Here is a 50,975-nt window from a genome sequence, read left to right as displayed (position 1 = left end):
CTCGTTCGCGGGGGCGGGTTGCGGTGCCGGTGGAGGGAAATGGAGGGGTTCGTGGAGCGGTGGGGAGGAAGCCCGCGAAACGGGTAAGAGAAAGGAGCGAACCGATCGCGGATTCGCGGCGTCGTACGGCGCACTCGGTGTTTCCCTGCGCCCGTACGCTGGGAAGGCGCCGAAACGCCAGGTAACGAAACCTCGGCTGCTCTAGGTCCGACCCTCACTCCGGGTGAGAATGTGTCGGCCGTCAACGAATTTGGGGAGGACCCAGGGTGAGCACCACCGCGACCAGCCCGCTGGCAGCAGGCGGGGACTTCGACGAACTGTCCGAAGTCGCCGGACGAGTCCGCCGCGCGATCGAGCAGGTGATCGAAGGCAAGCCCGACGTGGTCGAGGTCGCCATCACGGTCCTGCTGGCCGAAGGCCACCTGCTGATCGAGGACGTACCGGGTGTCGGCAAGACGATGCTGGCCAAGGCGCTGGCCAAGTCGATCGACTGCAGCGTGCGCCGGATCCAGTTCACGCCGGACCTGCTGCCGTCCGACATCACCGGCGTCTCGGTCTTCAACCAGGAGATCCGCGACTTCGAGTTCAAGCCCGGCGCGGTGTTCGCCAACATCGTCGTCGGTGACGAGATCAACCGCGCCTCGCCGAAGACCCAGGCCGCGCTGCTGGAGTCGATGGAAGAGCGCCAGGTCACCGTCGACACCACGACGTACCTGCTCGAGGCGCCGTTCATGGTCGTCGCGACCCAGAACCCGATCGAGATGGAGGGCACCTACCCGCTGCCCGAGGCCCAGCGCGACCGGTTCATGGCCCGGGTCTCGATGGGGTACCCCGAGCCGGCGGCGGAGCTGCGGATGCTCGACGGTCACGCGGCCGACAACCCGCTGGCCAACCTGCAGGCCGTCACCGACGGCCAGCAGATCCTCCGGCTGGTGAAGACCGTGCAGTCCGTGCACGTCTCGGAGTCCGTCAAGGAGTACGCCATCGCCCTCGTCGGGGCGACCCGTCGTTCGCAGGAGCTGCGCCTCGGGGCGTCCCCGCGGGCAACGCTGCACCTCGTTCGGGCAGCCCGGGCCGCAGCAGCGCTGGACGCTCGTGAGTTCGTCCTGCCGGACGACATCCAGGAACTGGCAGTGCCGGTGCTCTCGCACCGTGTCCTTCCCGCGGCTGAAGCGCATCTCGGTGGGCGCGGATCAGCCGACATCATCGCTGGGCTGGTCTCCTCGGTGCCGCTGCCTCGCACCCGTCGGGACTGAGCCATGCGGCAGGCACTGCGCGGGCTGACCACCCGAGGGCGAGCGTTCATGGCGGCCGGGATCACCGCGTCGCTGTGTGCGCTCCTGCTCGGGCAGAAGGACCTGTTGCGCGTCGGCATCCTGCTCGTCGCGCTGCCGGTCGTCGCTGCCCTGGTCGTCGGCCGCACCCGGCTGCGGTTGCAGGTGCGCCGCAGCCTCACCCCGAACCAGATCCCGGTCGGGACCCAGGCCACCGTCGAGCTCACACTGACCAACGAGGGCCGGATGCCGGCCGGGTTGCTCCTGCTCGAGGACCGCATTCCTTATGTCTTGGGACACCGGCCCCGGTTCGTCGTCGACCGCGTCAGCCCGAACTGGCGCCGTACGGTCACGTATCCGGTCAAGTCCGACGTACGGGGTCTGTTCCAGGTCGGGCCGTTGATGCTGACCGTGGCCGACCCGTTCGGCCTCGTCGAGACGAGCCGGACGTTCACCCGCAGCCAGCATCTGCTGGTCACGCCGCGGGTCTACAAGCTGCCCGAGATCCGGCTGGGTGCAGACCGGGCCGGCTCCGGTGAGAACCGGCCGCGGGCGATCGCGGCGGCCGGCGAGGAGGACGCGACCGTCCGCGAGTACCGCGACGGCGACGACCTGCGCCGGGTGCACTGGCGCTCGACCGCACGCCGCGGCGAGCTGATGGTGCGCCGTGAAGAGCAGCCCTGGCAGAGCCGGTGCTCGCTGTTCATCGACGCCCGGACGATCTCGCACCACGGGCACGGACCGTCGTCCAGCCTGGAGTGGGCGGTCAGCGCGGCCGCGTCGGTCGGCGCCGACCGGATCCGCCGGGGGTATGCGACCACCATGCTCGGTGGCCCGACCACCCTCTCGGCCATCAATCACCGCTCATCGATGGCCGTTCACCAACCTTTGTCTTCGCAGCAGCTGCTGACCGAGTGCGCGACCGTCGAAGAACACCGGTACGCCGAGATCGGCGCGCTGCTCACCGTCGATCGGCACGCCCAGGAACCGAGTCTCGTGATCGCGATCCTCGGCGCCTGCACCGGCGACGACATCACCGCACTCAATCGCTGGCGAACCAGCCAGGCCACCGGCGTCGCGCTCCTGCTCGACGCGGCCAGCTGGGCCGTCGGCGCCGAGGCGACCGAGAAGGCAGCCCGGTTGCGGGCCGCCACGGACGCCACCGAGAACGAGCTGCGCCGCAACGGCTGGCGGGTTGCCCGCGTCCAACGCGGTGACCAGTTACCCACCGTCTGGTCCGGCCTAGGACTGAGGACCGGGAGAATCGCATGACAATTCTGATGCCACGCCTCCGGCGCGGCGGGTCATGGGGCTTTAACTCCAGTTCTTCCCTCGTCACTCCAGTCGCTTCGCTCCCTCCATTCCTCAGTCCAGACCTGGAGGCCCCATGACCGGACACGCCAGAATATCCATCGCCGCGTGGGGCGCCACGGTGCTCGGATCGCTGGTACTGACCCCGGTCTTCTCGGGGCCGTTCCTCTTCATCAGTGCGTTCCTGTGCGCGATCATCACCGGCGTCGGAGTGCTGCTGCAGAACCTGCGCGCGCCACGCATCGTCGTACCGCTGGTGCAGTTGGTTGTGCTCGTCGAACTGCTCTCGTTGTTCTTCCTCAAGGAGACGATGAAGTTCGGCCTGCTGCCGACCGGCCGCACCGCGATCGAGTTCAACTCGGAGATGGTCAGCGCGCTGAACTCCATCAACCAGTACGCCGCTCCCCTGCCGCCAGACTCGAATCTGCTGCTGTTCGCCACCGCGGTGATCTCCGCGACCGGTCTGCTGATCCATGTGATCGCCGTCCAGCTGCGCCAGGCGGCGTGGGCCGGGCTGCTCTTGCTGATCATGTACACCGTGCCGGCCGCGACCGTGCACGGCGGGCTGCCCGCATTGCTGTTCATCCCGCCGGCTATCGGCTACATCGTTCTCCTGTCCGCCGAGGGCCGCACCCGGCTCAGCCGGTGGGGCCGACGGATCTCCGGCGTCTCCCACCTGGATGCGGCCGAGCCGGTCGAAGCCTCTGCCCTCGGGCAGGCCGGCCGTCGCATCGGGCTGAGCGTGGTGGCGCTGGCGGCGCTGATTCCCGCCCTGATTCCGGCCCTGCCGGAGGGCGTCATCGGCAACGGTCTGGCGGGTGGCGGCGTCGGTGGTACCGGCGTTGGTGCATCGATCTCGACGACCACCCCGATGCTCGACATGGGCAAGAACCTCGATCGCGGCGTGAACGACGTCGCCCTGACCTACAAGGGCAGCCCGTCCGGCGGGGTCTACCTGAAGCTGACCGCGCTCGACCAGTTCGACGGCAACACCTGGACCATCTCCCAGCGGGGCCCCGGCCAGAAGATCGGGAACGAACCGCTCTCGCCGCCCGGTCTCAACCGCGACGCGTCGCAGGTGCCGAAGATCAAGCTGGAGGTCGACGTCAGCCGGGTCTTCCGGTCCGCCTTCGCGCCCGTGCCGTACCCGACCCAGACCATCTCGCTCCGCCGGGACTGGGTGTACGACAAGGCATCCTCGGACGTGTACTCGACCGGCGGCCAGGTGGTCGGCGGCAAGAAGTACACCGTGACGTCGTACGACGTGCAGCCGACCGAGGAGCAGCTGAGCAACGCGATCACCCGCGGTGCTCCCGACCAGTTCACCAGCCAGGTCCCGCGCAAGGTCCCGCAGGAGATCAAGGACCTCACCGCGCAAGTCACCGGAAACAACACCAACAAGTACGCCATGGCAGTCGCGCTGCAGCAGTGGTTCCGCAGCACCGGCAAGTACACCTACGACCTCGAGAGCAAGCGCGGCAGCGGGATGAACGCCCTGCGTGACTTCCTGATCGACAACAAGTCCGGGTACTGCGAGCAGTTCGCGACCGGGATGGCGCTGATGGCGCGGATCGCCGGGATCCCGTCCCGGGTCGCGATCGGCTTCCTCCCCGGCCAAGCCGGTAAGGACGGTCAGTACACGGTCCGCATGCACGACATGCACGCATGGCCCGAGCTGTACTTCGAGGACACCGGCTGGGTGCGGTTCGAGCCGACGCCGGCTGCTCGGGTTGCCAGCGCGCCGGGCTGGACGACCCCGTCGACCACTCCGACCAACCCGACGACGGCGCCGACCACCGCGCCGACCACACCGGGTGAGAGCGAAGACCCGGGCATCCAGAAGCCGAACAACGGCCGCGACCTGGCCGACGACGGCGGCCTGGCCCTCGACAGCGGCAACTGGTTCACCAACGGTGGCGCTCGGACGATCGGGATCATCGCCCTCGTCGTACTGGTGCTGCTGATCCCCTGGATCCTGCGCAGCCTGAACCGCCGCCGGCGCTTCAGCCGGCCACCGAGCCGCCTCGGCGCCGAGGGTCTCTGGTCGGAGATCCGCGACACGTCCCGCGACCTGGGCCTGGACTGGAGCGACGTCTCGACACCTCGCCAGTCCGGCGAATGGCTGATCACCAAGCTGCCCGAAGAAGCACACCCGTCGGCCCTCCGCCTTGCCCGCACGATCGAAGCAATGCGGTACGCCGGTGCTGCCGACGTGGCCACCGACCTGCGCCCGGACGTCACCGTCATCAGCAAGGCACTGTGGAAGCAGGCCACCGCCCGGCGTCGCTGGCGTGCCCGGCTGCTGCCGCCGTCGTGGCGCTGGTACCTGAGCCGTGGAACCACCGAGGCGTCGGACCTGCTCGACGAGTTCGACCTACTGCTGGCCCGGCTGCGGAACACGGTCCTCCGCCGCCGGCACGCCGGCTGAGGAGGATCAGCACAGACCAAAACCCCGAGTCCACCAGGGACTCGGGGTTTTGATCTTGGTGCCTGAAGTCTTAGAGGTCCTCGTCGCGGCGGCGGCGCCAGCGGTCTTCCATCCGCTCCATGAAACTGCCGGACGAGTCGTGTTTGGTCCGGTGCCGCTTGGACGACGGTGGCGGGGGCGGCAGGTCGTCGCCGTCACCCGCGTTGCTGATCCGCTTCATGCTCAGCGCAGCGATATACAGACAGGCGACCATCATCACGAAGCCGATGACTCCGATAATGGTGTTGGGAACAATTGCACCAGTCATCAGCACTACTATGCCGAGCACGAATCCAGCGCCGGCGAGCACTGCCCGGCGCTTGTAATAAGCGCGCACATTCGTCCCTCGCATAGCGGAGACAAACTTCGGGTCTTCCGCTGCCAGGGCGCGTTCGAGCTGCTCGAACTGGCGCTGCTCTTCTTCCGAGAGGGGCACCGTCGATCCCTCCATGGTGAGCGCGATCTCGATAGGCCACCTTCAGTCTAGGCCGCGGTAGCGCCACACGAAACCCTGACCGCCTGTCCCGCGCGTCACGGTCCCGCAACTCCCCCTGATCACGCTGCCTTCAAACGCACGACTGAACGGCGTGTCGGCAGCCGCGCGCCGCCTGTTTCTGTTCCGGAACCGCTCCCGGAACAGATCCGGCGTGGTCAACCACACTCCGCAACAATTTCGCCCTCGGCGGAGCGGTTGCGGTGTCAGCGAGTGGCGAGAATATGCAGCTGCGTGGCGAGCGCCCGGAAAGCTGGGTGCTGGCTGGCAGTTCGCTCCAATTCGGCCAGCGACTCGGCCGCACCCGGCTCGGAATCGACAAAAGCCGATGGCACCAGATCGGCAAAGGTCCGCACGCCATGAACGGTGTGGACCATGAAGCCGGCATCCGCCAACTGCGCATTGATCCCCGCCTCGTCGAACCGGCGCGGCATCGGGTCGTTCGCACCCCACCGCCCATCCGCATCCTGCAGCGCAACCCGCGCCTCGGCGAGATGACCGGCCAGCGCCCGAGCGAGCACCACGGCATTGCGCTGAGCAACCAGCAAACTCAGTACGCCGCCCTCCCGCAGTACCGATGCCATTGCCTGCAGCGCCTGCACGGGATCGTCGACGTACTCGAGCACGCCGTGACACAGCACAGCATCCGCACTCGACTCCCCCGCCAACCCAGGAAGCTCCGCGGCATCGCCCTGCACACCACGCACCAACTCGCTCACACCTTCATCGCGAGCCCGCCGCTCCAGCGACGCCAACGCGTCCGCGCTCGGATCGACCACCGTCACCCGGTGTCCCTCGACCGCCAGCGGCACCGCAAAACCACCCGTGCCACCACCCAGGTCCACGATGTCCAGCCCAGCCCCCGGATCGACCCGGCTCCGCCCCGCCAACGCAACCCGCAGAGCCTCGCCCACCAGCGCCGTCCGCACGGCCCGCCGCCGCCGATCCACCATCACGCAAACCCTTCCACGACACCAACCCCCGACGCGCCACACCCTACTTCGCGCAGCGCAACAACCAGCAAACCCCGCCGCCGAACACCGACCTCCTGGTCTCGCCAACGCCACCCGCAGCCACAGCAAAGCTCCTCGAACTCCTCGAAGCCCTCGCCGAGCGCGCCGATCTCGAAGCCCACCAAGCCACCGCCACCCCGTTCCCCCACCTTGCGCACGACAGAGCCAACCGGAGTGCGCGCCAGCCGGGGTTCGGACAGACACCCCTGGAGTTAACGGCGCCTCCCGGTCGCCGCGCCAGCTTTGGTCGATCCCGGTTTGCGTCGTGGATTGGGTATCCGTTGCTGGAGTTTGGGGAGTGCTACCTGCCGATTCAGGTGGGTAGCACTCCCCAGTCCCCCCGATGTTCATCACCGGCGGGTGCGCAGGTCCAGCCAGCCGATCCCGCGCGAACCTGACGCGCGCCTTGAGCACGGTTCAGTCACTGATCGGGCCGGAAAACGACTGGTGGGTGCTCAAAGCTGGCTGGGTGCGCGGCCTTGAGCACGGTTCAGGCGTTTTGAGGGGGTGTTTGGTGACTGAGGGGCGCTCAAAGGGGTGGCTAGCGTCTCGGTGAGTTCGGTGCGGGGCCAGGTGATCGGCTGGCGGCTGGAGCGGGGTCGACGTTGATCGGGCTGGGGTGGACCGCCGGCACTGACCAACCTGGCCGACACCTGTCAGGCACGCTCACGCCGAGAGTGGAAACGCCGGGCGCAGGCACTTGGTCAGTGGGAGCGGTCCGGTTCCACAACCGACTCGTCTCAACCAGGCACGGCACCGCTCCGATTCGAGCGGCACCGATCCTCCGCGAGGCAAGTTCGCCCTGCCACCACCTGCTGAGTCCACCCCAAGTCCAGTGAGTTAAGCGACCGGGGTCGGCGCCAATCAGCGGGTCACTTCCGCGACCTCACCACCGACCGAACCGCCGATACCAACCACCACCCACCTGACCCAGAACTGTCACTCATGTCCTGAGACATCAACTGTTACCGATGTCCTGAGACATCACCTGAGGGCAGGGTCTCCGGTCTTTCGGACGTTGTGAGTTTCGTTCGCGCGGAACGGGGATGGTGCTGCGGGCGGCCGGTTAGGGGAGCGCAATGCACCGGAACTGGCCGGTTCCGCTCCCCAAAGCGGTTTAGGGAGTAGCCGTGCTGACCCGACCCTCTTCCCTCAACCGGTTCGGGGAGTCCCCGGAATCGGTCGGCTTTGCTCCCGAAACCCCGCCGTCTCGGAGACCACGAAACGCCTCGTCTGTCCCATGTCCGGTCAGAATCGGAGTCCACGCCCTCCGATCGTTCGGACGTCAGCGCGGACCAGCGTGACTTCATTCGCTGAGTGGAACTTCGACGTCGCCAGAAGCGAATTAGTTACCACCGAAGGGGGTTCCGCCGAGCATCGGAGGATTGCGGCACGCGGGTGCGCGGCGCGGAAAGCAGGTGCACGAGGCGTAAGTCAGCCCACCGACCCCGCGCCTGTGGGGTGGTGGGCTGACTGGATGGGGCGGTTAGCTGGCTTGCATCCAGGGTTGGGCCAGGACTGAGGCGGGGTCGGTGGTGGCGGTGAGCGCCTGGGCGGAGAGGCGGAGGCTAGCTTCGACCTGGGCGTAGAAGGTGTCGACGGCGCGGATGAGGTCGTCGGCTTCGCGGGTGGTGACGGAGCGCTCGAGGCCGGCTTCGGCGGCGGCGCGCTGGGCGGCGCCGGCGGCGAAGAAGGTGGCCCACTCGGCGAACTCGGGGGCCACTTCGGCGAGGAGGACCCAGGCGTTGCGCTGGCGCTTGCGGGCGCCGGCGCGGACCGGGCGAGCGCGAACGGCGAGGACTGCGGCCGCGACTCGGAGGGCGGCGATGTGCGCGCTCGAGTAGCGGATCAGGTGGTCATTGGTTTCGATCGCCTCGGCCAGGGCGGCGCGGGCGCGGGACAGCTCGCGGCCGGCTGCACCGGCTGCTATCGGAGACACCGGAGAAACGGTCATCGGTCGGTCACCCTTTCCAGTTGCCAGCGGCCGGAGTCCGGGTCGTGCGCCAGGTCGAACAGCTCCCGCCGTCCGTGCCGGCCGCAGCCCGCCTCCACTCGGTACACCGCGCGCCGCGGACCCCAGTCCGCGTCAAGAACACCAACGGCTGCGGGGCTGGTCGCCATTCCCGAACCATTCCGGCCCCGGTCGAACAACCCTGCGGCTGCCATCACTGCACCCACGGTCGCCATTCCGGACTCCTGCGGGGTCCCGGCGGGGGCGTAGGTGGCGGCGCCCCCGCCGGGAGCATGCGCGGCGAGGCGCTCGGCGCGGGAACGGGGATGCACCGGCGTCGCCGCGCCGTTCGGAACCGGCTGCGCCCAAGGGTCGCGACGGTCGTCGTAGGAAGCCGTGCCGATCACACCGCGCTCCCACCAGGCGGCGGTCTCGGTCCAGTGCGCCTGCACGGAGCAGACTCGCCACAACCGGCCACGCCAGAGGAACTGCTCAGGAGACTCGACGTCGTCCACGACACTCGAACGCACCTCGACGGCCTCGTCGAACTCCCACATGCTCCATCGCCTCCCGTATGCGAACTGTTCCTGACCGACGGCGGGGTCGGAGTCCCGATGGGCGGGGCCGTGATGGGGGTCGAGGTCCACCACGGCGCCCGGCCCATCGGGAGCACCGGATCCCGATGCGGCCGCAACTCCGCACCGGGGCCGTCCAGCTGTCCGGGTCACCTCCGGCCGGCCTCCCGACGAGTCCGGGCCCGAGGTAATCGAACATCTGTTCGAACACTGGAAGAGTAGCGCCGGGCGGTGGCAATCGTCAACGGGCCGTAAGCCCGGCGCGTCGTCCTGCGACCGATCCGCCCCGCAGACTGGGAACACCTGATCGAGAGGACGGACGATGCCCAAGCAGCTAGGGAAGCGGACAGCACTGGTCGCCACGGCAGTCGCCGTGGTCGTGGCGGCAGCGATCGCGCTGCCGCTGTTCCAGCCCTGGCGGCTGCTCACCGACAAGGTCGTCGACGAAGCACTGCCAGGAGTTGTTCCAAGTGCCGTTCCGAGCTCCATACAGCCATCGTCGACCAAGCCACCGACAGTTTCGGTGGCTCCGTCAGCAGCCCCAGAAACCAAGGTGCTGGCCAGAGGCAATCTGATCTCGCACGAACACAGCACGTCGGGCAAGGTCGCCGTACTGCGGCTCCCCGACGGCTCCCGGGTACTCCGGCTGCAGGACCTCGACACCTCGGACGGCCCTGACCTCAGAGTCTGGCTCAGCGACGCGGCGGTGCTGCCTGGCCGCGCGGGCTGGCACGTGTTCGACGACGGCCGCTATCACGCGCTCGGTCGACTGAAAGGCAACCAGGGCAATCAGAACTACCCCATCCCCGCTGACGTCGACCTGGCCGACTTCCGCAGCGTGACGATCTGGTGCGATCGTTTTAACGTGTCGTTCGGGGCAGCAGCGCTCGCCTAGGCTGCAGAGGGTGAGTACTCATCCCAACGTGCAACGCGTCGCCGACGCACTCCAGGCAGCCGGAGCGACCGGTGAGATCAAGATCCTGGACGACGCAGTTCCTACAGCTGCCGCAGCAGCGGCCGAGTTGGGCTGTGCGGTCGGTGCGATCGCGAACAGCCTCATCTTCGACGGCGACGGCGCACCGGTCTTGATCCTGACCTCAGGCGCGCACCGCGTCGACACCGCCAAGGTGGCTGCCGAGCTGGGAATCACCAAGCTGCGCCGGGCGTCTCCCGAGTTCGTCAGGGAGCACACGGGACAGCCGATCGGCGGCGTGGCTCCGGTGGGCCACCCCGCCCCGGTGCCGACCTACGTCGACACCGCACTGCAGCAGTACGACGTGATCTGGGCGGCCGCAGGCATTCCGCACTCGGTGTTCCCAACGACGTACACCGAACTGCTCGGCCTGACCGGAGCCACCCAGATCACCGTCAACTAGCTCAGAACGCCGGCTTGATGTCCACGTCGGCGGCCCGGACGTAGAACATCCGGTGCCCGAACCAGATCTGGTAGTACTTGTCCTTCCCGAGCACCTGGACGTGGTCGCCCGGAGTGGTCGCATCGAAGGTCACTGCGCGGTAGTAGTCCGTCTCGATGGACGCATCGCTCAATGGGTAGGCTTGGCCCGCACCGATCGAGTACTGCAGCGGCGTGACGGTCTGGTACGGAATACCCGCCGGGTACGCCGACTCCTCTGGGTAGGCCCGTCCGTACACCGGCACGGACGTCTTGCCCGCCTTCGGCTTCACGACGAGTCCCGGCTTGGCAAAGGCGTCCGGTGCCGACTTCGGACTCTTGAACCAACCGATGGCGCCCAGGTACCAGACACCGACCCAGTCACCCTCGCGCTGCGCTACGACGTACTGCGAGCCTGCCGCAACCCGTGCGCCGTTATCAGAGACCTGCGTGGTGCTGTTGGAGCCATCTGGTCGCAGACCAAAGTCCTTGACCAGCGGTGCAGCGTCGTCCGGCGCTTGCCGCAGGTAGACGAAGTTGGTGCCCTGCGCCGTGCACGGGACGCCTGCGGTGGTGCAGCCGGTGACAACCTGCTGGTTACCCGCGAAGTCCGGCTTGATGGTGACAATCGAGCCGGCCTTTGCCGGGAACACCGAGTGCCCGTAGATCGGCGCACCCATCAGGTCGAAGTAGTGCTCCCAGTCCCAGTACGGGCCCGGATCCCAGTGCATGCCGCGGACCGTCGTGGGCAGGGTGCCCGGCACCTGGTCGTGGCCGATGATGTGCGCGCGGTCGAGCGGGATGTGGTTCTTGGCAGCCAGGTACTTCACCAGCTTGGCCGAGTTGCGGTAGAGCGACTCGGTGTACCAGGTCGCGCCCTGGGCAGCGAAGCCCTCGTGCTCGATCCCGATGCTGTGCATGTTCACGTACCAGTTGCCGGCGTGCCAGGCGACGTCCTTCGCCTTCACGTGCTGCCAGACGTGGCCGTCCGACGAGCGCATCGTGTACTGCCAGCTCACGTACGTCGGGTCCTGGACCATGTTCAGCGTGCCCTGCCAGCCACCCTCGGTGTCGTGGATGACGATGTAGTCGATCTTGCCGGTCTTCGGCCGGTTCGCCAGGTCGTGGTTGCCATAGTCACCGGCACCACCGAACTCGGCGTACGGCGCCGGCAGCCACTCGCAGCCCAGTGAGGCCGGGCACTCCACGTCGGAGTTCGTCCGCTTCGCACCGGCCGGCAGCGCCAGCTTGCTCGCCTGCGACTTGTCCGGCGCCACGCTGACCGGCGGCATCACGACCTGCTGCCCGGTGTTCGTCGTACGGGCCGCACCGCGCGCCATGATCGAGTAGACGTCGTCGGCGAAGGCCGCCGCTCCTGCCCGGTCAGCTGCCTCCGAGTACGACGCCACTGCGCCGTACCACTGCGCTGCCGACGTGTCAGCGCCGACGGGAAGACCGAGCGACCGCTGGTACGACGCGAGTAGCGCAGCACCACCGGAGATGTTCGCGACTGTGTCCGTGCGCAGCGACACCGGGTCCAGCCCGGTCAGCTGGGACGCCTTGTACAGGGTGCGCAGCGACTCGGACTTGCCGATCTTCTGCTTGCCCGACAGGTCGACGACCGTGCTGGGATCGACAGCGGTCAAGTGCATCGGGCCGTAGCCACCTGAGGAGCTCGAGGCACCCTGGTGGTCGTCCCAGCGGCTCTCGGCATACGACACCGCCAGCAGCACCGACTCCGGTACGCCGTAGTGCGCAGCAGCCGCTCCGTACGCCGACGCGGCGGTAGTGCTCGAATCCGGTGGCGCGGCCGCGGCGGGTGGCCCACCGGACGACACGCCGGTCACCGTGATCGGCAACGCTACCGCCGCGAGTGCGGCGAGAATCTTCGAACGACGCAGCATGTTGGTTTCTCCTGACCCGAGGGCGGGGGCTGCCGGTCACACAGGCTGGCAGTCTGATCACTGTTAGTCGAGGCGACCCGCGATGTCAACGGTTTACCATGACTCGCCCTTCAGAGGTTCGATACTGACGAAAAGGTATGCAGGTGGAAGCACTTCCGTTGGCGTTCACCGCCGGCTGGGCCAGTGGGGTCAATGCCTATGCATGTGTGCTGATCCTCGGTCTGCTCGGCCGATTCGCCGGGGCTGACGACGTCCCCACCGCGCTGACCAGCAACGGTGTCCTGATCGCTGCGGCGGTGCTGTTCGCCTTCGAGTTCGTCGCGGACAAGATCCCCTACATCGACTCGGCCTGGGATGCGATCTCCACCGTCATCCGGCCGGCTGTCGGCGCGATCATCGCCGCCCTCATGTCCGGTGAGGCCGGCACGCTGCAGCAGGCCGTGATCGTGGCCACCGGCGGTCTGGTCGCGCTGCTCTCCCATGCGGTGAAGTCCAGCCTCCGGCTCGCCATCAACACCTCCCCCGAGCCGGTCACCAACATCGCTGCGTCGTCCGGTGAGGACGTCGCAGTCGCCGGTGTGATGTCGCTGGCTGCGTTCCACCCGGAGATCGCGCTCATCATCGCCGCCGCGCTGCTGGTGATCGGGCTGATCGGTGTGTACGTCGCCTTCCGATTCATCCGGCGTGGCGCACAACGCTTCAAGGCCTGGCGAGACAAACGCAGTGACCCAGCGACCGGGAGCAGTGCTGTCTGATGTCCGATGTAATCGTCATCGGGGCCGGCCTCGCCGGTCTCGCCAGTGCGGTGCGGCTGGCCAAGCTGGGCCACCGAGTCACCATTTGTGAGCAGGACGAGCGCCTCGGCGGTGTCCTCGGTCGCATCGAAGCAGACGGCTTCCAGTGGGACGCCGGAGCAGCCAGTACGACGCTCCCAGCCGCCCTGCGCGACTTGTTCCGCAAGAGCGGCCGCCCGATCGAGACGCTGGTCCAGTTGGAGCCTGTGCTCGAAGCGCGTCGCCACATGTTCGCCGACGGCTCGGTGCTCGACCTACCGCTGAACGACCGCGGGACCCAGCACGAGGCCTGGACAGACCTGGCTGGTGCACAGGTGGCCCAGCAGTGGACCGATCTGGTCGACGGCTACAGCGATACCTGGCAACTGCTGCGCACGACGTCGATCGAGCCGCCGCTGGAGCGCAAGCTGTCCTTCAGCGCAGTGCGCGCGCTCAAGCCGTGGCAGTCGCTGGAGAAGGTCGCCCAGAGCCAACTGTCCGATGAACGAGCCCGCGCCGTACTGCGGCATTTCGCTGCCCAAGGCGGATCGGATCCGACACTCACCCCGGGTTATGTCGGCGTGTGGTCGTACCTGGAGCGCACATTCGGCCGCTGGACCATCCCCGGCGGTTTCGGCGCCATCGCAGACGCACTGGTGCAGCGCGCCAGTGAGCGAAAGATCACCGTCCGGACCAGCGCCGAGGTCGTCGCCGTCACCACCAACGGTGGCGCTGTGACCGGCGTACGGCTCGCAGACGGCGAGGAACTGCTGGCGGACATCGTCGTCAGCGACGTCGACCCCCGCGTGCTCTACGGCCAGTTGGTCGACGACCCGGCAGCCAAGAAGGTGCGCAAGCGCGTCCTGGCGACCCATCAGGCACAGGCGGCATACGTCGTACATCTCGGCCTGCAGGAGCCGCTACCGGAGCTGCCTTTCGAGACAGTGCTGCACGGTTCGCCGACTGTCGTGGTGCGGACCGGCGGTCAAGCACCAGCCGGCCACCAGGCGTGGTCTGTGCTGGTCCACGGCTACCCGACCGACGACGTACTGGACCTGCTGGTCGCCCGCGGCCTGCACATCCGGGACAAGGTGGTCTCCCGCCAGGTGTCCCCGTCCTGGTGGGCCGGAGTGGCCTGGGAGGGCTATCGGACCGCCCGCCGCCGCGCCTCCAACGTCTCCCCCGTCAAAGGCCTGTACTGCGTCGGAGCCGGCGCCCACCCCGGATCCGGCGTACCGGCGACCACTCTGGGTGCCGCCATCGTCGCGGATGTCATCGGAAAAGCCTGAAGCACGGCCTCAAGCGCGGGAAGGTCTGAGCCCCGTGGCGGGTTGCACCTTGGGCGCGCACTAAGATTGGACGTTCTGTGTTTCGTGTCGGGGTCGCCCGGCAGTAGAGAGGATCTCGGTGGATCAAACCCCCCTGCTGGCCGATGACGAGAGTGTCGAGCGGGCTGAGCTGGCGGCAGAGCAACAGCACGTTGACCTGGTCTACGCCCGGGTCGACGTAGCGGCTCGATCAGCATCCCGGATCGCTGTGGATGGTCATGCGCGTGCTCAGGCCCAGAATGTGGGCCGGGTGCGTGACGAGGAACAGACTGGTCTGTACGAGCGGGACGTGCTGGTGTTCGCAGCCGCCCGCCGGATTGCCGAGCTGGATGCGGAGCACGAGGGCCTGGTCTTCGGGCGCCTCGACTCCGACCAGGGCGACGACGATCCGCCCGCTACCGCGGCCAGCGAGCTCGAGAGCCTGTACGTCGGCCGGATCGGTGTCCGCGACGCCGAGTACGAGCCCCTGGTCATCGACTGGCGTGCACCGGCCGCGGAGCCGTTCTACCGGGCGACCGGTACGGACCGGCTGAAGGTGGTCCGGCGCCGCGTACTGCGCAACAAGGGCCCGCGCATCATCGGGATCGAGGACGACCTGCTCGCGCCGGATCGTGCGCCGGAGGACCTCCCGATCATGGGCGAGGGCGCTCTGATGGCGTCGCTGTCGCGGGCTCGTGGCCACACGATGCGCGACATCGTCGCCACCATCCAGGCCGAGCAGGACAAGGCCATCCGGGCACCTGCCCGCGGTGTCACCGTGATCGGCGGCGGACCGGGCACCGGTAAGACGGTGGTCGCTCTGCACCGTGCAGCGTTCCTGCTCTACAGCGACCGCCGCCGGTTCGAGCGTGGCGGCGTACTGGTGGTCGGCCCGTCGGCCGCGTTCATGGCCTACATCGAGCGCGTCCTGCCGAGCCTTGGCGAGAACACGGTGTCGCTGCGCGCTGTTGGCGAGCTGGTCGACGGCATCAAGGCCACTGCGGTCGACGACGCCGACACTGCCGCGATCAAGGGCTCGCTGCGCATGACCGACATCCTGTCGCGCGCTGCGCGGGACCGGGTGCCGAATGCACCGACCACGCTGCGCGTTTTCATCGGTGGTGCCACCGTCGAGGTGGACACCAACCAGCTCGACAACGTCCGCCGCAACGCACTGCGCCGGACCCCGCGCAACCGCGCTGCCGGCGAGGCCCGCAAGGGTCTGGTCGCTGCGCTGTGGCAGCGGTTCCCGGACGACCTTCGCACTGGCGTGTACGCCGACCGGGAGGCTTTCGGTGATCGCGTCAGCGACACTCCGGCGTTCCGGACGTTCTTCAGCCAGTGGTGGCCGGTGCTGACGCCGGAGTCCGTGCTGCGCTGGCTCGGCGACGCCCGCCGGTTGCAGCGCTGGTCCCGCAACGAGTTGACGCCGGTTGAGGTCGAGACGCTGGCTGCGGCGATCCGTAGTACAGAGGAGTTCACCATCGCCGACGTGGCGTTGCTGGACGAGCTCGGCACGCATCTGGGCCGCGCGCCGATCCCGGAAGCCCGCGGCGACGAAGAGTTCGACTGGCTGGAAGGGCTGTCGGACGGCGTGAACGAGGTGCTGACCACCTCGGAGCGCCGGGCGCGCGCGGCGGCCGCCAGAGAGGCCGAGGAGCCGGAGGACTACGCGCACGTCCTGGTGGACGAGGCGCAGGACCTGTCCCCCATGCAGTGGCGGATGGTCACCCGGCGCGGCCCGCAGGCCAGCTGGACGATCGTCGGCGACCCGGCCCAGAGCTCCTGGCCGGACCCCGACGAGGCACGTGCCGCGATGGACTCGATGCTGTCGCACCTGCAGCGGCACAGCTTCCGGCTGTCCACCAACTACCGCAACTCGGCCGAGATCTACGCGTTCGCCGGTGAGGTGATCCGTCAGACACTGCCGGACGCCGACCTGCCGAACGCAGTGCGCCAGACCGGGATCGACCCGGAGCACCGGATCTTCGACGCCGGCAAGGTGGCCGAGGCCGCCGGGGATGCCGCGGCCGAGCTGCTGAAGCTCGTCGAGGGCACTGTCGGCGTCATCGTGACACCGGCGCAACGCCCGACCGTGGAGCGGGTGCTGGCTGAGCTCGGGGATCCCAGGGTGGTCGCACTGACCCCGCTGGAGTCCAAGGGCCTCGAGTACGACGCTGTCGTGGTGGTCGAGCCGGACCGGATCGTCAGCGACACGCTCGGCGGCGTTAGGGCGCTATATGTCGTCCTGACCCGGGCAACCCAACGGATGATTACTGTGAACAGCACTACTCATTGGCTGCCCGCCCGCGCCTCCTGACCGAGGAGCGTTTTGACGAAGATGTTGCGCGCGGCCACGATCGGCCTTGTTGTCGTATCGCTGGCCGCGCAGCTCACAGCACCAGCTGTGGCCGCACCGACCAAGCTGAAGTTCGGTGCGTGCCCGCCGGACTCCGGAGCACTCCGGCAGACCGCCTGCGCGACGCTGAAGGTCCCCCTGGACTATGCGAAGCCGAACGGCCGTCAGATCACGCTGCTGATCTCCGCGGTCGGCAGTCTGAGCGCCAAGCACTACATGCTGGTCAACCCAGGCGGTCCGGGTGCATCCGGCATCGGTGTGGAGCAGCTGGTCAGCGTGGGCCTGCCAGAGAAGGTCAACGATCAGTACGCCGTGTTCAGCTTCGACCCGCGCGGAGTCGGCCACAGCTCGCCGGTCGACTGCGGTGACTTCAGCAAGCTGATCAAGCACCCGTCGCTCCCCTACAAGCCGGCGAACTCCCAGCAGGAGCGGCAGCGTGTCCAGCAGGCGAAGCAGGTCGCTGAGCAGTGCGGACGCAAGGCCAAGGACCTGCTGCCCTACATCACCACCGATAACGCGGCCCGGGACATGGACCGGATCCGGATCGCCCTCGGTCGCGACAAGATCGACTACCTGGGCTACTCGTACGGCACCAAGCTCGGAGCGACGTACGCGACGATGTTCCCGCAGCACACCGGCCGGATGATCCTCAACAGCGTGGTTGATCCGCTGGTGTCGACGTACCGGACTGCGTATGAGCAGGACCCGGCGTTTGAGGCCCGGGCGCAGGCACTGTTCGCCTGGATCGCGGGCCAGGACAAGGCGTACCACCTGGGTAAGACTGCGAAGGCAGTCCAGGCAGTGTGGGACAAGCTGCGCAGTGACGTGGCCAAGAAGCCGGCCGGTGGGCGGGCCGGCATCTCAGAGGTCGATGACCTGCTGGGCGGCAGCCTCTACACGGATGCCGAGTGGTCGTCAGTGGCTGAGGCGATCGTGGCCTACCGGCACGGTGACCCGTCGGCACTGCTGTCGATCACCGACCAGCTCGCCACCCAGGCAGTGGACCCGGCTCAGCTCGCCTACAACTGCAACGACCCGGGCTGGCCCCGCAATTGGGGTACCTGGCGCGCTGACACGAAGGTCGCGAACTACCGGGCACCGCACTTCGCCTGGCTCAACACCTGGTACGGCGCCCCCTGCGCATTCTGGCCGGTCGGACCGGCCGCGCAGACCAAGATCGGCTCGACCAAGGTGCCGCCGATCCTGCTGATCCAGCCCCGGTACGACGGTCCGACGCCGCTGATCGGCGCTCGCCGCATGCACGCCGTACTGACGGGCTCGCGGCTGCTGGTGGAGAACGGTGGCAACCACGCGTCGTACCTGTTCTCGAAGAACCCCTGTATCGATGCCAAGGCTGAGAAGTATCTGCTGACGGGGCAACTGCCAGCCGACGGCAACTGCCCAGCCGGGAGCTAGGACGATGAAGATACTGTTGCAGGTAGCAACGATTAGCCTGGTTGCCGGATCGCTCACCACTCCTGCCGTCGCGGCACCGACAGGACTGAAGTGGGGCGACTGCCCTCCTGACTCCGGGGCGTTCCGGCAGACCACCTGCGCGACGCTGAAGGTCCCCCTGGACTACGCGCGGCCGAACGGCCGGCAGATCACCCTGACCATTTCGCGGGTCGGCGATCTGAAGGCAGCTCGCGTTCTGCTGACCAACCCGGGCGGACCGGGCGTTCCCGGCATCGGTATGGAGCAGGGCATCCGAGTGTCGCTCCCCCAGCAGCTGTACGACCAGTACGCCGTCGTCAGCTTCGACCCGCGGGGAGTCGGCGACAGCACTCCCGTCAGATGCGCTCAGCCTGACAAGCACCCGACTGCTCCCTACCGGCCAGCCAACACACAGCAGGAGCAGCGGCGGGTGCAGCAGGCCAGGCAGATCGCTGAGGACTGCGGTCGCAAGGCCAAGGACCTGTTGCCCTACATCACCACTGAGAACGCTGCTCGAGACATCGACCGGATCCGGATCGCACTGGGCCGGGACAAGGTCGACTACCTGGGCTACTCGTACGGTACGAGGCTCGGAGCGACGTACGCGACGCTCTTTCCGCAGCACACCGGGCGAATGGTTCTGAACAGCGTGGTCGATCCGTTGACGTCGACGTACCGGCAGTCGTTCGCACAGAACGCCGGGTTCCAGGCACGAGCGCAGGCGATGTTCCAGTGGATCGCTGCGCGGGACAAGACCTACCACCTCGGCAAGACCGCGAAGGCTGTCCAGGCGAGCTGGCAGCAGGTCCGCAACGGCGTGGCCAAGAAGCCGCTCGGCGGGCGGGCCGGTATCAACGAAGTGGACGACACACTCGTCGGTGTCCTTTACAGCGACGACCTGTGGTCGTCGCTGGCCGATGCGGTCGTGCAACTCCGTAAGGGCGATTCCTCCGGGCTCTTGGGTCTCGTTGACCAGTACGGCTTGTCGTCGGTGGACCCGGGTCTGCTGGCTTACAGCTGCACTGATCCGGGCTGGCCGCGCAGCTGGACCAGAGTGCACCTGGACACCAAGGCGTCGGATCGCCGTGCACCACTGGTCGCCTGGGGCAACACCTGGTTCACCGCACCCTGTGTGTTCTGGCCGACGGGACCAGTGCGGCAGACCAGGATCGGCTCGGCGAAGGTGCCGCCGATCCTGCTGATCCAACCGCGCTACGACGCAGCAACGCCGCTGCTGGGCGCACAGCGCATGCAGGCCGTGCTACCCGGCTCGCGGATGCTTGTGAAGAACGACGGCAACCATGCGGCGTACCTGACCGAGCAGAACGACTGCGTCAACAGCCGCGCCACGAAGTACCTGCTCACAGGTCAGCTGCCGGCCAACACCAACTGTCCGGCGAGCGCTTAGCCGCGGGGGACGACGTACGACACCAGGTCGGCGTCGTCCGCCGCAAGGTCCGGCCAGCGACAGGTGAAGTGCAGAACGGTCAGTCCGGACGTCGGGTACTTCTGGGTGAGCTGCACCCGCTCCGGGCTAGTGCCGTCGAGAGCCAGCTCGTCGGCCAGCCACGGGATGCCCGGCGCGTGCCCGACCATGATGACGGTGCGGGCCTCTGGCGGCACATCCTGCAGTACGACGAGGAGTTCGTCCGTGCCGGCGCTGTAGATCCGCCGGTCGTACCAAACGTCGGTTGCGGTCGCTCCGGCCTCAGCGGCGTACTGCCATGTCTCCCGGGTGCGCTGCGATGGCGAACACAGCACCAGGTCCGCTTCGATGCCCTGGGCAACCAAATACCGCCCGGCCGCAGCGGCATCCGCGCGGCCACGGTCAGCCAGCGGCCGCTCCAGGTCCGGCATCGACTCGGGCGGTACTGCCTTGGAGTGCCGGAGCAGGACGAGGGTGCGATCGACCAGCAGGTCGGACGGGTCAGCCATCACCCCAGAATAGGGGTCAGGAGCCGACGTGGGTGCTCAGGTTCTGGAACACCTGTCGCGTAGCAGTCGACCGATTCAGAGTGATGAAGTGGATACCTGGTGCGCCACCGGCCAGCAACTGCTCACACAGCTCGGTGGCCAGCTCCACTCCGACCTCCCGCACCGCAGCAGGATCGCTCTCCACCGCCAGCAGGCGATCCGTGACAGCCGTGGGCAGCGCCATGCCGGTCAGCTCAGCCATCCGCTGGATCTGCTTGATGTTGGTCACCGGCATGATGCCTGGCAGCACCGGGATGTCACAGCCGAGCGCAGCGGCCCGATCGACCAGCCGGAAGTAGTCATCCGCGCCGAAGAACATCTGGGTGATCGCGTAGTCCGCACCGGCTTGCGCCTTGGCGGCGAGCACCTGAGCGTCGGCCTCCAGTGAGGACGCCTCCGGGTGCTTGTCTGGGAACGCCGCCACTCCGACGCAGAAGTCGCCCAGCTCACGGATCAGCTCCACCAGCTCGACAGCGTGGTTCAGACCCTCGGGGTGCGCGACCCACGGCTGGTTCGGACCGCCGGGCGGGTCGCCGCGCAGGGCCAGCATGTTCCGAACGCCGGAGCCGGCGTACGCACCGATTACTGAGCGCAGCTCGTCGCGGGAGTGCGACACACAGGTCAAGTGACCGATCGGCGTCAGGGACGTGTCCTGGGCGACCCGCTCGGTGACGCGGATGGTGCCGTCCCGGGTCGTCCCGCCGGCGCCGTACGTGATGGAGACGAAGGTGGGGCGCAACTGCTCGATCTCACGCAGTGACCGCCACAGCACCTCCTCGGCCTCCGGGGTCTTTGGTGGAAAGAACTCGAAGGAGAACGAACGGGCTCCACTGGACAGCAGCTCGCGGACAGTCGGAGTGCTGCCGGGGAGCGTGGAGGGAAGTCCGTTTGCCATGTGCCAAGGTTACCCGCGCCGTCGATGCCTGTGCAGCGACCGACTACCCTCCGAGACGTGTATGGCGACGTGGATATCCCGGCCGAGGTCCAGCGTGCGCTGACGGGCTTCCTGGACCTGCAGCAGCAGCGACTGACGGCCATCGGGCCCGAGCTGGCCGAGGTGGTGCAGGCGGCCCGGGACGCCACCAGCGGTGGCAAGCGGCTCCGGCCGGCGTTCTGCTACTGGGGCTTCCGAGCCGCCGGTGGTGACTCGGCCCAGCCCATCCTGACCGCCGCAGCGAGCCTGGAGATGCTGCATGTCAGCGCTCTGGTCCACGACGACGTCATGGACTCCTCCGACGTACGGCGTGGTGCTCCGGCCGCGCACCGTCGGTTCGAAGCGTTGCAGCGGACCCGGTCAGAGGCATCTGGTCGTGGTGGAGACCCGGTGAACTTCGGTGTCGGTGCGGCGATTCTGCTCGGCGACCTGTGCCTCATCTGGGCCGACGAGCTCCTGCACACCTCTGGCTTCGACGCGGCCGCTCTGGCCCGCGCCTCCCGCTTCTTCGACTCAGTGCGAGTCGAAGTGACCGCCGGTCAGTACCTCGACCTCGTTGCCCAGGCCAGCGGTGAGTCCGACATGGACCTGGCGCTGCGAGTCCTGCGCTACAAGGCGGCGACGTACACGGTCGAACGCCCACTGCACGTGGGCGCCGCGCTGGCCGGCTGCGACCAGCCCCTGATCGACGCACTGTCGGCCTACGGCCAGCCGATCGGTGAGGCCTTCCAGATGCGCGACGACCTGCTCGGTGTCTTCGGCGACCCCGCCCTCACCGGCAAGCCGGCCGGTGACGACCTCCGCGAAGGCAAGCGCACCGTCCTGGTCGCCTACGCCGTGGACCACGCTTCCGAAGTCCAGCTCGCCGAGTTCGACCGCCTCTTCGGCAAGCCCGACCTGGACGACGACGAGGTCCAGCTGCTGCGCGAGATCCTCCAGGACTCCCGCGCAGTCCAAGCCTGCGAAGACCTGATCACCGAACGCACCGAAGACGCACTCGACGCGCTCGACCGCGCTCCCCTGGCCGACGACACTGCCCGAAAGGGCCTGACCGACCTGGCGATCGCCGCAACCTCCCGCGTGCTCTAGAGGACGGGTACGGCGCTCAGCAGGGCGGGTGTCTTGGCGTCTGGGTGCTCCTGGATGAGCACTCGGAGCTGGCCGGAGTTGGTGGCGTCTTCGGTGAGGATCTGCAGGGCTACGTCGACGGTGTCGTGATCGTGCTCGAGCAGGTGCTCCAGGCCGGTCCACAGGACGATCTCGGCCTCGCCGGTTGAGCGGTCACTGAGGGAGTCGGCCAGGGCGTCCCAGTTGCGGCCGAACCAGCGGGGGAAGTCGAAGGCGGTGGCGCAGAGGTCGAGAAAGCCTGCTTTGTCGTGGATGTCGCTGGTGTCCAGCAGGACGAAGTTCCAGCCCGAAGAGATGACCTCGCGGCGGGTGGCAGCGGCAGTGTGGCTGGAGGACCAGCGGTAGACGCCGGGGCGCAGGCCGTTGGTCAGAAAGGGACCCAGGTCGGTCATTCGTTGTCCTCCGCGATCCGGCGGAACGACTCGTAGTGGTCGTCGGTGTAGTAGCGCTCGTCGCTCTTGCCTGTGACGATCCGCCGGGCGCCACGGTCGCGCTCCCCCGGCGTCTTCACGGTGTACTCGTGGTAGTAGCCGTTGTTCTGCTTGGGCAGGATCTTCTCGCGGTTACCGAAGACCACACCGTCGCGGCTGTACGGGTACGGGCCGCCCTTGTCGATCAGCTTCAGGGTGTCCTGCGCCTCCTTGGGCAGGTCGGCCACTGGCACGTAGCGCAGGCCGCTGACCTCATCGACGGTCGGAGTCGCTGTCGGCTGCTTCTGCGGCGCACAGCCGAAGAGAGACGCAGCGAGAGTGATCACCATCATCGCGATCACTACGGCCGCGACGATGCGCACTGTCTTCGGGTTGGTCATCCGGCACTCCGCAGCCGGCGGCTGAACTCTGCTGCGGCAGCACCCGGGTCGTCAGCCGCAGTGATAGCCCGTACGACGACCACTCGCGTCGCACCGGCCTCCACAACCTCGTCCAGCCGGTCCAGATCGACACCGCCGATCGCGAACCAGGGCTTCGATTGCTGACGACTGGCTGCGTAGGAGACCAGCTCCAGACCGGCGGCCTGGCGACCAGGCTTGGTCGGCGTCTCCCACGTCGGGCCGACACAGAAGTACTCCGACCCCTGCTCGGCCACTGCCGCGTTCACCTGGCTGAAGGTGTGGGTGGACCGGCCGATGATCGGCTCCGGCCCGACGACAGCGCGCGCCGCGTGCACTGGCAGGTCGCGTTGCCCCAGATGCAGTACGTCGGCTCCGGCGGCGAAGGCGATGTCTGCGCGGTCGTTGACTGCCAGCAGCGTGCCGTGCCGCTTGCAGGCGTCCGCGAACACCTCCAGCGCTGCAAGCTCGTCGGCAGCTTCCATCTCCTTCTGCCGGAGCTGCACGATGTCGACGCCGCCGGCCAGGGCAGCGTCCAGGAACTGTTCGAGGTCGCCCTGCTTCTCGCGCGCATCCGTACACAGGTACAGGCGGGCGTCGTGCAGGCGATCCGTGGACTCAGTCACACGGCACAGCCTGCCATGCCGTGCCGGACGTAGGGTTGCGGCATGCCTGAGCACACGTCTGATGTGGTGGTGATCGGCGGCGGGCTGATCGGTCTAGCGATCGCCTGGCAGTTGGCGACGGACGGCGTCCAAGTGACGGTCTGCGACCCCACACCGGGCGCCCAGACCTCCGTAGTCGCCGCTGGCATGCTCGCCCCAGTCACAGAGGTCGAGTACGGCGAAGACGACCTGCTCGCGCTCAACCTGGCCGGTGTCGCAGCCTGGCCCGACTTCGCGGCTCGACTCGAGGATGCGACCGGCCTGTCCGCCGGGCTGCACCAGACGGGCACCCTGTCGGTCGCCTACGACGTCGACGATGCAGCCGAGCTCCGCAGGCTGGCGGAGTACCAGCGCGGTCTCGGCCTGGCCGTTGAGGTGCTGTCCGGTCGAGAGGCACGCAAACGCGAGCCACTCCTGGCCACCGGCGTCACCGGCGGTGTCTGGGTCCCCGGCGACCACTCCGTCGACAACCGGCAAGCAGTCACCGCACTCCTGCGTGCAGTCGAGGTCTCCGGCGTCACACTGCTCCGCCAGAGCGTCGACCACGTCATCACTTCCGGTACGACGGCCATCGGCGTCCAGCTCGCGGATGGGAGCGCCGTACATGCCGGGCAGGTGATTGCCGCGACCGGACCGTGGTCGGCACAACTGAAAGGTGTCCCGCCAGAATTGCGCGCTCCGGTGCGCCCGGTGAAAGGCGAAGTACTGCGGCTGCGGGTGCCGGAGGCATATCGCCCGGCGCTCAATCACACCGTCCGCGCAACGGCTCGGGGATTTTCGGTCTATTTGGTGCCCCGGCCCGGCGGTGAGCTGGTGGTCGGTGCCACGAGCAACGAGCTCGGCTACGACACCCGGGTGCTCGCCGGTGGCGTCTTCGCTTTGTTGCGCGATGCAAGGACCGTGCTGCCGGTCACCGACGAACTCGAACTGGTGGAGACGATTGCCGGGCTCCGGCCGGCGACTCCCGACAACGCACCGATCCTCGGGCCGTCCGGGCTCGATGGGTTGCTCTGGGCAACGGGTCACTACCGCAACGGCGTCCTGCTGACGCCGGTCACCGCGGCCGTTATCGCCGAGACCGTCCGCACCGGAGTGCTCCCTGATCTCGGTAAACCCTTTTTGCGGAGCCGTTTCGGTCAGTTCTGACCTAACAATATAAACATTGAGTTACAGGCGTAACAATCACCCCATTTGCCTCTGTTGTCCCATCCGTACCACCACTTACGGTCAAGTGACGTGACACGGGGAGATGGACTATGCGGAACGTCGTACGTGTACTGACCGGAATTGCGGTCCCGGTGCTGGCTGCCGCGGTGATCACCGCCGGGTCGCCGGGCTTCGGCGCCTACACCGTCAAGAGCGGTGACACCCTCAGCCACATCGCCAGCCGCTACGGGACCAGCGTCAAGACGCTGGTCGCCCTCAACAAGCTCCCGGGCAACGGCAACGCCATCTACGCCGGTGAGGTCCTGAAACTGCCCGGGACCCCGAAGGCCGCTCCCAAGAGCCGGACGGCCGCCAAGACCCCGCCAAAGCGCTCTCAGCTGCGCATGAGCAGGTACATCGTCAAACCGGGCGACACGATCTCCAAGATCGCCAAACGCTTCCGGTGCTCGCAGGCCAACCTGCTGGCGGCCAACCGGATGCGCTCCAGCGACCGCATCTTCGCGGGCAAGACCCTGCGAGTGCCGGTCAAGGTCAAGGTCAAGGCGAGCGCTACCAAGACCACCAAGAAGCGCAAGGCGACCAAGAACAACACCTTCGCCGGCCGCACCTACGCCGACCACATCGTCGCGCAGGCCGACCGCAACCGCGCCACGCTCAAGAAGCGCAAGCTGCCGAGCCGGGCCCAGATGCGCTCCCTCATCGTCGCCACTGCCAAGCGGTACGGCGTCGATCCGGAGCTGGCACTCGCGGTGAGCTGGCAGGAGTCCGGCTGGAAGCAGCGCGTGGTCTCTCCCGCCAACGCCATCGGCGCGATGCAGGTGATCCCGTCCACCGGACGGTTCTCCGCCGGCATCGTCGGCCGCGAGCTGGACCTGCTGAAGGCCCAGGACAATGTGACCGCCGGCGTGGTGCTGCTGGACCGGCTCACCGGTGCGGCCAAGCTCGACATCGCGGTGGCCGGCTACTACCAGGGACTCGGTGGGGTGCGGAAGAACGGCATGTACCCCGACACCAAGCAGTACGTGAAGAGCGTGCTGCGACTGAAGGGCCAGTTCGAGAAAGGCTGGAACCCTCTCAAATGAGCGTTTGACTCTGGTCGGCAGCGGTGCGCCTGGCGCTGCCGACCTGGAGCCTTATCTACACTCTCTGGAGCAGAGGTAGCTTGAGAGGCGGCTCACCAGCAGTGACGGATGACGTGGACACGCAGGTTGGCGACCGCCTCGTCGGGCGTGTGCTCGACGGCCGCTACCGCGTGGGCGCCCGTGTCGCGAAGGGCGGCATGGCGACCGTCTACCAGGCGCTGGACATGCGGCTGGACCGGACCGTCGCACTGAAGATCATGCACGACGGTCTCGGTGACGACGCCCAGTTCGCCCGCCGCTTCGTCGCCGAGGCCCGGGCCGCCGCCAAGCTCTCGCATCCGAATGTGGTGGCCGTCTTCGACCAGGGCGACGACAACGGCACTCTCTTCCTCGCGATGGAGTACATCCGGGGCCGTACGCTGCGTGATCTGATCCGTGAGCACGCACCGCTCTCGCCGGCTCGCGCGCTGGACCTGCTGGCGCCGATCCTGTCCGCGCTGTCCGCAGCGCACGACGCCGGGATCGTCCACCGCGACATCAAGCCAGAGAACGTCCTGCTGTCGGACAACGGCGTGGTGAAGGTCGCTGACTTCGGTCTGGCCCGTGCGGTCAGCGCCACCGGCAACACCGCGACTCAGGGCCTGCTGATGGGGACGGTGTCCTACCTGGCCCCCGAGCTGGTCACCGACGGCAGCGCCGATGCCCGCTCGGACGTGTACTCGTCCGGCATCCTGCTCTACGAACTGCTGACCGGGAAGAAGCCGCATAGCGGTGACACCCCGATCCAGGTCGCCTACGCCCACGTGCACGCGGACGTGCCCGCTCCGTCGCTCCTGCAGCCGAACATCCCGCCGTACGTCGATGCGCTCGTCCAGCGCGCCACCGCCCGCGACCGGGATCTACGGCCGGCCGATGCGCGTGTGCTGAGCCGTCAGGTGCGCCGGGTGCGCAGTGCGCTCGAGGAGGGGCTGCCCGACGACCCGGAGCTCACCGGCGACCTCACCGTGCCGATCCATCAGATCCGGCAGGACAGCGACTACGACGACGGCTACACACGCGAGGTCACCCCGACAACTCCGGTGAGCGCGCTCCGGCACGAGACCATCGTCGTACCGGTGGCGCATGGGCGTCCGACTGGCCAGCCAGCGACGCGCAAGCCACCTCCCCCCGTACGGCGCCGCCCGGGCCGGGGGCTGATTGCGCTCATCATCATCTTGTTGGCGGCGGTCGGTCTCGGCACCTCGGCCTGGTACTACGGCATCCACCGCTACACGACCGCTCCGGACCTGGTGAAGCTCACACCGGCCGCTGCGGCCGTGAAGGCCCAGGAGTCCGGGCTGCGGACCACACTGTCCAACCAGGACTTCTCTGAGGACATCCCCAAGGGACAGGTCCTGTCGACCGACCCGAAGTCGGGCGACCGGATCATCAAGGACGGTGAGATTCAGCTCACCGTCTCCAAGGGACCGGAGCGCTACCGTGTGCCTCAGCTGGCCGGTCTGGATCTGGATGCGGCAAACCTGGCGCTCGCGCCGGTCAAGCTGGTGCAGGGGCAGGTCAACGAGCAGTACAACGAGACGGTGCCGGCCGGTCGGGTGGTTGCCTTCTACCCGCGGTTCGACATGGTGGTAGCGCCGAACACTGCGGTCAACTTCGTGGTCAGCAAGGGCAAGAAGCCGATCGGCGTCCCGGACTTCACCGGTAAGACGTACCGCGAGGCGAACAAGGCACTGCGCAAGCTGGGCTTCGGGGTGACCCGCACCGAGCAGTACGACGCGAAGGTGCCCCAGGGGGCCGTGATCAGCCAGACCCCGAAGAGCGGCACCCTGTTCGCCAAGGACAAGGTGCAGCTGGTCGTCTCCAAGGGTCCGCCGCTGGTCGACGTACCGAATGTGAAGCGCAAATCCCTCGCCGACGCGCAGCGGATCCTCACGCAGGCCGGGTTCCAGGTGAAGGTCGAGAAGGCCCCGCTCAACCTCGGCCTGAACATCGTGGCGGCCCAGAGCCCGGGCGCCGGCCAGAAGGTGCGACCGGGCAGCCTCATCACTGTCACGGTGCTGTGATTAGCTGTCCCGTGTGAATCGCTCTCGCCTTGCCGTACTGGCGTTGCTGACGGTGGCGGCAGCTTGGGGATCGACGTTCTTCCTGACCAAGGACCTGCTCACCAGGATGGACGTCGCCGACTACCTGGCGTTGCGATTCCTCATTGCGTCGGTCGCGCTCCTGCTGATCCACCCGCCCGCCATCGCCCGGCTGAACCGACTGGACCGTGGCCGGGCCGTTGCCCTGGGCATCACTTACGGCATCGCCCAGCTGGTGCAGACCGAAGGCCTGCGGCACACGCCCGCGAGCGTCTCCGGCTTCGTCACCGGCATGTACGTCGTCTTCACGCCGCTCCTGGCCGCGGTGATCCTGCGGCACAAGATCGGCCGGTGGGCCTGGGTGGCGGTGGTTCTGGCGACCGTCGGCCTCGGTGTGCTGTCACTGCGCGGCTTCACCATGGGCACCGGCGAGCTGCTCACTCTGGCCTCAGCGGCTCTGTATGCCTTGCACATCATCGGCCTGGGCGTCTGGTCGACCCCTGAGAACGCCTTCGGGCTCTCTGCGCTGCAGATGGTTACCATCACCTGCGTCTGCGCGGTCGGCGCCATCCCTGGCGGCTTCTCGGCGCCCACCAACACCCGGGACTGGATCAGCGTCGTCTACATGGCTCTGATCGCCGGTGCGCTCGCACTGATCGTGCAGACCTGGGCACAGGCCCATCTGACGCCGACGCGGGCTGCGATCGCCATGACAATGGAGCCAGTGTTCGCGTCGACGTTCGCAGTGCTGTTCGGTACGGAGAGTGTGACCTTGCGGATGCTGACCGGTGGCGCTCTGGTGCTGGCGGCAATGTTCCTGGTCGAGCTGGCACCACGGCGGAAGTTCGAAGCCGAAGTGCAGCACCTCGCCCAATAGGAGTCGCCATGCGGGACAACAGCGCGCGGCGGGTCAGATGGTTCCCCTCCGCGGCGATCGCCGTACTGCTGGCTGCCCTGACCGTTGGCGGCGGGCTGAACATTGCCAGGCACCCGCAGCCCAACCTCGTCATCACCGGCGTGCCCGAGCACACTGGGGCGCCGCTCGACCTCCGGGCGCAAGCCCTGGCCGACCTGGACGCGCTCACGCTGCCCAACGGCGCCACACTGGCCGGCTGGGACGGCCCCTGGCGTTACGTCTGGCCGCGGGACGCGTCATTCGTCGCAGCGGCCCGCTGCGCGGTCGGCCAGTACGCCGAAGCTGCGCGCGTGCTCGATTTCCTCGACCGGATCAAACCCACCACCGGCCGCTGGGAGGCGCGTTATTTCGAGTCCGGCCAACCAGTAGCTGATGGCCGCGAGCAGCAGCTCGACGGCTCCGGCTGGGTGCCGTGGGCTGCGTGGTTCTGCCGGACCGGCGCGCAACACTGGGACATGGTCCGGGAGTCCGCCGATCAGATCACTCGTGAGCTCCGACCGAGCGGATTGCCCGCAGCCTCGCCCGACTACTGGGAGCGGCCCGAGTCCGCAGTCACACTGGGCACAGTCGCTCCCCTGCTGACCGGACTGCGCTCAGCGGTCCAGATCGCCACCGAGCTCGGCCACACCGCCGAGGCTGCGCGCTGGCAGGCCGCCCTGCAGACGTTGTCCACGGCAACCGACCGCCGCTTCGCACCGGACTTCCCGCGCACCCCGGCGTACGCGGAGAGCTTTTTGGAGCCAGGCCTCCAACCGGCTCGGCTCGGTGGCAGCGCCGACGCCATCGTCACGGTGCTGGGCCCACCGTTCGCTCCGGAGCGCGAACTCATCAGCCGCGCCATCGTCGAGACGCGCGCCGCCCTGACCCAGCCGAACGGCGGCCAGAACCCAGGGACGGAGTGGCGAGCAGACGGTGTCGCCTGGACCCCACAGACCGCTCTGTTCGCGCTGAGCGCCGCAGCCCGCGGCGACCGCGCGACGGCCGAGTCCATCCTGAGCTGGCTCAACCAGTACCGGACTCCGAGCGGACACCTGCCGGAGAAGGTCAACCGCGACCACCAGCCCGCCGGTGAGGCCCCACTGGGCTGGACCGCCGCCCTGGTGCTCCTCGCCGACCAGGCCCTCAAGCAACCGCTGCCAATCCCTTAACTCAACAGATCTCCATTACGTCGTGCACCGGCGCGGCCGGCCGCGTCGTGCTCGTCTTGGCCGAGTAGAAGAACGCAGTCGAAGCAATGTCGTCCTGCAACGGCAGATAGCGTCCACCGGACCGCCAGCCCAGCGCCTGTACGTCGACCCGCAGCCGCTCGCGGAACCGGATCGGATCCGGCAGGTGGAACCGGTACATCCCGAACCGCTGCTGACTCACATACTGCCCGTCCGGCCGAATCACCTGAGGCATCCCCAAGTACGGCGTACTGAACTCGGTGTACCCACCCAGGTGCGGTACGTCGAAGTTCCACGCACCCCCGAAGTAGTCCTCGGTCCCTGTACCGCAGATGGTCGGAAACTCCTCATCCCCGTCCAGGTAGAACTTCACCTCACCCTCACCCCACCAGCCACTGCTATTGACGCCCCACGCGAGGTACGTGCCCACGTAGTGCCCCGGACCCTCTACACCGTCGAGCAACGTGTGGACGGTCGCAGCCGCCAGCGGGTTGCTCCGCCGCCACTGCGCATGCAGGTACGCCGATCTCTCCGGTACGGCGCCCAGCCAGTAGTCCACCTGGAAGTAGACGACCACCGTCTCGTCGTGAGTGTTCTCCAGCGTCAGAGTGGCCTGGGACTGGAACGGCATCTCCCAGTAGCAGTTGAAACCGCCGTTCGGGTTCACAGCGACCGGCAGCGAGTTCACCTGCGCGAACTTGCCCCAGCCGGAGCAGAAGAAGTCCCCGACCGGCGTCTCGATCGCCGGAGCCTCGTCACCGTCCCAGTGCGCCCGCAGTACCAGCCGCCGCCAGTGGTCCACCTGAGTGGTCAGCCAGATGTGCGTGACGGCGCCAGATCCGGTGATGTCGGCCAGGGTGGCGGTCTCCCCCGGCCCGATCTCGATCGACGGTGACACCTTCCAGCCCTGACCGAGGTCGCGGGCCGCACGGGCGCCGGTCCCCTCGGTACGACGGCCGCCCTGGCCAGGCTCGCCGGTCGGGTTCTCTGCGCTGATGGAGCGCGTCTCGACATCCACGAGCGCGCTGATTCCGGACAGGTTCCCAAGAGTCATAAGAGCGACCCTAGGCGATGAGAAATCGATTGCCCAGGCCCCTGAGGCCAATCCGCTCCGAAGGCAATCAGCAGGAGCGAACCTTGGCGTCCAGACCAGTGAAACTCAGACAGGCCCGGGGCCGCCCCTGCGCCGGATCGGCGCGCAGGACGAGCGGATAGGCATCGGCGCCGCGCCCAGCCGGCTCGTCGGCCGGAACGCTACCCACAGCGCCACCACGCGCAGTGACGACAGCCCGCACGTCATCGACAGTGACCGCCGTACGGCCGGCTTTAATCGCCGCTGCCTTTGCGTCGGTGGCAACCGCCAGGGCGAAGTCGATCTCCGCCGGCGACGCCCAGGTGGTGGTCGTCACCGGGAACACGACCCCGAACATCGTCAGCCCCACCGCGACAATGATCCGCCGCAGCCGCCGGGTCTGGTCACCGACCAGCAGCGAGGCGCAGCACAACGCCAGTGCCAGCGTCAGCCCCCGCAGGATCCAGTGCCGGTCGAGCCGGCCATCCACCAGCACTGCAGCGGCCACTGCCACCAGAACACAGAAACCACCCGCAGCAAGAGCCTGCACCCGCGAAGACACCGAAACCATGTCGCAGACGATAGACGGCTAGGCGCGCCAGCGGTCGGTCAGCTCCGCCATGCTGGGCGGCGGGCCCGGAAGCTCGCCGCCCGGTTCTTCACCGGCACGATGCATCGCCTCCAGCATCAGCGTCAGATAGCGATGCCGGAGCTGCCGGGTCCGAGTCTCGTCACCGAGCTTGATCGAGGTGATCTGCTCGAGAATCACCGCGAAGTCCTCGACCACGATCCCCGGCCGGAAGTACTCCTTGGTCCGCGCAAACACCGCCCGATCCAGCTCCGAAGCCCGCCCGGCGGCCTCGAACAGCTCAGGTGTCGGGGTGAACGTGCCCGCGAGTCGCTGCGTGAGCGAATTCGTGTCGGCGTCGACGAGCGCCCGCAGGTACGCCTTGAAGGCCACCCATGGATCGCGGTCGTCAGAGAGCGCTTTCTCCGACTCGGCGATGTAGCGGTCGAGGCCGTCGCTGCAGAGCTTGCGCAGCAACTCCTCCTTGCTCGCATACCGGCGGTAGAGCGCGCTGATCCCGACGCCGGCCCGCTCGGCGACCGCGGCGATCGGCGCACCGGGATCGGCGACGAAGACTGCCCGGGCGGCAGCCAGGATCACTTCGTCGTTGCGGGCCGCCTGCGCCTGGCGGCCACTCAGAGCTTTCGTCATGTTTCTCAGATTAGCACTTGAACGGAATGATCCGTTCCGTTAGAGTTTGGAACAGAACAGTTCGTTCCGTTTGAGGAGCAGAAGATGACCGCAGTCGCCGTACTCCCCCGCAGCGCCACCGCCGGCACCACCGTCAGCACCCCCCGCCTGCGCAAGCGCTGGCTCGCCTTCGCCGCCGTCATGACCGCGGCCGTCATGGATCTGCTCGACTCCACCGTCATGAACGTCGCGGCGCCGGCCATCCGCGGCGACCTCGGCGGCTCCTACGCCAGCCTGCAGTGGATGGCGGCCGGCTACACGATGGCGCTGGCCGTCCTGCTCCTGGTCGGCGGGCGGCTCGGTGACCTGGTCGGCCGCAAGCGGGCGCTGCTGATCGGCGTCGCCGGTTTCACCGTGACGTCGTTCCTCTGCGGTCTCGCGGTGTCGCCGGAGATGCTGATCGCCTCGAGAGTCGCTCAGGGAGCGTTTGCGGCCGTGATGCTTCCGCAGGGCTTCGGGCTGGTCCGGGACCTGTTCGAACCCGATGAGCGGACCAAGGCGTTCGGGTTCTTCGGCCCGATCATGGGGCTGGCCGCGGTCCTCGGCCCGATCATCGGCGGCACCGTGCTCGACGCGGACCTGTTCGGCACCGGATGGCGCGCGATCTTCCTGATCAACATCCCGATCGGCATCTTCACCTTCGCGGTCGCCGCCAAGTACCTGCCGAACACCAAGCCCGCCGTCCGCAAGGTATCGCTGGACGTGCCCGGCCTGCTGATCGCGAGCACCGGCCTGTTCGGCCTGGTCTACCCGCTGGTGCAGGGCCACGAGCTCGGCTGGCCGCTGTGGTCGAAGCTGATGCTGGTCGCGTCCCTCCCCGTCCTGGCCGGCTTCGGCATCCACCAGTCCCGCCGCAGCCGCACCGGCGCGACCTCGCTGATCGAGCCCCGCCTGCTGAAGAGCCGCCCGTACCTGTCCGGTGTCTTCTTCGCGGTCGTCTTCTTCGGCGCGATGGCCGGCACCTTCGTCCTCGGCATGTTCCTCCAGATCGGCCTCGGCTACACCCCGATCCGCGCCAGCCTGGCGATGGCTCCGTGGGCCTTCGGCGCGCTGATCGGCTCGGCGATCTCCGGGATGACGATGCAGAAGTTCGGCCGCAAGCTCCTGCACATCGGCCTCGCGCTGATGGCGACCGGCCTGGCCGCGACGTACGCCGTCCTCGCGCTGACCGGCGTCGACGTCGGCGGCTGGGACATCGCCGTACCGACGCTGCTCGGCGGGATCGGGATGGGCATGGTCTTCGTGCCGATGTTCGACATCGTGCTGAGCGGTGTCCGCGACGACGAGGTCGGTTCGGCGAGCGGCATGCTCGGCTCGTTCGAGCAGGTCGGGATCGCCCTGGGCATCGCGATCATCGGTTCGATCTTCATGGGCAAGGTGGCGCACGCAGACGTGGCAACCCGCGCCCTGGCCGCCCTCGACGGCACCCAGACCGCCTTGCTCGCAACGATCGGCGGACTCATCCTGGCCTTCACCGCAGGCTTCCTCCTCCCCAAGACCTCCCGCGAAGGCATCGAGCACTAGTCCCACACCCCACCAGCCGCCGCTCCGCACCCCGCGGAGCGGCGGCGACGCGCCGGTCGGGTCGTTGGGGGTGCGCAGCGGTGGCAGTGTCGGTGGGGTCCCCTCCGGTCTGTGGCCGGATCGCCCCCGAGGGATTGGAACGACTGTGGTTCACGAGGATTCGACCGACCCCGGCACGTGGAGCATCTCGCGACGCCGCGCACTTCAGCTCAGCGGCGGCGTCGCGGCCGTCTCGGCGGTAACCGGTACGACGACCAGCCAGGCAGCGACCGGTACGACGACCGACCCGGCAGCGACCGGCGTGAGCACCAACCGCGCGGTGCTGACGGAGGGCACCAACGTGATGGTCGCCGCCTCGCCCGACGGGCGCTGGCTGGCGTTCGACCTGATAACCGCGATCTGGGTGACGCCGGCAGCGGGCGGGGTTTCGCAAAGACTGACCGACGACCTGCAGGACGCGACCCGGCCGCGCTGGTCACCTGACAGCCGTCGGATCGTCTTCCAGTCCTTCCGCGACGGCAACTTCCACCTCTGGTCAATCGATGCTGACGGCAACAACCTGCGCCAGCTCACCACCGGCCGATACGACCACCGCGAACCACACTTCACCCCCGACGGCACCAAGATCGTCTTTTCGTCCGACCGCGGCAACACCGGTAGCTATGGCATCCACAGCCTCGACCTCACCACGCAGGCGATCACCGTCCTCACCGATGACCCGGCCGAAGAGGCTGAGCCGGCGGTCTCCCCCGACGGTACGAAGATCGCGTTCACCGTCGACGCATCCTCGATCGCGGAAGTCGACCTAGCGACCGGCACCCGTCGTACCGTCGTCCCGGCGCAGACCGGCAGCAGCGTCTACGGTCCCGCCTACTCCCCCACCGGCCAGCTCGCGTATGTCCGCCTGAGCGGCCCGGTCTGCGACCTTGTCGTCGGCGACCAGAAAGTGACCGCAGGCAAGGACGTTTTCGCACTCCCACCCTCCTGGGTCTCCGCCACCGAACTCGTCTACACCGCCGACGGCCACGTCGTCCGCCATCGCCTCGGCGGCGCCCACGCCGTCGTACCGTTCGCTGCCACAGTGCCGATCACCTCAAAGCGCCCGCGCCCGAAGTCCCCCGATCTGGAATCCAACGGATCGCGACCAGTGCTTGGAATCGCGGGCCCCACGGCCTCACCCGACGGCCGCTGGGTCGCCTTCCGCGCGCTCAACGCCTTGTGGCTGGCAGCAACGACTGGCCGCGGGCAACCACGCAAACTCGTTGCCGACGGCTACTTCAACAGCGATCCCGACTTCTCCCCCGACGGCAAGTCATTGCTGTACGCAAGCGACCGCGACGGCACCGCTGACCTCTGGCTGCACGACCTCGCCACCGGCAGCAACCGCAGACTCTCCACCCTGCCCGGCGCTCAGACCGCACCGCGATTCTCCCCCGATGGCAAACAGGTCGCCTACCAAGACCAGGACGGCATCGCCTGGGTCCTCGATCTCGCCACCAAAGCCGTCCGCCAGCTCACACCGACGCTCTTCCAGCCCGGCCGCGTCAGCTGGTCGCGCGACGGCAAGACGCTGGTCCTCGCCGCGGTCAAGCCGTTCTCCAAACGCTTCCGCGAAGGCACCAGCCAACTCCTGTACGTCGACATCGCCACCACCGCCCTCGAATACGTCGAACCGATGCCCTTCCGCTCGCTCGCCACCCGCGGCGACGACGGACCAGTCTTCTCTCCCGACGGCAAACACCTCGCCTTCGTCATAGAAAGCCTCCTGTACGTCGTTCCTGTCGACCACCGCGGCCGCTTCACCGCGGAACCGCGCGCGATCACCGCCGAAGTCACCGACTCGCCCGTCTGGCAGGGCAACGATTCCCTGCTCTACCTCAACAACGGCCGGCTCCGCCGTGTCGGCCTGCACGGCTCCCGCCCACGCACGATCCCGATCAATCTCGCAACACGTCGAGCCACCATCAAGCAGCACGTCACGATCCACGCCGGCGCGCTGTGGGACGGCAGAGAGACCGCTCTCCGACGCGATGTCGACCTCGTCATCGACGGCTCGAAGATCGCCGCGGTCCGCCCGCACCACGGTCGCGCGGACATCGACGCCTCCAAACTGACCGTCATGCCCGGCCTGATCGACGCGCACAACCACTGGCACCTCAGAGGACGAGCCTGGGGCGCAAGGCAAGGCAATCTCTGGCTGGCCTACGGGATCACGAGTACGCGCTCTCCCGGCGATCCGGCGTATCAGATGCAGGAAACCCGGGAAGCGCTCTCTCACGGTTCCCTGACCGGTCCGCGCTACTTCGCCACCGGTGAGGCGATCGACGGCTCGCGGGTCTACTACAACTTCATGCGCCCGACCCTGACCGTGCGGCAACTGGAGCTCGAGCTCGATCGCGTCGAAGGACTCGCCTACGACATGGTGAAGACCTATGTCCGGTTGCCGATCGACTTCCAGCGCCGCGCGATCGCCGCCGTACACAGGCTTGGGCTGCAGTTGTCGTCGCACTACCTCTACCCGGCCGAGCACCTCGGCATGGACGGCATGGAACACACCGGCGCGACCAACCGGCTCGGCTACTCCCACACGGTCAGCCGGCTCGGCCGCGCGTACGCCGACGTCATCACCCTGTTCACCAAGGCCGGCCTGTCCGTCACCCCGACGCTCTTCAACTCGACCATGGCGCACGTGGACGACCCGTCGCTGCTGACCGATCGCCGTACGACGACGCTGTATCCGTCCTGGGAATACACCTACCTGCGCGGCGAGGTGGACACCGCGGCAGGGCCGGCCGGAGTGACAACGCGTGAACTCCTGCGGGGCAACGTCGACATGGTGTTACGCATCCACCGCGGCGGCGGCCTGGTGATCTCCGGCACCGACACCCCGCTCGACAACATCGCGATCTCACTGCACGCCAATCTGCGGTCCATGGTCGCGGGCGGATTCACGCCGTACGAGGCCCTCACGACCGCGACCCGGAACCCGGCCCGCTGGCTCAATCTCGAAGACAAGCTCGGCGTGATCAAGCCCGGCGCCCAGGCCGACCTCTCGTTCGTCACCGGCGATCCGCTGGCCGACATTCGGGCAGCAGCCGCGGTCGATCGGGTGATGGTCGCGGGCAAACTCCACACGATCGATCAACTGCTGGCACCATTTGCAGGCAAGGAGACGACAACCGCTGGTCTCAGCCGCGCCATGGCGCACGCCCAGGATCCGGAGTACTGGTGGCACGAGCCCGAGTGGCTGCATCGACTGTGTTGTGAAGGGTGAGCATGTTCGAGATCGCGACGGCCAGTGCCGCGGACGTCCGGCTGTTCAGCGAATGGGCAGCTGACGAGCAGTGGAATCCAGGCGACTCGGATGCACTGGCGTTCGCGGCTGCCGACCCGGCCGGCTTCTTCGTCGGCCGGTTGAACGGTGAGCCGATCGCCTCGGTCTCCGGCGTTCGCTACGGCAACGACTTCGGCTTCCTCGGGCTGTACATCGTCCGTTCGTCGGAGCGCGGCAAGGGCTACGGCATCCAGCTCTGGCGCCGCGTGATGGAACATTTCGGCGCGCGCAACGTCGCGCTCGACGGAGTCGTCGACCAGCAGGCGAACTACCGCAAGTCCGGTTTCCGCCATGCCTACAACCACATTCGCCACGAAGGCGTTCCCGCACCCGTCACCACCGACCTCACGCTGGTCGACGCCCGCACGATCCCGTTCGACCAGCTGGCAGCCTACGATCGCCGGTTCTTCCCGGCACCCCGCGACGCCTTCCTGGCGCTGTGGGTGGGCCTACCGGAGCACCGCTCACTCGTGGCCGTACGCGACGGCGAGCTCGAAGGCTTCGCCGTGCGGCGACCTTCCCGGACCGGAGCGCGGATCGGCCCGATCTACGCCGCCTCGGACGAGATCGCCGCCGCCCTGATCTCGGGCCTGGCCGAAGGGGAATCGATCGCCGTGGACGTTCCCGATCTCAACGCACCCGCGATGAAACTGGCCGAGCGCCTCGGCCTGGTGCCGACGTTCGAATGTGCGCGCATGTACACGGGCGCCGTACCGGACGTCGACCAGAACGGCATCTTCGCGACCACCACCCTGGAGCTCGGTTAGCGCTTTAGCTCGGTTGGCCTTTAGAAGGGCAGCTTGGGCTGCGGCGGTGCGTGGGTCGGGTCGACGCCATCGAAGAGGCTGCTGATCGACTCACCGCCGTGGATCCGCTTGATCGCCTCGGCGAACAGACCGGCCACCGAGCTGACCTGCAGCTCCGGGAAGCCGTCGGGCCGCGGGACCGTGTCCGTGCTGATCACCTCGGTGATCGACGGATGCGCCCGCAACCGCTCGACGGCCTTTCCGGCGAACAGACCGTGCGTACAGGCGACGGCGGCCTCGGTGCAGCCGAACTCCTTCAGCCGGTCGAGCAGTTCGATGATCGAACCACCCGTGGCGATCTCGTCGTCCAGCACGATCGCCCGCTTCCCGCTCACGTCACCCACGATCGCGTCGATCACGACGCGGTCGTCGGCCAGCCGCTGCTTGCTGCCGGCGGCGACCGGCAGCCCGAGCAGGCGGGCGAACTGGGTCGCCATCTTCGCGGCGCCGAGGTCGGGGCTGACCACGACCGTGTTGCTCAGATCCTGGCCGCGGAAGTGATCGGCCAGTACGCCGATCGCGGTCAGGTGGTCGACCGGCACCGAGAAGAACCCGTGCACCTGCGGCGCGTGCAGCGCCATCGTCAGCACCCGGTCGACGCCGGCCGCGACCAGCAGGTCGGCGACCAGCCGGCCACCGATTGAGATCCGGGACGCGTCTTTCTTGTCCGACCGCGCATACGCGTAGTGCGGCATCACCGCGGTGATCTGCTGCGCCGAGGCGCCGCGGGCGGCGTCGATCATCAGCAGCAGCTCCATCAGGTGTTCCTGCGTCGGCGGCACCAACGGCTGCACGATGTAGACATCGCGCTGCCGGCAGTTCGCCTGCAATTGCGCCTGCAGACAGTCGTTGCTGAAACGATGGATCTCGACCGGTGAGAGCTCGACACCAAGATCTGCACAGATCCGCTCTGCCAGATCTTTATGAGCACTTCCGCTGAACACGACGATCTCTCGCACGGTTCTCCCCGACGCTGCCGACTACGACACCGCGAAGACTACTTGGCCGCGGTGCGCACCTTGTCAGCGAGGGCGTCGACGAGCGACGTGACCAGCGTGATCGTGTCGTCGTCGGTCAGGTTCCCGGCCTCGTCGAACCGCTCGTGCGCCTTGAAAGCCATCACCTCGGGCTTCACGACGACATCGGAGTGCGTCCAGACGAACACCTGCCGCAAGGCCAGCTGCGCCCGTACGGTCCCGAAGTTGGTCGGCGCCGCACCCATGATCGCAACCGGCTTGTGCAGCAGCGACGAGGTCGCCGCCGGCCGCGAAGCCCAGTCGATCAGGTTCTTCAGCCCACCGGGAATCGAGTAGTTGTACTCCGGCGTCGCGAACAGCACGCCGTCCGCCGCCCGAATCCGCTCCCGCAGATCTCGCACGCTCTCCGGAAGGTTCTCGTCGGTGTCCAGGTCGCCGTTGTAATGCGGCAGCTCCCCCAGCCCGTCGTACAGCTCGATCGTCACGCCCGCCGGCGCATGCTTCTGCGCCGCCCGCAGCAACGCCGTGTTGAGCGAGCCCGCCCGCAAGCTCCCCGAAATCCCCAAGATCCTGATGTCAGTCATTCAACTATTTAAACATAAACTACCTGTTCTCGCGACCCGCCCCCTCGCGCCCAAAGAGAAGCCGCCGTGTCTTTGAGCGCCAACCCCCACTTTGAGTACCCACCAACCACATTTCGGCCGAAAAAATGACTGGTGGATACCCAAAGTGCCACTTCGTGCCCAAAGAAACGGCGGCCTGCCGAGGACACGGGCGCGTGTCTTTGGGCGGATTGCGGGAGCGGGCGGCGGCGGATCCGCGATGTGGGGCAGGGTCGCGATGTGGGGCAGATCCGCGGCAGGCCGAGCGGGGTGCTCGACGGGTCAGTGCGTGAGGATGTGCGCCAGGGTGGAGGCGGCGGTGCGGCAGTCGGCCGCGGAGGCGTCCAGGTGGGTGACGACTCGGAGCTGGGTGGCGCCTACGCCGCCGATAAGGACGCCTTCGGCGCGGGCGGCGGCCACTACTTCGGCGACGGTTTTGCCCGTCACCGCGAGGTCTGCGATGACGATATTGGTGTCGACCTGGTCGGGTTTGACCGAGCCGGGCGCAGCGTCGGCGAGGACCTCAGCGATCACGCGCGCATTGGCGTGGTCTTCCGCGAGCCGGTCGATGTTGTGCTCAACCGCATAGAGACCAGCAGCAGCCAGTACGCCGGCCTGTCGCCAACCCGCGCCGAGCCGCTTCCGCCAGATTCGGGCTTCGCGGATCAGCTCGGCGGAACCGACGAGGACCGAGCCGACCGGTGCGCCCAGCCCCTTCGACAGACACACACTCGCGGCCGCGGCACGAGCGGCGTACGAGGCAGGGGTGCGGCCCGTGGCGACCGCGGCGTTCCAGAGGCGGGCGCCGTCCAGGTGCAGCGGGATTCCGCGGGATTCGAGCTCGTCGGCCAACGCGTCGTACCCGTGCTGGATCGCGCCGCCGCCGAAGTTGTGTGTGTTCTCGACCGAGACGGCCGAGGTGGTGACGAAGTACGGACCGAGGTCGGGCGCGATCAATGCCGAGACCTGTGTGAGGTCGGTCGGCCCGATCCACGTGCGGGTGGTGACGCCGCTGACGGCCGCGTGCGCGCCGAGCTCGGCGCGCACCACATGCGCACTCGCCTCACACAACAGCTCACCGCCACGCGGGACCAGAGCCTGTACGCCGAGCAGGTTCGCCAGCGAGCCGGTCACCGTGAACAGGCCCGCCTCGTGCCCGAGGAGGCCGGCGACGGTCTCCTCGAGCTGGTTGGCGGTCGGGTCCTCGCCGTACACGTCATCGCCGAGCGGCGCGCTCGTCATCGCCGCCAGCATCCCGGCCGACGGCCGGGTGACGGTGTCCGACCGGAGATCGATCACGCCCGTGCTGCCCGCAGCCGCTCGGCGACCAGGAAGGCGAGCTCGAGCGACTGGTGCCGGTTCAGCCGCGGGTCGCAGGCCGTCTCGTACCGGTTCGCGAGGTCCTCGGCGACCAGCGCCTCACCACCGCCGACACACTCGGTGACATCGTCGCCGGTGAGCTCGATGTGCATACCGCCCGGCCAGGTGCCGACCTGCTCGTGCGCGTCGAAGAAGCCCTGGACCTCGTCCATGACCGCGTCGAAGCTGCGGGTCTTGTAGCCGTTCGGGGTTTCGAAGGTGTTGCCGTGCATCGGGTCGCAGACCCACGCGATCGGCGAACCGTGGTCACGGACGGCCTCCAGCAGCGGCGGCAGCCCGTCGCGTATCTTGCCCGCGCCCATCCGGGTGATGAAGGTCAGCCGGCCCTCGACGCCCTTCGGGTTCAGCTTGTCGATCAGGGCCCGGATGTACTCCGGAGTCGTGGTCGGGCCGATCTTCACGCCGAGCGGGTTCGACAGCGAGGACAGGAACTCGATGTGCGCACCATCCAGCTGACGCGTCCGCTCCCCCACCCATAGCAGGTGGCCGCCGACGTCGTACGGCTGCTCGGTGCGTGAGTCGATCCGGGTCAGCGCGTGTTCGTACTCGAGGATGAGCGCCTCGTGCGAGGCGTAGAAGTCGACGGTCTTGAACTCGTCGGCCGTCGCCCCACAGGCGCGCATGAAGGCGAGCGCCCGCTCGATCTCGGTCGCGAGCTGCTCGTACCGCCGGCCGACCGGCGAGGAGTTCACGAAGTCGGTGTTCCACGCGTGGACCTGGTGCAGGTCGGCGTACCCACCGGTGGTGAACGCGCGCGTCAGGTTCAGCGTCGCGGCGGCCGCGTTGTAGACCCCGCGCAGCCGGCGCGGGTCCGGAATGCGCGCCTCGGGCGTGAACTCCAGCCCGTTGACCGCATCTCCCCGGTACGACGGCAGTGTCACGCCGTCGCGGGTCTCTTCGCCGGAGCTCCGCGGCTTGGCGTACTGCCCGGCGATCCGGCCGACCTTCACGACCGGCACACTCGCGGCGTACTGGAGCACGACCGACATCTGCAGGAGCACCCGCAGCTTGGCCCGGATGTTCTCCGCGGTCACCCCGTCAAAGGTCTCCGCGCAGTCACCGCCCTGCAGCAGGAAGGCTTCGCCGCGCGCCACGGCGCCGATCTTGGTCGTCAGGTCGTCGCACTCACCGGCGAACACCAGCGGCGGCAGCGTCCGCAGCTCCCTGATGACCTGCTCCAGCGCCACCGGGTCAGGCCACTCCGGCTGCTGCAGCGGCTTCATCTCCCGCAGCTCGTCCAAAGTGGGAACCCCAGGCACTTCCCCGGCACTCAACGTCGCAAATTGCATATCCGCAGCTTATTCGAGGCCCCCTACCCGCTGCACTGCTGTCTCAGTCACAACGGTGAACAACGGTCAGCGGCGCGGTGTCCAGGCGTCGCCGTACTGTGGAGCTTCGTCGTCGTCCTCTTCGTCGTCCTCGTCCTCTTCGGCCTCGTCGTCAGGCTCGGCCTCAAGCGCCTCGATGACCTCGAAAAGCCGCGGCAACCGGGCCTGGAGTTCGGCGTCGTCGTCGAAGTCGAAGGCGTCACCGACAGGGCCGTCAGGGACCGCATTCGGGCTCACGCCAGGCGGGAGAGAGGCGTCGGCGACCCGTTCATAGGCCGTCGAGGCGGCGTACATGAGCGACTCGCCGTCGAAGTCTGCGTCGGCATCCGGGTCGAGCAGACCGGCCAGCGAATCCGGGTCGGCGACGGCCGCATCCCAGGACGTCCGGCCCTGCCCGATCAGCCAGGCGCGGAAGTAGTCGAAGCCGTCGTCCGAAGCACCACCACAGATTAAGTAGGCCGCTGCCCACAGGTCGACCCGGTACGACTCGGTGAACAGCCGCTGGAACTCGTCGTCGAAGTCGGCGATATCCGCCGGCTCAAGCTCGGCCAGTACGTCGATCAGCGCCTCGGCCAGGTCTTCCGTGTCTTCGTACGTCTCCTCGACCTCGGCCCGCGCGCGGGCGATCGTGTCCCAAAACCCCTGTCGATCCATGCGCACATGATTGGCACCCGAAGGGTCACCCGAAGAGCGCGACGGCCGCCCGGGAAGTGAACTCTGCGCGCTCAGCCTCAGCCACCATCAGCGCGGCAATGCCCGCCCGGGGTGAGCGCGGCGGGAGCAGGCGCCGGAAGCCGGGCACCTCGACCAGTCGACCGTTGCCTTGGTACGGCTTGTTCGTCAGCATGCCGGCCGCCACCACGGTCCCACCGGCAGCCAGTACGGCGGTGTCGGCGACCGCCTTGGCTTCCCAGTCGTCCAGCACCTTGCTGAGCAGCCAGCCGTTCACCGGGCCGAGCGCACCGGCCGTGGCACCAGCGGCGAGCGCCCCCAGCCAGATCACCCGCTTCCCAGATTTCACAACCAGTTCAGCTCCGTTGCTCAGAATCTGCGGGTCCTGGCCCTTGGCCACACCTAGCCCGCTCAGCACGACATCCACACCCGCCAGTGCATCCAGCACCGACTCTGGCACGGCCACATCCGACTGGACCACGTGCACTCCGCCGGACCACGGTGCCGCGGCTGGGCGTCGTACGAGCGCGGTTACCTCGTGCCCGCGCTCCACCGCTCTCGCCACCAGCAGCCGTCCGGTCTGGCCGGTAGCGCCCAGGACTGCGATCTTCATGCCGCAGCCAGTACGTCGAGTGCCGCCTGCTGCACGCCCGGCGCTGAAGCCAGGAAGTCGCTGCTGGTCACGTCCCACGGCTTGCCCGCCAGATCGGTCACCAGCCCACCGGCCTCGCGGACCAGCAACGCACCGGCCACTAGCCCGGACCGGACATCGGAGTGCTGCCAGAACGCCTCCATGCGCCCGGCCGCGACCTGGATCAGCCGCAGTGTGGCCGGCACTGAGGTCTGCACGATCAGTGCGCCGGTCAGCATCGCAGTGACGCTCCGCCCGATCTTCTGGAACGTCTCCACGCTCTCTCCCGGCCGGGCCTGACCAGTGCCGACCAGAGCAGCACCCAGGTCGGTCTTGGCCGACACGGTCAGCCGCTCACCGTTCAGGTACGCGCCCTCGCCAGCGACCGCGGAGTAGGTCTCTCCGGTCAGAGGCAGGTGTACGACGGTCAGCACCGGCTCGTTGTCGCGCACCAGCGTCGCGGTAACCGACCACTCGGTCATCCCGTGGATGTGGTTGATGTTGCCCTCGACCGGGTCGACGATCCACCACTCGCCCAGCGGCAGCGCACCGCCTTCCAGCTCGTCCTCGACCCAGCCGGAACCGGGACGCGCCGCGAGCAGCGGCTCCTTGATCAGTGCGAGTACGGCGTCGTCGTTGGCATAGATGGCTTTCACGATCGCGTCCCCGTCAGCCGGCCGGGCATCGGCGGAGAACCGCTCCAGCAGCAGCGGTCCGGCGGACTGGACGATCTCGGTGATGTTCTCGATGAGGTTCATGTCTACGACGCTAGAAGCGTCGAGACCTAACAACAAGTGCAACCTTGGTAGGTCTAGCATTACCCAAATGCACTTGGATCTGAACCTCCTCACCGCGCTCGACGCCCTACTCGAAGAAGGCAGCGTCGCTGGGGCCGCCGAGCGGCTTCATGTGACCCCGCCGGCGATGAGTCGGACGCTGGGCCGGATCAGGCGGGCGACCGGCGATCAGATCATGGTTCGCACCGGCCGCTCGATGACGCCGACGCCACATGCGGTCGCACTGCACGCCCGTGTGCACGAGCTGGTCCACCAGGCCCAGGTGCTGCTGTCACCGGAGCGCAGCATCGATCTGGCGACGCTGGAGCGGACATTCACGCTGCGCTGGCACGATGCGCTCACCGTGGCCTACGGCCCGGCGCTGCTGACCGCAGTCCGCGCGCAGGCTCCCGGCGTACGGCTGCGGTTTCTCCCGGAGTCCACCGCGGACACGCACGAACTGCGGCGCGGTGAGGTGGATCTTGAGGCGGGCGCCGGGGTCCCACAGCTCCCGGAGGCGCGGCATGAGCTGGTCGGTGAGGGGCATCTGGTGGTCGCCGTCCGCGCTGGCCACCCGCTGGCCGAGGGCGAGCTCACCGCTGAGCGGTACGCCGCTGCCGAGCATGTGACGGTGTCGCGGCGCGGCCGCCTGGCTGATCCGATCGACGACTTACTGGCTGATGCCGGGCTGCGGCGTGAGGTGGTCGCCGCCTCACCAACGGTCGCTGTCGCGCTCCAATTGGCACGGCTGAACGATCTCGTCGTGACGGTCCCCGACGTCACCAGCCGCGAACTACTCGTCGACTTCGGGCTCATCGCGCTGCCGCTACCGCTCGACGTACCGGCGATTCCGATCCGGCTCGCCTGGCATCAGCGGTATGACGGGGATCCGGGACACGCCTGGCTACGGGACCAGGCGCGCGCCGTACTGCAGGGTCAGGAGGCTTTGGTGTCGCCCAGCCGCAGGTGATCGTCGACCGACTCGCCGGCCTTGATCAGCTCCTTGGCCTTGTCGGCATACATGTCGACGTACTCCTGGCCGGACAGGTCCATCAGGGCGTACATAATCTCGTCGGTCACCGAGCGCAGCACGAAGCGGTCGCGCTCCATGCCCTCGTACCGGGAGAAGTCCAGCGGCTCGCCGACCGCGACGCCCGGACGGTTCATCCGCGGGAACAGCTTGCCCGGCTCACGCCGCCAGACCTTCGGCAGCACCGAGCCCGGGGGCTGCAGCTTGTGGGTGTCGATCATCGCGACCGGGATCACCGGGACGCCGGCGACGATCGCCATCCGTGCCACGCCGGTCTTGCCCTTGTACAGGCGGCCGTCGGGTGAGCGGGTGCCCTCGGGGTAGATCCCGAACAGCTGGCCCTTCTCCAGGATGCCCAGCCCGGTGTTCAGCGCGGCCAGCGAGGCGCGCCCGCCGGAGCGGTCGATCGGGATCTGGCCGATGGACCGGAAGAAGGTCGCCATCAGCTTGCCCTTGATCCCGGGCGCCGTGAAGTACTCCGATTTCGCCGGGAAGACGATCTGCCGCGGCACCGCGACCGGCAGGAAGATCGAGTCCGCGAACGCGAGGTGGTTGCTGACCAGCAACGCCGGGCCGTCGGTCGGGATGTGGTGCAACCCCGTCACCTTCGGCCGGAAGAAGAGCTTCACGAATGGTGCAACGATGAACTGTCTGATGAGCAGGTACAGCATCCGCCTCGACCTCCGTCACTCGCCCGACAGCTTGAATCATCCCACCAACCCGAGGCAGGACACTACGTTCAAGCTTCCCACTCAGGCAATGTCACCGCCAGGAATGTTGATGTTGCTCACTGTGTTGTCAACTCAATGCAGACTGGACGTGGTCCAGATGCGACCATTGATTCGCGGCGGGGTGGGGCCTGGTGCCACCGCTCACGGCCGCCTGTGAGGAACCCCACGACCGGGCGAGGAGTCGACCGTGCCAGTGCAAGTCCACGCGGAGGAGTTCCGCAGTGCCGGGACCGGGGAGAACGCCGCCGTCGGCGTCCTGCTGAGCCACGGATTCACCGGCTCACCGCGCTCGATGCGCCCCTTCGGTGAGCACCTGGCCGACCTCGGGTACGGCGTTTCTGTGCCGCGACTGCCCGGTCACGGGACCACGTGGCAGGAGATGAACCGCACCGGCTGGCCGGACTGGTACGCCGTACTGGCGAACGAGCTGGCCCGGTTGCGCCAGGAGCACGACCAGGTGGTCGTGGTCGGCCTGTCGATGGGTGGTGCGCTGGTGCTGCGGCTGGCCGAGGAGCACGGCGCGGACATCTCCGGTGTGGTCCTGATCAACCCATCGGTGAGCACCGAGGACAAGCGGCTCGGGCTGCTGCCGGTGCTCTCGAAGGTGATCCCCTCGTTCCCGGGCATCTCGAACGACATCAAGAAGCCGGGTGTCGACGAGGGTGCGTACACCCGGATGCCGCTCAAGTCGGCGCTGTCGCTGTCGAAGCTGTGGAAGGTCGTGCAGACCGACCTGCCCAAGGTCACCCAGCCGGTCCTGTTGTTCCGCAGTACTGTCGATCACGTGGTCGAAGCCAGTTCAGCCCGCCGCGTCCTCACCTCGATCTCGTCGCGCGACGTCACCGAGACCCTGCTCGAGGACAGCTATCACGTCGCGACCCTCGACAACGATGCGCCGCGAATCTTTGACGACACGGCCGCCTTTATCGCGCGCGTGACCGGCCCTGCCGATGCGTGACAACGGCCTGACCGCAGCTGAGTACACCTCGCTCGGCGGCATCGACCCGCTGATCGCCGAGGCCGTCCTGGCAGCGCTCGCCAAGGCGAACATCGCGGCGTACTGCGAATCCTCCGAAGCGACGCCGGACGAGCTTTTCGTCGACACCTCGCAGGTCGAGCAGGCCCGCCCGGTCATCGTGCGCAGCACCGAGGACGCCGAGTGGAAGTCGCTGGTCGAGCAGTTCAACGCGCCGTCCGCGCCTGGCCACGACGGCGGTGAAACGCCGGTGCCGCGGTGGCCGGTCAGCGAGGACGTGGACGAGAAGTACGAACCGCTGATCGACGTACCGGCTGGCCTGATCGTCGGCGACGAGCCGGACGAGGAGCCCGAGCCGCGCCCGAAGCGGGCCGCCGACGACCCGCACGATCACTTCGTCCCACCGGAGCCGCCACGCGGCCCGAAGCTGGACTGGCCCAGCCGGCTCGCTTGGCTCGGTCTGCTCGGCGGGCCCATCCTGCTGATCCTGGCCGCCCTCCTCGACTTCGGCGACCGCCGGGTCACCGGTGTCGCGGTCCTCGGCTTCATTGCCGGCTTCCTCACGCTGGTGATTCGGATGAAGGACCGGCTCCCCCAGGACGACACTCCGGACGACGGAGCCGTGGTGTGAGTTAGCATCAGCAGATCGTCGGACAATCTGACGTTCTTAGTGAGGGAGGTACCCCCGTGCAGGTCAGCGAGACGGTTGAGATCACCGGCCACCTGATGGATTCGGGGTTACTGTCCCGGGTGCTCGACGACATCCGCGGGTACGGCGGTGAGTACACGCTGGACAAGTTCGACCTCGGCTACGACAAGGACGACCCGTCGACGGTCCGGATGACGGTCGGGGCGGACGACGAGGAGTCGCTGCAGCGGTTGCTGATGCGGATCCAGACCAAGGGCGCGAACCTGGTCGACCCCGGCACGCCCGAGATCACCGAGGTGAGCCAGGACGGGGTGTTCCCGGACGGGTTCTACTCCACCACCAATCTCCCGACGAGCGTCCGGCTGGACGGTCACTGGGTGCAGGTGCAGCAGCCGGAGATGGACTGCGGTCTGCTCGTCGAGGACGGCGCCGTACGGACGATCCCGATGTCCGAGGTCAAGGCCGGGATGCGGATCATCTCCAGCGCCCAGGGCGTGAAGGTGACGCCGCCGATCGTCGCGAGCACCGAAGAGGGCTTCGGCTTCATGGAGTCCGACGTGTCGAGCGAGAAGCCGCAGCGCGTCCTGGTCCAGCAGGTCGCCGACGGCATGCGCGAGGCGAAGGCGAACGGCCTAAAGGTGCTCTGGGTCGGCGGCCCCGGCATCGTGCACACCGGCGCCGCGCCGGCCATGGTCGCGCTGGTCGAGGCCGGATTCGTCGACATCCTGTTCGCCGGAAACGCGCTGGCCACCCACGACATCGAGTCGTCCCTCTACGGTACGTCGCTCGGTGTCGACCTGGCCCGCGGTCGCGGCGTCGAGCACGGCCACGAGCACCACATCCGCGCCATCAACACGATCCGCAAGTCCGGCTCGATCGCGGCCGCTGTCGAGCAGGGCGTGCTGACCTCCGGCGTGATGCACGCGATGGTCAAGCAGGGCAACAAGTTCGTGCTCGTCGGCTCGGTCCGCGACGACGGCCCACTGCCGGACGTCTACACAGATGTCCTCGAGGGCCAGCGCGCGATGCGCGCCGAGCTCGCCGAGGTCGGCTTCTGCCTGATGGCCGCGACGATGCTGCACTCCGTTGCCACCGGCAACATTCTGCCGGCGTCCGTCCCGCTGACCTGCGTCGACATCAACCCGGCCACCGTCACCAAACTCGCCGACCGCGGCTCCACCCAGGCCCGCGGCATCGTCACCGACGTCGGCCTGTTCGTCGAGCACCTGGCCCGCGAGCTCTCCCCGTCGTACGCCGAGGCAAAATAGCCGGGTGACCCCAGACTTCGCGGCGTTCCGGCTGCAGTTCACGGCGTTCTTGCGCAAGTTCGAAGAGGCCAACTCCGCGTTCGTGAACGGCGATGTCTCGCTGTGGATGCCGCTGGTGTCGCGCAGCGAGGTGAGCTCGATCTTCGGCGGTTTCGGCGGCCGCGAGGTTGGGTGGTCGCAGGTCGGCCCGCGGTACGAGTGGGCGTCGGCGCAGTTCGCCCCGAGTGGTGCTGCCGTGCAGTTCGAGTACCTGGACCAGCACGTCAGCGCGGACTCGGCGTACACGGTCGCCATCGAGCGCTGCACCGTCCGGTACGTCGAACGCCCGGGTGAGCATCGTCACGAACTGCGAGTGACGATGGTGTTCAGGGTCGAAGATGGCGACTGGAAGATGGTCCACCGGCACGCGGACCCGCTCGCCGCCCCGCCGACCCCTCAACTGCTTGGATGACCCTTATGACCGAGCTTGTGCACCTGACCGTGGCCGACGGCGTCGCGACGCTGACCCTGGATTCGCCGCACAACAAGAACGCGCTCTCCCAGAAACTCACCGGCGAACTGCTGGCGCACTTGGAGAGCGCGGCCGCGGACGACGCCGTACGGGTGATCGTGATCCGGTCCGCGCTCGACGTGTTCTGCTCCGGCGCCGACATGTCCGAGGCGACGAGCGTCGGCATGGGCGTCGGCGCCCAGCGGATGGTCGACGTACAGCGCGCGATCGTCGCCAACCCGAAGCCGGTCGTGGCGCGGGTCTCTGGCCCCGTCCGGGCCGGCGGAATCGGCATCGTCGCCGCCGCTGACATCAGCGTCGCCGGCGCCAGTACGACGTTCGCCCTGACCGAGGTCCGCCTCGGCCTGGCCGCCGCCACCATCTCCCTGACCGTCCTGGCGCGCATGAGCGACCGCGCCGCCGCCTACACCTTCCTGACCGGCAACACCTTCGACGGCATCGAAGCAGCCCGCCTCGGCCTGGTCACCCTCACAGTCACCGACGACGAGCTCGACACCGCCCTCGAGTCCCTCGTCGACTCCGTCCTCAAGGGCGTCCCGCAGGGTCTCCGCGAAACCAAAAAACTCCTCAACCGCGAACTGCTGGCCGACATCGACGCCCGCGGTAGTGAGCTCGCCGAGCTCTCCGCTTCGCTGTTCGGGTCTCCTGCTGCCCAAGAAGCCATGCTCGCTTTCCTCAACCGCCGCAAGAAGTAGGCCATCGCAGTACGGCGATGGTTACCCGCCGCGCCGGGTGCGTGGCAGGGTCGCCGTACGGGGGGGGTGGGGTTGCCTGCGACCGGTCGCGTAGGGGTGGGATGGTTGCTCGCCGCACCGGACAAGCCGGACACGTTGTCTGTGGCTGGTCGCCGCGGCGGCCGCGTTACATAAAGAGCTTGGCTGGGCCCGGCGCGGGGTTGAGGTACTGGCGAGGTCGGCGATCGCGTTCCCGCCGCTTGAGGTACTCGCTATGGTTGCGGCCGGTAGCGGGGAAGCCTGGAACGTGACCCTTTGTTGGTGGTGAAAAGCGCTGGCAAGGAGGCCGGGGGTGCTGCCACGCCCGGCCGACCCCCGGCCACCTCGCTGGTTGCCCATTTTCCGTCGCGGCGCTGTCCACTCGTCGGGGGTTCGTCGGCTGGGTGGTGGGCTTGAACAAGTAATTACCTAATAAGAGTTATCGGGTCGCCCGTCGGGCAGACTCGGACTGGTAAGCCGCTGGTGGGTGAGCACTTCTATTACCTGGACCTGTGAGTCTTGGGGACAGAGCGTGCCCCTG

46 protein-coding genes are annotated in these 50,975 nt (G+C 67.9%); 25 read left to right on the top strand and 21 right to left on the bottom strand.

The features are described 5' to 3' along the window. Nucleotides 1-317: 317 nt before the first annotated feature. From E1263_RS19320 to E1263_RS19310, 3 genes are all read left to right on the top strand, one after another. Nucleotides 318-1,256, top strand: a complete 939-nt coding sequence (locus E1263_RS19320; RefSeq protein ID WP_420323384.1) for an AAA family ATPase — start codon at nucleotides 318-320, stop codon at nucleotides 1,254-1,256. Nucleotides 1,257-1,259: 3 nt separating this feature from the next. Further along, nucleotides 1,260-2,546: a DUF58 domain-containing protein gene (locus tag E1263_RS19315; RefSeq protein ID WP_132169263.1), complete on the top strand. Its 1,287-nt coding sequence runs from the start codon at nucleotides 1,260-1,262 to the stop codon at nucleotides 2,544-2,546. Between the two features lie 115 nt (nucleotides 2,547-2,661). Then, entirely contained in the window at nucleotides 2,662-5,013 is a 2,352-nt protein-coding gene (locus E1263_RS19310; RefSeq protein WP_132169261.1) for a transglutaminase TgpA family protein, read from the top strand. A gap of 70 nt (nucleotides 5,014-5,083) precedes the next feature. Here E1263_RS19310 and E1263_RS19305 read toward each other — a convergent pair whose 3' ends face one another. From E1263_RS19305 to E1263_RS19290, 4 genes are all read right to left on the bottom strand, one after another. After that, nucleotides 5,084-5,488, bottom strand: coding sequence for a DUF3040 domain-containing protein (locus E1263_RS19305; RefSeq protein WP_238161328.1), 405 nt, complete (start codon nucleotides 5,486-5,488; stop codon nucleotides 5,084-5,086). Nucleotides 5,489-5,751: 263 nt separating this feature from the next. Then, nucleotides 5,752-6,498, bottom strand: a complete 747-nt coding sequence (locus E1263_RS19300) for a methyltransferase domain-containing protein (RefSeq protein WP_132169259.1) — start codon at nucleotides 6,496-6,498, stop codon at nucleotides 5,752-5,754. A 1,546-nt stretch (nucleotides 6,499-8,044) separates the two neighbouring features. After that, nucleotides 8,045-8,512: an SAV_6107 family HEPN domain-containing protein gene (locus tag E1263_RS19295; protein ID WP_132169257.1), complete on the bottom strand. Its 468-nt coding sequence runs from the start codon at nucleotides 8,510-8,512 to the stop codon at nucleotides 8,045-8,047. Next, nucleotides 8,509-9,066, bottom strand: coding sequence for a DUF6504 family protein (locus E1263_RS19290; protein ID WP_132169255.1), 558 nt, complete (start codon nucleotides 9,064-9,066; stop codon nucleotides 8,509-8,511). Before E1263_RS19290 ends, E1263_RS19295 begins: the two co-directional genes overlap by 4 nt. A gap of 340 nt (nucleotides 9,067-9,406) precedes the next feature. On the opposite strand from E1263_RS19290, the gene E1263_RS19285 reads away from it, so the two are divergent. Both E1263_RS19285 and E1263_RS19280 read left to right on the top strand, forming a co-directional pair. After that, nucleotides 9,407-9,979 carry a DM13 domain-containing protein gene (locus tag E1263_RS19285; protein WP_132169253.1) on the top strand — a complete coding sequence of 191 codons (573 nt, stop codon included), beginning with the start codon at nucleotides 9,407-9,409 and terminating at the stop codon, nucleotides 9,977-9,979. A gap of 10 nt (nucleotides 9,980-9,989) precedes the next feature. After that, complete coding sequence (locus E1263_RS19280) at nucleotides 9,990-10,460, top strand: YbaK/EbsC family protein (protein WP_132169251.1); 471 nt, start codon at nucleotides 9,990-9,992, stop codon at nucleotides 10,458-10,460. Between the two features lies 1 nt (nucleotide 10,461). Here E1263_RS19280 and E1263_RS19275 read toward each other — a convergent pair whose 3' ends face one another. After that, nucleotides 10,462-12,381, bottom strand: coding sequence for an N-acetylmuramoyl-L-alanine amidase (locus tag E1263_RS19275; RefSeq protein ID WP_132169249.1), 1,920 nt, complete (start codon nucleotides 12,379-12,381; stop codon nucleotides 10,462-10,464). 143 nt (nucleotides 12,382-12,524) lie between these two features. Between E1263_RS19275 and E1263_RS19270 the strand changes: the two genes are divergently transcribed. The 5 genes from E1263_RS19270 to E1263_RS19250 all read left to right on the top strand — a co-directional run bounded on the left by E1263_RS19270 (nucleotide 12,525) and on the right by E1263_RS19250 (nucleotide 19,662). Next, nucleotides 12,525-13,136, top strand: coding sequence for a DUF4126 domain-containing protein (locus E1263_RS19270; RefSeq protein WP_132169247.1), 612 nt, complete (start codon nucleotides 12,525-12,527; stop codon nucleotides 13,134-13,136). Further along, the gene (locus tag E1263_RS19265) at nucleotides 13,136-14,443 is read left to right on the top strand and encodes a phytoene desaturase family protein (RefSeq protein WP_132169245.1); all 1,308 of its coding nucleotides are present in this window, start codon (nucleotides 13,136-13,138) and stop codon (nucleotides 14,441-14,443) included. Before E1263_RS19270 ends, E1263_RS19265 begins: the two co-directional genes overlap by 1 nt. A gap of 118 nt (nucleotides 14,444-14,561) precedes the next feature. Beyond that, nucleotides 14,562-16,781, top strand: coding sequence for a HelD family protein (locus tag E1263_RS19260; protein WP_132169243.1), 2,220 nt, complete (start codon nucleotides 14,562-14,564; stop codon nucleotides 16,779-16,781). A 21-nt stretch (nucleotides 16,782-16,802) separates the two neighbouring features. Next, nucleotides 16,803-18,236 (top strand): alpha/beta hydrolase, encoded by a 1,434-nt coding sequence (locus E1263_RS19255; RefSeq protein WP_238161329.1) that lies wholly within the window; start codon nucleotides 16,803-16,805, stop codon nucleotides 18,234-18,236. A gap of 4 nt (nucleotides 18,237-18,240) precedes the next feature. Beyond that, entirely contained in the window at nucleotides 18,241-19,662 is a 1,422-nt protein-coding gene (locus E1263_RS19250) for an alpha/beta hydrolase (RefSeq protein ID WP_132169239.1), read from the top strand. Here the strand turns inward: E1263_RS19250 and E1263_RS19245 are convergent. Both E1263_RS19245 and metF read right to left on the bottom strand, forming a co-directional pair. Then, a complete protein-coding gene (locus E1263_RS19245; protein WP_132169237.1) occupies nucleotides 19,659-20,189 on the bottom strand; it encodes a SixA phosphatase family protein in 531 nt (176 codons plus the stop codon). The genes E1263_RS19250 and E1263_RS19245 overlap by 4 nt on opposite strands. Nucleotides 20,190-20,205: 16 nt before the next feature. After that, nucleotides 20,206-21,123: a methylenetetrahydrofolate reductase [NAD(P)H] gene (metF, locus tag E1263_RS19240; protein WP_132169235.1), complete on the bottom strand. Its 918-nt coding sequence runs from the start codon at nucleotides 21,121-21,123 to the stop codon at nucleotides 20,206-20,208. A 24-nt stretch (nucleotides 21,124-21,147) separates the two neighbouring features. Between metF and E1263_RS19235 the strand changes: the two genes are divergently transcribed. After that, the gene (locus tag E1263_RS19235; protein ID WP_132169233.1) at nucleotides 21,148-22,251 is read left to right on the top strand and encodes a polyprenyl synthetase family protein; all 1,104 of its coding nucleotides are present in this window, start codon (nucleotides 21,148-21,150) and stop codon (nucleotides 22,249-22,251) included. Here E1263_RS19235 and E1263_RS19230 read toward each other — a convergent pair. The 3 genes from E1263_RS19230 to thiE are packed head-to-tail and all read right to left on the bottom strand — an operon-like array spanning nucleotide 22,248 to nucleotide 23,745. Beyond that, nucleotides 22,248-22,682 (bottom strand): barstar family protein, encoded by a 435-nt coding sequence (locus E1263_RS19230; RefSeq protein ID WP_132169231.1) that lies wholly within the window; start codon nucleotides 22,680-22,682, stop codon nucleotides 22,248-22,250. The two genes, E1263_RS19235 and E1263_RS19230, sit on opposite strands and share 4 nt — an antisense overlap. After that, nucleotides 22,679-23,101: a guanyl-specific ribonuclease gene (locus E1263_RS19225; protein ID WP_202868957.1), complete on the bottom strand. Its 423-nt coding sequence runs from the start codon at nucleotides 23,099-23,101 to the stop codon at nucleotides 22,679-22,681. The genes E1263_RS19230 and E1263_RS19225 overlap by 4 nt, the downstream gene beginning before the upstream one ends. Then, nucleotides 23,098-23,745, bottom strand: coding sequence for a thiamine phosphate synthase (gene thiE / locus E1263_RS19220; protein ID WP_132169229.1), 648 nt, complete (start codon nucleotides 23,743-23,745; stop codon nucleotides 23,098-23,100). The genes E1263_RS19225 and thiE overlap by 4 nt, the downstream gene beginning before the upstream one ends. A gap of 42 nt (nucleotides 23,746-23,787) precedes the next feature. Between thiE and thiO the strand changes: the two genes are divergently transcribed. The 5 genes from thiO (at nucleotide 23,788) to E1263_RS19195 (ending at nucleotide 30,178) form a co-directional block, all read left to right on the top strand. Further along, nucleotides 23,788-24,930: a glycine oxidase ThiO gene (gene thiO / locus E1263_RS19215; RefSeq protein ID WP_132169227.1), complete on the top strand. Its 1,143-nt coding sequence runs from the start codon at nucleotides 23,788-23,790 to the stop codon at nucleotides 24,928-24,930. A 110-nt stretch (nucleotides 24,931-25,040) separates the two neighbouring features. Continuing rightward, complete coding sequence (locus tag E1263_RS19210; RefSeq protein ID WP_132169225.1) at nucleotides 25,041-26,033, top strand: LysM peptidoglycan-binding domain-containing protein; 993 nt, start codon at nucleotides 25,041-25,043, stop codon at nucleotides 26,031-26,033. A gap of 101 nt (nucleotides 26,034-26,134) precedes the next feature. Further along, the gene (gene pknB, locus E1263_RS19205) at nucleotides 26,135-28,096 is read left to right on the top strand and encodes a Stk1 family PASTA domain-containing Ser/Thr kinase (protein WP_132169223.1); all 1,962 of its coding nucleotides are present in this window, start codon (nucleotides 26,135-26,137) and stop codon (nucleotides 28,094-28,096) included. A 13-nt stretch (nucleotides 28,097-28,109) separates the two neighbouring features. Next, nucleotides 28,110-28,991 carry a DMT family transporter gene (locus E1263_RS19200; RefSeq protein WP_238161327.1) on the top strand — a complete coding sequence of 294 codons (882 nt, stop codon included), beginning with the start codon at nucleotides 28,110-28,112 and terminating at the stop codon, nucleotides 28,989-28,991. Between the two features lie 8 nt (nucleotides 28,992-28,999). Beyond that, nucleotides 29,000-30,178 carry a glycoside hydrolase family 15 protein gene (locus E1263_RS19195; RefSeq protein WP_132169219.1) on the top strand — a complete coding sequence of 393 codons (1,179 nt, stop codon included), beginning with the start codon at nucleotides 29,000-29,002 and terminating at the stop codon, nucleotides 30,176-30,178. Nucleotide 30,179: 1 nt separating this feature from the next. Here the strand turns inward: E1263_RS19195 and E1263_RS19190 are convergent, their stop codons facing one another. The 3 genes from E1263_RS19190 to E1263_RS19180 form a co-directional block, all read right to left on the bottom strand. Further along, complete coding sequence (locus tag E1263_RS19190; protein ID WP_132169217.1) at nucleotides 30,180-31,250, bottom strand: glycoside hydrolase family 172 protein; 1,071 nt, start codon at nucleotides 31,248-31,250, stop codon at nucleotides 30,180-30,182. A 67-nt stretch (nucleotides 31,251-31,317) separates the two neighbouring features. Further along, nucleotides 31,318-31,839, bottom strand: a complete 522-nt coding sequence (locus tag E1263_RS19185; RefSeq protein WP_132169215.1) for a hypothetical protein — start codon at nucleotides 31,837-31,839, stop codon at nucleotides 31,318-31,320. 18 nt (nucleotides 31,840-31,857) lie between these two features. Continuing rightward, nucleotides 31,858-32,487, bottom strand: coding sequence for a TetR/AcrR family transcriptional regulator (locus tag E1263_RS19180; protein ID WP_132169213.1), 630 nt, complete (start codon nucleotides 32,485-32,487; stop codon nucleotides 31,858-31,860). An 84-nt stretch (nucleotides 32,488-32,571) separates the two neighbouring features. On the opposite strand from E1263_RS19180, the gene E1263_RS19175 reads away from it, so the two are divergent. The 3 genes from E1263_RS19175 (at nucleotide 32,572) to E1263_RS19165 (ending at nucleotide 38,151) form a co-directional block, all read left to right on the top strand. Next, entirely contained in the window at nucleotides 32,572-34,050 is a 1,479-nt protein-coding gene (locus E1263_RS19175; RefSeq protein WP_132169211.1) for an MFS transporter, read from the top strand. A 145-nt stretch (nucleotides 34,051-34,195) separates the two neighbouring features. Beyond that, complete coding sequence (locus tag E1263_RS19170; RefSeq protein WP_132169209.1) at nucleotides 34,196-37,324, top strand: amidohydrolase family protein; 3,129 nt, start codon at nucleotides 34,196-34,198, stop codon at nucleotides 37,322-37,324. A gap of 2 nt (nucleotides 37,325-37,326) precedes the next feature. Continuing rightward, the gene (locus E1263_RS19165) at nucleotides 37,327-38,151 is read left to right on the top strand and encodes a GNAT family N-acetyltransferase (protein WP_202868956.1); all 825 of its coding nucleotides are present in this window, start codon (nucleotides 37,327-37,329) and stop codon (nucleotides 38,149-38,151) included. A 20-nt stretch (nucleotides 38,152-38,171) separates the two neighbouring features. Here E1263_RS19165 and E1263_RS19160 read toward each other — a convergent pair whose 3' ends face one another. The 7 genes from E1263_RS19160 to E1263_RS19130 form a co-directional block, all read right to left on the bottom strand. Next, on the bottom strand, nucleotides 38,172-39,149 hold the full coding sequence (locus tag E1263_RS19160; RefSeq protein WP_132169205.1) for a ribose-phosphate diphosphokinase: 978 nt from the start codon (nucleotides 39,147-39,149) through the stop codon (nucleotides 38,172-38,174). A gap of 38 nt (nucleotides 39,150-39,187) precedes the next feature. Next, entirely contained in the window at nucleotides 39,188-39,751 is a 564-nt protein-coding gene (locus tag E1263_RS19155) for an NADPH-dependent FMN reductase (protein ID WP_132169203.1), read from the bottom strand. Between the two features lie 300 nt (nucleotides 39,752-40,051). Further along, complete coding sequence (locus tag E1263_RS19150) at nucleotides 40,052-41,068, bottom strand: threonine aldolase family protein (RefSeq protein WP_132169201.1); 1,017 nt, start codon at nucleotides 41,066-41,068, stop codon at nucleotides 40,052-40,054. Next, nucleotides 41,065-42,438 (bottom strand): class II 3-deoxy-7-phosphoheptulonate synthase, encoded by a 1,374-nt coding sequence (locus tag E1263_RS19145; protein WP_202868955.1) that lies wholly within the window; start codon nucleotides 42,436-42,438, stop codon nucleotides 41,065-41,067. The genes E1263_RS19150 and E1263_RS19145 overlap by 4 nt, the downstream gene beginning before the upstream one ends. Before the next feature lie 66 nt (nucleotides 42,439-42,504). Further along, nucleotides 42,505-43,131 carry a DUF4240 domain-containing protein gene (locus E1263_RS19140; RefSeq protein WP_132169199.1) on the bottom strand — a complete coding sequence of 209 codons (627 nt, stop codon included), beginning with the start codon at nucleotides 43,129-43,131 and terminating at the stop codon, nucleotides 42,505-42,507. Nucleotides 43,132-43,156: 25 nt separating this feature from the next. Continuing rightward, a complete protein-coding gene (locus E1263_RS19135; protein WP_132169197.1) occupies nucleotides 43,157-43,762 on the bottom strand; it encodes an NAD(P)-dependent oxidoreductase in 606 nt (201 codons plus the stop codon). Further along, nucleotides 43,759-44,538 carry an inositol monophosphatase family protein gene (locus E1263_RS19130; protein ID WP_132169195.1) on the bottom strand — a complete coding sequence of 260 codons (780 nt, stop codon included), beginning with the start codon at nucleotides 44,536-44,538 and terminating at the stop codon, nucleotides 43,759-43,761. The genes E1263_RS19135 and E1263_RS19130 overlap by 4 nt, the downstream gene beginning before the upstream one ends. Nucleotides 44,539-44,605: 67 nt before the next feature. On the opposite strand from E1263_RS19130, the gene E1263_RS19125 reads away from it, so the two are divergent. Continuing rightward, nucleotides 44,606-45,526 (top strand): LysR family transcriptional regulator, encoded by a 921-nt coding sequence (locus tag E1263_RS19125; RefSeq protein ID WP_132169193.1) that lies wholly within the window; start codon nucleotides 44,606-44,608, stop codon nucleotides 45,524-45,526. On the opposite strand, the gene E1263_RS19120 is transcribed toward E1263_RS19125, so the two are convergent. Beyond that, nucleotides 45,493-46,257 carry a lysophospholipid acyltransferase family protein gene (locus E1263_RS19120; RefSeq protein ID WP_132169191.1) on the bottom strand — a complete coding sequence of 255 codons (765 nt, stop codon included), beginning with the start codon at nucleotides 46,255-46,257 and terminating at the stop codon, nucleotides 45,493-45,495. The genes E1263_RS19125 and E1263_RS19120 overlap by 34 nt on opposite strands. 247 nt (nucleotides 46,258-46,504) lie before the next feature. On the opposite strand from E1263_RS19120, the gene E1263_RS19115 reads away from it, so the two are divergent. The 5 genes from E1263_RS19115 to E1263_RS19095 are packed head-to-tail and all read left to right on the top strand — an operon-like array spanning nucleotide 46,505 to nucleotide 50,416. Then, nucleotides 46,505-47,275 carry an alpha/beta hydrolase gene (locus E1263_RS19115; protein WP_165956680.1) on the top strand — a complete coding sequence of 257 codons (771 nt, stop codon included), beginning with the start codon at nucleotides 46,505-46,507 and terminating at the stop codon, nucleotides 47,273-47,275. Further along, on the top strand, nucleotides 47,268-47,924 hold the full coding sequence (locus E1263_RS19110; RefSeq protein WP_132169189.1) for a hypothetical protein: 657 nt from the start codon (nucleotides 47,268-47,270) through the stop codon (nucleotides 47,922-47,924). The genes E1263_RS19115 and E1263_RS19110 overlap by 8 nt, the downstream gene beginning before the upstream one ends. A 56-nt stretch (nucleotides 47,925-47,980) precedes the next feature. Continuing rightward, the gene (locus E1263_RS19105; protein WP_132169187.1) at nucleotides 47,981-49,210 is read left to right on the top strand and encodes an ornithine cyclodeaminase, nickel-pincer nucleotide-dependent; all 1,230 of its coding nucleotides are present in this window, start codon (nucleotides 47,981-47,983) and stop codon (nucleotides 49,208-49,210) included. 4 nt (nucleotides 49,211-49,214) lie between these two features. Then, on the top strand, nucleotides 49,215-49,661 hold the full coding sequence (locus E1263_RS19100; protein ID WP_132169186.1) for a YybH family protein: 447 nt from the start codon (nucleotides 49,215-49,217) through the stop codon (nucleotides 49,659-49,661). A 5-nt stretch (nucleotides 49,662-49,666) separates the two neighbouring features. After that, entirely contained in the window at nucleotides 49,667-50,416 is a 750-nt protein-coding gene (locus tag E1263_RS19095; protein WP_337590282.1) for an enoyl-CoA hydratase-related protein, read from the top strand. Nucleotides 50,417-50,975 lie beyond the last annotated feature (559 nt).

This window comes from Kribbella antibiotica (assembly GCF_004349055.1).
Taxonomy (GTDB): Bacteria; Actinomycetota; Actinomycetes; order Propionibacteriales; family Kribbellaceae; genus Kribbella; species Kribbella antibiotica.
Note: the sequence above shows the minus strand (reverse complement) of the source record. Positions and strands in the feature narration are given on the sequence as shown.

Bases quoted from the DNA above. Each gene is read 5' to 3' on its own strand.
- E1263_RS19125 (WP_132169193.1), top strand. From the start codon at position 44,606: ATGCACTTGGATCTGAACCTCCTCACCGCGCTCGACGCCCTACTCGAA.
- E1263_RS19195 (WP_132169219.1), top strand. From the start codon at position 29,000: ATGCGGGACAACAGCGCGCGGCGGGTCAGATGGTTCCCCTCCGCGGCG.
- E1263_RS19190 (WP_132169217.1), bottom strand. From the start codon at position 31,250: ATGACTCTTGGGAACCTGTCCGGAATCAGCGCGCTCGTGGATGTCGAG.
- E1263_RS19235 (WP_132169233.1), top strand. From the start codon at position 21,148: ATGCCTGTGCAGCGACCGACTACCCTCCGAGACGTGTATGGCGACGTG.
- E1263_RS19145 (WP_202868955.1), bottom strand. From the start codon at position 42,438: ATGCAATTTGCGACGTTGAGTGCCGGGGAAGTGCCTGGGGTTCCCACT.
- E1263_RS19310 (WP_132169261.1), top strand. From the start codon at position 2,662: ATGACCGGACACGCCAGAATATCCATCGCCGCGTGGGGCGCCACGGTG.
- E1263_RS19210 (WP_132169225.1), top strand. From the start codon at position 25,041: ATGCGGAACGTCGTACGTGTACTGACCGGAATTGCGGTCCCGGTGCTG.
- E1263_RS19120 (WP_132169191.1), bottom strand. From the start codon at position 46,257: ATGCTGTACCTGCTCATCAGACAGTTCATCGTTGCACCATTCGTGAAG.
- E1263_RS19315 (WP_132169263.1), top strand. From the start codon at position 1,260: ATGCGGCAGGCACTGCGCGGGCTGACCACCCGAGGGCGAGCGTTCATG.
- E1263_RS19295 (WP_132169257.1), bottom strand. From the start codon at position 8,512: ATGACCGTTTCTCCGGTGTCTCCGATAGCAGCCGGTGCAGCCGGCCGC.
- E1263_RS19095 (WP_337590282.1), top strand. From the start codon at position 49,667: ATGACCGAGCTTGTGCACCTGACCGTGGCCGACGGCGTCGCGACGCTG.
- E1263_RS19255 (WP_238161329.1), top strand. From the start codon at position 16,803: ATGTTGCGCGCGGCCACGATCGGCCTTGTTGTCGTATCGCTGGCCGCG.
- E1263_RS19265 (WP_132169245.1), top strand. From the start codon at position 13,136: ATGTCCGATGTAATCGTCATCGGGGCCGGCCTCGCCGGTCTCGCCAGT.
- E1263_RS19225 (WP_202868957.1), bottom strand. From the start codon at position 23,101: ATGACCAACCCGAAGACAGTGCGCATCGTCGCGGCCGTAGTGATCGCG.
- thiO (WP_132169227.1), top strand. From the start codon at position 23,788: ATGCCTGAGCACACGTCTGATGTGGTGGTGATCGGCGGCGGGCTGATC.
- E1263_RS19275 (WP_132169249.1), bottom strand. From the start codon at position 12,381: ATGCTGCGTCGTTCGAAGATTCTCGCCGCACTCGCGGCGGTAGCGTTG.
- E1263_RS19180 (WP_132169213.1), bottom strand. From the start codon at position 32,487: ATGACGAAAGCTCTGAGTGGCCGCCAGGCGCAGGCGGCCCGCAACGAC.
- E1263_RS19230 (WP_132169231.1), bottom strand. From the start codon at position 22,682: ATGACCGACCTGGGTCCCTTTCTGACCAACGGCCTGCGCCCCGGCGTC.
- E1263_RS19185 (WP_132169215.1), bottom strand. From the start codon at position 31,839: ATGGTTTCGGTGTCTTCGCGGGTGCAGGCTCTTGCTGCGGGTGGTTTC.
- E1263_RS19135 (WP_132169197.1), bottom strand. From the start codon at position 43,762: ATGAAGATCGCAGTCCTGGGCGCTACCGGCCAGACCGGACGGCTGCTG.
- metF (WP_132169235.1), bottom strand. From the start codon at position 21,123: ATGGCAAACGGACTTCCCTCCACGCTCCCCGGCAGCACTCCGACTGTC.
- E1263_RS19250 (WP_132169239.1), top strand. From the start codon at position 18,241: ATGAAGATACTGTTGCAGGTAGCAACGATTAGCCTGGTTGCCGGATCG.
- E1263_RS19245 (WP_132169237.1), bottom strand. From the start codon at position 20,189: ATGGCTGACCCGTCCGACCTGCTGGTCGATCGCACCCTCGTCCTGCTC.
- E1263_RS19130 (WP_132169195.1), bottom strand. From the start codon at position 44,538: ATGAACCTCATCGAGAACATCACCGAGATCGTCCAGTCCGCCGGACCG.
- E1263_RS19140 (WP_132169199.1), bottom strand. From the start codon at position 43,131: ATGGATCGACAGGGGTTTTGGGACACGATCGCCCGCGCGCGGGCCGAG.
- E1263_RS19285 (WP_132169253.1), top strand. From the start codon at position 9,407: ATGCCCAAGCAGCTAGGGAAGCGGACAGCACTGGTCGCCACGGCAGTC.
- E1263_RS19175 (WP_132169211.1), top strand. From the start codon at position 32,572: ATGACCGCAGTCGCCGTACTCCCCCGCAGCGCCACCGCCGGCACCACC.
- E1263_RS19165 (WP_202868956.1), top strand. From the start codon at position 37,327: ATGTTCGAGATCGCGACGGCCAGTGCCGCGGACGTCCGGCTGTTCAGC.
- E1263_RS19155 (WP_132169203.1), bottom strand. From the start codon at position 39,751: ATGACTGACATCAGGATCTTGGGGATTTCGGGGAGCTTGCGGGCGGGC.
- E1263_RS19290 (WP_132169255.1), bottom strand. From the start codon at position 9,066: ATGTGGGAGTTCGACGAGGCCGTCGAGGTGCGTTCGAGTGTCGTGGAC.
- E1263_RS19110 (WP_132169189.1), top strand. From the start codon at position 47,268: ATGCGTGACAACGGCCTGACCGCAGCTGAGTACACCTCGCTCGGCGGC.
- E1263_RS19300 (WP_132169259.1), bottom strand. From the start codon at position 6,498: ATGGTGGATCGGCGGCGGCGGGCCGTGCGGACGGCGCTGGTGGGCGAG.